At 39.9% G+C, this 57,671-nt stretch carries 53 protein-coding genes (2 of these 53 cut by a window edge); 20 read left to right on the top strand and 33 right to left on the bottom strand.

Annotated elements, in window-relative coordinates; all coding sequences use genetic code 11:
- From IV514_RS02770 to IV514_RS02755, 4 genes are all read right to left on the bottom strand, one after another.
- Positions 1-380 carry the 5' portion of a YSC84-related protein gene (locus tag IV514_RS02770; RefSeq protein ID WP_206483373.1) on the bottom strand. It extends 169 nt beyond the left edge of the window, so only the first 380 of its 549 coding nucleotides appear in the window; it begins with the start codon at positions 378-380; the stop codon falls past the left edge of the window.
- A 74-nt stretch (positions 381-454) separates the two neighbouring features.
- Positions 455-1,252 (bottom strand): co-chaperone DjlA, encoded by a 798-nt coding sequence (djlA, locus tag IV514_RS02765; RefSeq protein WP_206483372.1) that lies wholly within the window; start codon positions 1,250-1,252, stop codon positions 455-457.
- On the bottom strand, positions 1,252-1,968 hold the full coding sequence (gene murU / locus IV514_RS02760; protein ID WP_206483371.1) for an N-acetylmuramate alpha-1-phosphate uridylyltransferase MurU: 717 nt from the start codon (positions 1,966-1,968) through the stop codon (positions 1,252-1,254). Before murU ends, djlA begins: the two co-directional genes overlap by 1 nt.
- Positions 1,965-2,969 carry a phosphotransferase gene (locus tag IV514_RS02755; protein WP_206483370.1) on the bottom strand — a complete coding sequence of 335 codons (1,005 nt, stop codon included), beginning with the start codon at positions 2,967-2,969 and terminating at the stop codon, positions 1,965-1,967. The genes murU and IV514_RS02755 overlap by 4 nt, the downstream gene beginning before the upstream one ends.
- A 167-nt stretch (positions 2,970-3,136) precedes the next feature.
- Here IV514_RS02755 and lptD point away from each other — a divergent pair, with 167 nt between their 5' ends.
- The 7 genes from lptD (at position 3,137) to IV514_RS02720 (ending at position 11,938) form a co-directional block, all read left to right on the top strand.
- Positions 3,137-5,413: an LPS assembly protein LptD gene (lptD, locus tag IV514_RS02750; protein WP_206483369.1), complete on the top strand. Its 2,277-nt coding sequence runs from the start codon at positions 3,137-3,139 to the stop codon at positions 5,411-5,413.
- A 19-nt stretch (positions 5,414-5,432) separates the two neighbouring features.
- Complete coding sequence (surA, locus tag IV514_RS02745; protein ID WP_206483368.1) at positions 5,433-6,725, top strand: peptidylprolyl isomerase SurA; 1,293 nt, start codon at positions 5,433-5,435, stop codon at positions 6,723-6,725.
- Positions 6,725-7,708 (top strand): 4-hydroxythreonine-4-phosphate dehydrogenase PdxA, encoded by a 984-nt coding sequence (gene pdxA / locus IV514_RS02740; RefSeq protein ID WP_206483367.1) that lies wholly within the window; start codon positions 6,725-6,727, stop codon positions 7,706-7,708. Before surA ends, pdxA begins: the two co-directional genes overlap by 1 nt.
- A 28-nt stretch (positions 7,709-7,736) precedes the next feature.
- The gene (gene rsmA, locus IV514_RS02735) at positions 7,737-8,555 is read left to right on the top strand and encodes a 16S rRNA (adenine(1518)-N(6)/adenine(1519)-N(6))-dimethyltransferase RsmA (protein WP_206483366.1); all 819 of its coding nucleotides are present in this window, start codon (positions 7,737-7,739) and stop codon (positions 8,553-8,555) included.
- Positions 8,556-8,562: 7 nt separating this feature from the next.
- Entirely contained in the window at positions 8,563-8,946 is a 384-nt protein-coding gene (gene apaG / locus IV514_RS02730) for a Co2+/Mg2+ efflux protein ApaG (protein WP_206483365.1), read from the top strand.
- A 2-nt stretch (positions 8,947-8,948) separates the two neighbouring features.
- Positions 8,949-9,767, top strand: coding sequence for a symmetrical bis(5'-nucleosyl)-tetraphosphatase (locus IV514_RS02725; protein WP_206483364.1), 819 nt, complete (start codon positions 8,949-8,951; stop codon positions 9,765-9,767).
- Positions 9,768-9,919: 152 nt separating this feature from the next.
- Positions 9,920-11,938 (top strand): methyl-accepting chemotaxis protein, encoded by a 2,019-nt coding sequence (locus tag IV514_RS02720; RefSeq protein ID WP_206483363.1) that lies wholly within the window; start codon positions 9,920-9,922, stop codon positions 11,936-11,938.
- Positions 11,939-12,027: 89 nt separating this feature from the next.
- Here the strand turns inward: IV514_RS02720 and IV514_RS02715 are convergent, their stop codons facing one another.
- The 5 genes from IV514_RS02715 to rplU all read right to left on the bottom strand — a co-directional run bounded on the left by IV514_RS02715 (position 12,028) and on the right by rplU (position 15,561).
- Positions 12,028-12,918 carry a radical SAM protein gene (locus IV514_RS02715; RefSeq protein WP_206483362.1) on the bottom strand — a complete coding sequence of 297 codons (891 nt, stop codon included), beginning with the start codon at positions 12,916-12,918 and terminating at the stop codon, positions 12,028-12,030.
- 3 nt (positions 12,919-12,921) lie between these two features.
- Positions 12,922-13,413 carry a type 3 dihydrofolate reductase gene (gene folA / locus IV514_RS02710; RefSeq protein WP_346776888.1) on the bottom strand — a complete coding sequence of 164 codons (492 nt, stop codon included), beginning with the start codon at positions 13,411-13,413 and terminating at the stop codon, positions 12,922-12,924.
- 175 nt (positions 13,414-13,588) lie between these two features.
- Positions 13,589-14,746 carry an Obg family GTPase CgtA gene (cgtA, locus tag IV514_RS02705; RefSeq protein WP_206483361.1) on the bottom strand — a complete coding sequence of 386 codons (1,158 nt, stop codon included), beginning with the start codon at positions 14,744-14,746 and terminating at the stop codon, positions 13,589-13,591.
- A 227-nt stretch (positions 14,747-14,973) separates the two neighbouring features.
- Positions 14,974-15,231 (bottom strand): 50S ribosomal protein L27, encoded by a 258-nt coding sequence (gene rpmA, locus IV514_RS02700; protein ID WP_206483360.1) that lies wholly within the window; start codon positions 15,229-15,231, stop codon positions 14,974-14,976.
- An 18-nt stretch (positions 15,232-15,249) separates the two neighbouring features.
- Positions 15,250-15,561, bottom strand: coding sequence for a 50S ribosomal protein L21 (gene rplU, locus IV514_RS02695; RefSeq protein WP_206483359.1), 312 nt, complete (start codon positions 15,559-15,561; stop codon positions 15,250-15,252).
- Positions 15,562-15,790: 229 nt separating this feature from the next.
- Between rplU and ispB the strand changes: the two genes are divergently transcribed.
- Positions 15,791-16,762, top strand: a complete 972-nt coding sequence (gene ispB, locus IV514_RS02690) for an octaprenyl diphosphate synthase (protein ID WP_206483358.1) — start codon at positions 15,791-15,793, stop codon at positions 16,760-16,762.
- A 108-nt stretch (positions 16,763-16,870) separates the two neighbouring features.
- Here ispB and IV514_RS02685 read toward each other — a convergent pair whose 3' ends face one another.
- Together IV514_RS02685 and mdh are read right to left on the bottom strand one after the other, a co-directional pair.
- Positions 16,871-17,566: a transporter substrate-binding domain-containing protein gene (locus tag IV514_RS02685; protein WP_206483357.1), complete on the bottom strand. Its 696-nt coding sequence runs from the start codon at positions 17,564-17,566 to the stop codon at positions 16,871-16,873.
- 184 nt (positions 17,567-17,750) lie between these two features.
- A complete protein-coding gene (mdh, locus tag IV514_RS02680) occupies positions 17,751-18,686 on the bottom strand; it encodes a malate dehydrogenase (RefSeq protein WP_206483356.1) in 936 nt (311 codons plus the stop codon).
- Positions 18,687-18,883: 197 nt separating this feature from the next.
- Between mdh and argR the strand changes: the two genes are divergently transcribed.
- Positions 18,884-19,360: a transcriptional regulator ArgR gene (argR, locus tag IV514_RS02675; protein ID WP_206483355.1), complete on the top strand. Its 477-nt coding sequence runs from the start codon at positions 18,884-18,886 to the stop codon at positions 19,358-19,360.
- Positions 19,361-19,386: 26 nt separating this feature from the next.
- On the opposite strand, the gene IV514_RS02670 is transcribed toward argR, so the two are convergent.
- The 6 genes from IV514_RS02670 to IV514_RS02645 all read right to left on the bottom strand — a co-directional run bounded on the left by IV514_RS02670 (position 19,387) and on the right by IV514_RS02645 (position 24,772).
- Positions 19,387-20,319, bottom strand: coding sequence for a Dyp-type peroxidase (locus IV514_RS02670; protein WP_206483354.1), 933 nt, complete (start codon positions 20,317-20,319; stop codon positions 19,387-19,389).
- Between the two features lie 143 nt (positions 20,320-20,462).
- Positions 20,463-21,728: an ammonium transporter gene (locus IV514_RS02665; RefSeq protein WP_206483353.1), complete on the bottom strand. Its 1,266-nt coding sequence runs from the start codon at positions 21,726-21,728 to the stop codon at positions 20,463-20,465.
- Positions 21,729-21,738: 10 nt separating this feature from the next.
- The gene (gene glnK / locus IV514_RS02660) at positions 21,739-22,077 is read right to left on the bottom strand and encodes a P-II family nitrogen regulator (protein WP_206483352.1); all 339 of its coding nucleotides are present in this window, start codon (positions 22,075-22,077) and stop codon (positions 21,739-21,741) included.
- Between the two features lie 347 nt (positions 22,078-22,424).
- Complete coding sequence (locus tag IV514_RS02655) at positions 22,425-22,838, bottom strand: globin domain-containing protein (protein ID WP_206483351.1); 414 nt, start codon at positions 22,836-22,838, stop codon at positions 22,425-22,427.
- A gap of 50 nt (positions 22,839-22,888) precedes the next feature.
- On the bottom strand, positions 22,889-23,734 hold the full coding sequence (locus tag IV514_RS02650; protein ID WP_206483350.1) for an HDOD domain-containing protein: 846 nt from the start codon (positions 23,732-23,734) through the stop codon (positions 22,889-22,891).
- A gap of 207 nt (positions 23,735-23,941) precedes the next feature.
- The gene (locus IV514_RS02645) at positions 23,942-24,772 is read right to left on the bottom strand and encodes a DUF2797 domain-containing protein (protein WP_206483349.1); all 831 of its coding nucleotides are present in this window, start codon (positions 24,770-24,772) and stop codon (positions 23,942-23,944) included.
- A gap of 42 nt (positions 24,773-24,814) precedes the next feature.
- Here IV514_RS02645 and IV514_RS02640 point away from each other — a divergent pair, with 42 nt between their 5' ends.
- Both IV514_RS02640 and IV514_RS02635 read left to right on the top strand, forming a co-directional pair.
- On the top strand, positions 24,815-25,159 hold the full coding sequence (locus IV514_RS02640; protein WP_241242152.1) for a GIY-YIG nuclease family protein: 345 nt from the start codon (positions 24,815-24,817) through the stop codon (positions 25,157-25,159).
- A gap of 94 nt (positions 25,160-25,253) precedes the next feature.
- Positions 25,254-25,961 carry a DUF3581 family protein gene (locus IV514_RS02635; RefSeq protein WP_206483348.1) on the top strand — a complete coding sequence of 236 codons (708 nt, stop codon included), beginning with the start codon at positions 25,254-25,256 and terminating at the stop codon, positions 25,959-25,961.
- A gap of 29 nt (positions 25,962-25,990) precedes the next feature.
- On the opposite strand, the gene IV514_RS02630 is transcribed toward IV514_RS02635, so the two are convergent.
- A complete protein-coding gene (locus IV514_RS02630) occupies positions 25,991-26,215 on the bottom strand; it encodes a PGPGW domain-containing protein (RefSeq protein ID WP_206483347.1) in 225 nt (74 codons plus the stop codon).
- Positions 26,216-26,362: 147 nt separating this feature from the next.
- Positions 26,363-26,842 (bottom strand): hypothetical protein, encoded by a 480-nt coding sequence (locus tag IV514_RS02625; RefSeq protein WP_206483346.1) that lies wholly within the window; start codon positions 26,840-26,842, stop codon positions 26,363-26,365.
- Between the two features lie 120 nt (positions 26,843-26,962).
- On the opposite strand from IV514_RS02625, the gene IV514_RS02620 reads away from it, so the two are divergent.
- Both IV514_RS02620 and IV514_RS02615 read left to right on the top strand, forming a co-directional pair.
- On the top strand, positions 26,963-27,805 hold the full coding sequence (locus IV514_RS02620) for a DNA ligase (RefSeq protein ID WP_206483345.1): 843 nt from the start codon (positions 26,963-26,965) through the stop codon (positions 27,803-27,805).
- A gap of 9 nt (positions 27,806-27,814) precedes the next feature.
- Entirely contained in the window at positions 27,815-28,450 is a 636-nt protein-coding gene (locus IV514_RS02615) for a LysE family translocator (RefSeq protein WP_206483344.1), read from the top strand.
- 55 nt (positions 28,451-28,505) lie between these two features.
- Here the strand turns inward: IV514_RS02615 and IV514_RS02610 are convergent, their stop codons facing one another.
- From IV514_RS02610 to IV514_RS02565, 10 genes are all read right to left on the bottom strand, one after another.
- Complete coding sequence (locus IV514_RS02610; RefSeq protein WP_206483343.1) at positions 28,506-29,405, bottom strand: class I SAM-dependent methyltransferase; 900 nt, start codon at positions 29,403-29,405, stop codon at positions 28,506-28,508.
- A 71-nt stretch (positions 29,406-29,476) separates the two neighbouring features.
- Positions 29,477-30,898 (bottom strand): sodium-dependent transporter, encoded by a 1,422-nt coding sequence (locus tag IV514_RS02605; protein ID WP_206483342.1) that lies wholly within the window; start codon positions 30,896-30,898, stop codon positions 29,477-29,479.
- 215 nt (positions 30,899-31,113) lie between these two features.
- Positions 31,114-31,965, bottom strand: a complete 852-nt coding sequence (locus IV514_RS02600; RefSeq protein ID WP_206483341.1) for an HDOD domain-containing protein — start codon at positions 31,963-31,965, stop codon at positions 31,114-31,116.
- 119 nt (positions 31,966-32,084) lie between these two features.
- Positions 32,085-33,764, bottom strand: coding sequence for a M28 family metallopeptidase (locus IV514_RS02595; RefSeq protein WP_206483340.1), 1,680 nt, complete (start codon positions 33,762-33,764; stop codon positions 32,085-32,087).
- 155 nt (positions 33,765-33,919) lie between these two features.
- The gene (locus IV514_RS02590) at positions 33,920-34,651 is read right to left on the bottom strand and encodes a transporter substrate-binding domain-containing protein (protein WP_206483339.1); all 732 of its coding nucleotides are present in this window, start codon (positions 34,649-34,651) and stop codon (positions 33,920-33,922) included.
- Between the two features lie 136 nt (positions 34,652-34,787).
- Positions 34,788-36,155: an ATP-binding protein gene (locus IV514_RS02585; RefSeq protein ID WP_206483338.1), complete on the bottom strand. Its 1,368-nt coding sequence runs from the start codon at positions 36,153-36,155 to the stop codon at positions 34,788-34,790.
- Positions 36,142-37,515, bottom strand: a complete 1,374-nt coding sequence (locus tag IV514_RS02580; RefSeq protein WP_206483337.1) for a sigma-54 dependent transcriptional regulator — start codon at positions 37,513-37,515, stop codon at positions 36,142-36,144. Before IV514_RS02580 ends, IV514_RS02585 begins: the two co-directional genes overlap by 14 nt.
- Before the next feature lie 115 nt (positions 37,516-37,630).
- Positions 37,631-40,054, bottom strand: a complete 2,424-nt coding sequence (locus IV514_RS02575) for an FtsX-like permease family protein (protein WP_206483336.1) — start codon at positions 40,052-40,054, stop codon at positions 37,631-37,633.
- A 4-nt stretch (positions 40,055-40,058) separates the two neighbouring features.
- Positions 40,059-40,793, bottom strand: a complete 735-nt coding sequence (locus IV514_RS02570; RefSeq protein WP_206483335.1) for an ABC transporter ATP-binding protein — start codon at positions 40,791-40,793, stop codon at positions 40,059-40,061.
- Between the two features lie 46 nt (positions 40,794-40,839).
- Positions 40,840-42,096 carry an HlyD family efflux transporter periplasmic adaptor subunit gene (locus IV514_RS02565; RefSeq protein ID WP_206483334.1) on the bottom strand — a complete coding sequence of 419 codons (1,257 nt, stop codon included), beginning with the start codon at positions 42,094-42,096 and terminating at the stop codon, positions 40,840-40,842.
- A gap of 544 nt (positions 42,097-42,640) precedes the next feature.
- Between IV514_RS02565 and IV514_RS02560 the strand changes: the two genes are divergently transcribed.
- Positions 42,641-43,381, top strand: coding sequence for a transporter substrate-binding domain-containing protein (locus tag IV514_RS02560; protein WP_206483333.1), 741 nt, complete (start codon positions 42,641-42,643; stop codon positions 43,379-43,381).
- A gap of 53 nt (positions 43,382-43,434) precedes the next feature.
- Positions 43,435-43,953, top strand: a complete 519-nt coding sequence (locus tag IV514_RS02555) for a DUF1697 domain-containing protein (RefSeq protein WP_206483332.1) — start codon at positions 43,435-43,437, stop codon at positions 43,951-43,953.
- A 75-nt stretch (positions 43,954-44,028) separates the two neighbouring features.
- Here IV514_RS02555 and IV514_RS02550 read toward each other — a convergent pair whose 3' ends face one another.
- Positions 44,029-45,666, bottom strand: a complete 1,638-nt coding sequence (locus IV514_RS02550) for an alpha-glucosidase family protein (protein ID WP_206483999.1) — start codon at positions 45,664-45,666, stop codon at positions 44,029-44,031.
- Between the two features lie 249 nt (positions 45,667-45,915).
- On the opposite strand from IV514_RS02550, the gene IV514_RS02545 reads away from it, so the two are divergent.
- The gene (locus IV514_RS02545; protein WP_206483331.1) at positions 45,916-47,700 is read left to right on the top strand and encodes an alpha-amylase family glycosyl hydrolase; all 1,785 of its coding nucleotides are present in this window, start codon (positions 45,916-45,918) and stop codon (positions 47,698-47,700) included.
- Positions 47,701-47,781: 81 nt separating this feature from the next.
- Here IV514_RS02545 and IV514_RS02540 read toward each other — a convergent pair whose 3' ends face one another.
- Positions 47,782-49,182, bottom strand: coding sequence for a M14 metallopeptidase family protein (locus tag IV514_RS02540; RefSeq protein ID WP_206483330.1), 1,401 nt, complete (start codon positions 49,180-49,182; stop codon positions 47,782-47,784).
- A gap of 137 nt (positions 49,183-49,319) precedes the next feature.
- Between IV514_RS02540 and IV514_RS02535 the strand changes: the two genes are divergently transcribed.
- Both IV514_RS02535 and IV514_RS02530 read left to right on the top strand, forming a co-directional pair.
- The gene (locus IV514_RS02535; protein WP_206483329.1) at positions 49,320-50,384 is read left to right on the top strand and encodes an LD-carboxypeptidase; all 1,065 of its coding nucleotides are present in this window, start codon (positions 49,320-49,322) and stop codon (positions 50,382-50,384) included.
- Positions 50,381-51,040, top strand: a complete 660-nt coding sequence (locus IV514_RS02530; protein ID WP_206483328.1) for a peptidoglycan recognition family protein — start codon at positions 50,381-50,383, stop codon at positions 51,038-51,040. The genes IV514_RS02535 and IV514_RS02530 overlap by 4 nt, the downstream gene beginning before the upstream one ends.
- Positions 51,041-51,102: 62 nt before the next feature.
- On the opposite strand, the gene IV514_RS02525 is transcribed toward IV514_RS02530, so the two are convergent.
- Positions 51,103-52,590: a tryptophan halogenase family protein gene (locus tag IV514_RS02525; protein ID WP_206483327.1), complete on the bottom strand. Its 1,488-nt coding sequence runs from the start codon at positions 52,588-52,590 to the stop codon at positions 51,103-51,105.
- 325 nt (positions 52,591-52,915) lie between these two features.
- On the opposite strand from IV514_RS02525, the gene IV514_RS17580 reads away from it, so the two are divergent.
- Positions 52,916-53,050: a hypothetical protein gene (locus IV514_RS17580; RefSeq protein ID WP_277601481.1), complete on the top strand. Its 135-nt coding sequence runs from the start codon at positions 52,916-52,918 to the stop codon at positions 53,048-53,050.
- Between the two features lie 7 nt (positions 53,051-53,057).
- Here the strand turns inward: IV514_RS17580 and IV514_RS02520 are convergent, their stop codons facing one another.
- A complete protein-coding gene (locus tag IV514_RS02520) occupies positions 53,058-55,865 on the bottom strand; it encodes a TonB-dependent receptor (RefSeq protein ID WP_206483326.1) in 2,808 nt (935 codons plus the stop codon).
- Between the two features lie 701 nt (positions 55,866-56,566).
- On the opposite strand from IV514_RS02520, the gene pulA reads away from it, so the two are divergent.
- Positions 56,567-57,671: the start of a pullulanase-type alpha-1,6-glucosidase gene (pulA, locus tag IV514_RS02515; RefSeq protein WP_206483325.1), read on the top strand. Its footprint extends 1,643 nt past the window's final position; the window shows 1,105 of its 2,748 coding nt (coding positions 1-1,105); its start codon is at positions 56,567-56,569; its stop codon lies beyond the right edge, outside the window.

Genomic DNA, 57,671 nt, shown 5'->3' with positions numbered 1-57,671 from the left:
AAATCCCAGCCATATTTAATAAAGCGATTTAACGCTTCTTTGGTATGAAAAATAAATACGGCACTAAAATCTTTCACTCCCAGACCAACACCCACTCCTGCAGATGCCATGTTCATGTAAGTGTTTTTTCCGGTACTATTATCATGAACAACACCACTACCACCACCAGCAGAGAGAAAGATCAAATTCACACCAATATTAGAAAAAACCGCATAGCCTTTAGCGTCTTTAATTTCATTTCTTGCATTTGGCTCTTCTTTATAAAGTTTGGCGAGTACTTCTTTGCGCATATCCAATATTTCTTGGCGATCAGCCTGTTTATCCGCAAATACATTAAAAGATAAAAACAACATCATGATCAAAGTAATTAGTTTTTTCATGTTCATTCCTTGCGTTAAATTTCAGTCACATTACTGAAAAGTTAACCAAATAATAACAAATATGCGATGAAGTGCTATGTCTTTTGCGCTTGGATCATTTCATATGCTGCTTGAATGTCTTGCGCTTTCTGTTTAGCAACATCCATCATTTCCGGAGGAAGTCCTTTCGCCACTAGTTTATCAGGGTGATGCTGCGCCATTAATTTTCGATACGCTTTTTTGATCTCTTTCTCATTGGCATTTTGACTAACACCCAATAATTTATAAGCATTTTCCAGTTGTTGAGGACTAGTTTGCTGGTGAGCCGCCCCCGATTGCTGATGAAAATTAGCCCCAGCGATGATCATTTCGAGTAAACGATCTAATTCAGCACTGGATAAACCAAGTACTTTGGCAACTCGATGAAGCGCCTGACGTTCTTCTTTATCTAAACTACCATCAGCAAATGCCACCTGAATTTGAATCTCCAAAAACAACAGCAGTAAATCTTGGCGATTGATACAAAGACGCTTGAATTTAGTTAAATGCTCCTCAACAGGAAAGCCTGCCATTTTGCCTTCACGAAACGCATCTTGCGCCTGTTGACGCATATCTGAATGTAAACCAAGCTTATCCATATAAGCCGATGCAAAAGCAATTTCATGTTCCGTGACACGCCCATTGGCTTTAGCAATAAATCCCATGGTGGCAAATGTGCTATAAAAAAATGCCGCTTGGCGGCTTTCATCGGTCTGGCGCGATAAGCCCTCAAAATCGAAACCCACACCTTTATCAAACCGATGACCTAACCATAGGCCTAATAATGCACCGAACAGGTTTTTACTTAACATAAAACCAAATAAAAACCCTAAGACCTTGCCCCATATTTTCATTAACTCGTTGTCCTCGCCTGCATAGCTAATTGTTGATTGATTTGTTGAAAACGTGCTGGTGTCCCTACATCTGTCCATAACCCAGTTAATTTAGTACCTGAAACAGCTCCTTTGCTCATTGCAGCACGAATCAATGGCGCCAGTGCCACCACTTTTTTAGATAAAAACTCAGAAAAAAATGAGCGACGATATAAGCCAATACCACTAAAAGTATAACTTGTCTGGGATATAGACGTCTCTTTGCTAACTAACTGTTGTCCTTGCAAGGCAAAATCACCGGCCAAATGATGCGGTGGGTTATCCACTAGCCATAAGTGCGCCAATGTCTCTGCCGCCAATATTGGCAAATGAGTAAAATCATAATCAATAAAGATATCACCATTAATGACCAAAAAGGGTTGATCTACATCACTTTCACCTTCCATTAACAATGGCAAGGCTTTGATTATTCCGCCAGCGGTTTCAAGTGCGCCGCCTGATTCCCAACTGTAATGAATCGTTAAACCAAAACGACGGCCGTCTTGTAGATAATCCTCTATTTTTTCACCTAACCAAGCAAGATTGATCACTACGTCAGTGACGCCAATTTTTTGCAACTTAATTAAATGATGTTCAATTAAAGGTTTTCCTGCCACTTTCAACAAAGGTTTAGGAAGTTCATCCGTTAACGGACGCATACGTTCACCACGACCTGCTGCTAAGATCATAGCTTTCAACTGACTGCCTCCAATTGCTGCAAGTTAAGTTTAGCTAGCACCTCATTTTTAACTAAATGATGCAAAAAGCAAAGTTGCGGATAATCAGCGCTGACCTCGACAATATAAGACAAAGTCAATGGAATATCTGCCAGATATCCTGGTTTTTTATCTCGATGAAATAAACGAGCAAAAATTCCTGATGCTTTGATATGTCGTTGTAACCCCATCAGATCAAACCAACGCTGCCATAACTGGCGATCATATTTTTCCACTAAGCCTGCACTTTCCATTAAATCAATGTAATGATCTAATAACAGCTTTACCTGTTTTCTGGGCCATTTGATATAACAGTCTCGCAATAACGAGACAATGTCATAACTAATAGGGCCTACAACCGCATCTTGAAAGTCAATTACCGCTAACTTCCCTGCTTGTTGCATAATATTACGACTATGAAAATCCCGATGCATAAACACGTTAGGTTGACTAAGGGCATTATCAATTAGGATGTCGAAACACTGTTGTAATTGCACTTGTTGCTCATTGGTTAATTGTAAAGCCAAATGCTCTTTTAATAACCACTGCGGAAATATTTCAAGCTCGGTTTGTATCAATGTTTGATCATAAAGTGGTAATTGTTCGGTCGATACCTGAGCAATACTTGGTAATAGTTCAATCGCTTGTTGATAATAATGCTCCATCGATTGTGGGGTTAATAGCTGAGTCAACAATTGATCACCGAGATCAGATAAGCATAAAAAACCGCGAGCTAAATCACTGGCAACGATGGTTGGCACATTAATACCAGCATTCTGTAAACGATAAGCAATATCAACAAAGGCATTATTATTACACTTGTCGGTAGGTGCATCGACGGCAATATAAGATTGGTTTGCCACCATAAAGCGAAAATATCGTCTAAATCCAGCATCGCCAGTCATATTACTTAAGTTAATCCCATCAGTCGAAAATTGCCTCGCTAACCACTGATGTAATTGTTGCTTTCTGTTCTCTTTCAAAAACTACTACTCTAAGCCAAAATAAAGTGCCAATATAACCAATTCGCATGACAAAGAAAATTGCTATATTATTAGCGAGTTTAACGTTAAAATAATCGACTGCGCGCTTTTTACTGTTTTCGATGCAGTGATCAGCTAACAATCAATGTTAATTTTCCGGACAGTTAATGCCTTTTTTCCGTATATCGCTATTATTTTTTATTGGCACATTAACAACTTACCATGCTACTGCTCAGCAAATACCCACCTCTGAAACAGAGGAAGTTAGTTGCCCTATTCCAAGTTATAAAAATATCAGGGTTAATGATCAAAATATTCATAGCAATGCCATCAATATTATTTCAGATACTTCCATTATTGAAAAAGATCAATATGCGCAGTTTTCTGGCGCAGTAACTTTATTTAAACAAGCACACACGGTGCTCGCCGATCACATCGAAATCAATCGACTAACCTCGTATATCAATGCCCAAGGCAACATTCATTTTCAAAATCAAGGCGTCGATATATTTGCATCGCAGTTAGAGGCAAGTAAAGCTAAACAGTCAACCGTTTTGTCAGAAGCTTCCTATCAGATGGCCAATAATCCTGGCCATGGTCAGGCAGGTTCGATATCGGTGACTTCCGATGGCACGTTAAGCCTAAAAGACTCCAGCTTTACTACATGTTACGGTGAAATACCGGACTGGCAATTACAAGCAAGTGAAATCAATATATCAACCGCCAAAAATTATGGCGAAGCCTATAATGCTAGGTTTCGCTTGTTTGATATCCCCGTATTATACATCCCTTATTTCTCTTTCCCGGTCAATAATGAGCGTAAATCTGGTTTTTTGTACCCTAAAATCTCAACCTCAGACCGTTCAGGGTTAATGATAGAAGCCCCCTATTACTGGAATATCGCACCAAATATGGACGCCACGCTAACACCACGTTATATGTCAAAACGTGGTATGCAACTATTAACTGAATTTCGCTACTTAACTGGCCTACAACAAGGGAGCATTAATTTTGAATACCTCAGTAAAGATGATGAACTCAAAGCAAATGATGATGCCCGCTACCTTGCTCGTTTCCAACATACTGGCACCTTCTCGCAAAATTTTAGAGCATATGTAGACTACACCACCATTAGTGATGATAACTATTTAGTCGATATTAACAGTGAGCAATATAACTCAAATGATGCCTACCTGTATCAGATTGGTGAATTAGCTTATTTTAGTGATAATTGGCAAGCAAAAGTCCTGTTACAAGATTTTGAGGTACTGGGTAAGCATCGCACCAGTTACAAAACATTACCCCATATTGAATTTAGCAGCTTTCAAGCGCTTCCCTGGTTAGAGGGGCAATTTGATATTTACTCGGAACTTACCCGTTTTACCAGCGACAACCGCAATTTACCCGAGGCAGATCGTTACCATATCGAAGCAGGGGCTATTTTCCCCTATTCAACCCCTGCTTGGTTTTTAAACTCAGAATTTAAACTGTTACAAACTAACTATCACCAAAAACGAATTGAAGCTTTTAGCCAATTAAAAGAAAGTGTTTCTCGTACATTACCTAAAGTACGTTTTCATGGTGGTATCAATTTCGATCGCACCATGTCACTTTTTCAACAATCCTATACCCAAACACTCGAACCACAATTGCAGTATTTGTATATTCCCGATGAAGATCAAAGTGCGATAGGGCTATACGACACCACGCCATTACAAGACGATTATAATGGTTTATTTAGAGATCAACGCTTTAGTGGTTTGGATCGAATAGCCCAGGCTAATCAGTATTCTTGGGGTTTAACCAGTCGCGTGCTCAATCCGCTCAGTGAAGAAACCTTTAGATTAAGTATTGGCCGGATCGTTTACTTAAGTAATGAAAACAACTTGTTAAATAATAGCCGGCAAAGCAATAACGATGAGTCTGCTCTGGCAAGTGAAATTTTTATGCAAATCAACCGCCAATGGCAGTTTAGCGGTGATATTCAATATAACACCAAAGATAACCAAACCAACAAGAGCCAAAGCTCTCTGGATTATTATTTTAACAATAATCAATCAATTCAATTGAACCATAGGTATACTCGCAATGTCTCAGGTACGAGTCTAGAACAAGTATCACTGCTGACGAACTTTGCCATCAACCACAACTGGCAATTTGTAGGACGTATTACGCAAGACTTACAGAATAAAAGAAGTTTAGAAAGTTATGCTGGATTTCAGTATGAAAGTTGCTGCTGGGCATTACGTTTTGCCTATCACCGGCACATCAACTCAAACTTAGATGAACAGAACTTTAATGAAAACCGCGATGAATTTGATAGTGGTTTCATGGTACAGTTCGTAATTAAAGGACTAGGAGGCGAACAAAAACCTGTAGGTACTAACGACATGTTTAATGCTAGTATCTTCGGTTACAAACGCCCTTATTTTCTCAACAATTAACAATAGAAAAAGAACTTAGATGAAAATCATATTAAAAATTTGCGCATTTACCGCACTACTTTTAAGTGCCAACCTTAATGCAAAAGAAGTCGCATTAGACCGCGTAGCTGCCATTGTCAATTCAGGTGTTGTACTAGAATCTGAAGTGACTGAACTGATCAATAATATTAAACAACAGGCCAGTAAAAGTAATCAAAGCTTACCTAGCGACAAAGCATTACGCGTGCAAGTGATGGATAAGCTGATTAACGATAGCTTAGTTGCGCAAATTGGTGAACGAATGGGCATACAAATTAGTGATGCTCAATTAGATCAAACCCTATCTAATATGGCGAGTGAAAATAACTTAACGCTCGAACAATTTCGCCAATCCATCGTCGATGAAGGGCTCGATTATGAAAAGTACCGTGAAAATGTGCGTAAAGAGCTTATTTCTGGAGAAGTAAAACGTAATAGTGTTCGTCGTCGCATCTATATTTCACCACAAGAAGTTGCCAATTTGCTTTCGGTAATGAAGGAGCAAACCAACAATGATGTCGAGTATCGTTTAGGACATATTTTAATTGAATTTCCACCTGAGCCTACTCAGGCGGACATGACCGCAGCAAAAGAGCGTGCAGAAAAGGTCATTGAGTTACTCAACAGTGGCAGTGATTTTAAACGAATTGCTATCGCTTCATCGGGTGGCGATAAAGCACTAGAAGGCGGAGATTTAGGCTGGAAGAGCATTAATGAAATGCCAACCTTATTCTCTGAAATTATTGAAGGTAAAGACAAAGGCACCATTCTTGGTCCCATTAGAACAGGTCTAGGCTTTAGTATCGTCAAATTAGTTGATATCAGAGGACGTCAGGTTGTGGAAGTTGAAGAGGTGAAATCTCGTCACATCCTTATTGAACCATCGATCATTTTAAGCGAAGCGAAAGCAGAACAAATGTTGAAAGATTTTCGCGCACAAATTTTAGCTGGTGAAGCAGATTTTGCTGAATTAGCTAAAGAGCATTCCGATGGTCCCACGTCGGTAAAAGGTGGAGATTTAGGTTGGGCGGATCCTAAAAGCTATGATCCTGCCTTTGCTGAGGAATTAGCAAAACTCAAAGAAAATGAGTTATCACAACCATTTCGTTCTTCATTTGGCTGGCACTTAGCTGAATTAACCGGCCGCCGTACACTAGATGCAACACAACGTATGAATGAAAACCGTGCCTACCAACTGCTTTATAAACGCAAATATTCAACTGAAAGTACACGTTGGATTAAAGAGCTAAGAGATGAAGCTTATATTGAAATTTTAGAGCAGAGTAACAAGTAATGACTAAACGCATTGCAATCACCCCAGGTGAACCGGCAGGGATTGGCCCAGATTTAACTATTGCAATGGCGCAACAAGCCTGGCCAGCACAACTGGTTGTCGTAGCATCACTTGAACTTTTACAATCAAGAGCTGCAACGTTAGGTGCTAACATCACCTTTACAGAATACGACCCAAGCGTTCCTGCGACACCACAACCAGCGAATACATTGACGGTGTTATCCGTTGAGCTTGGTGCTCCTTGCGTGATTGGCGAATTAGATGCAGCTAATGGTCACTATGTGGTCGAAACGCTCAGGATAGCCAGTGAAAAGAACATCAGCGGTGAATTTGATGCTGTAGTTACTGGACCTGTTCATAAAGGATTAATCAATAAAGCGGGCATCGCATTTAGTGGTCATACTGAGTACTTTGCTTCTCAAGCGAACTGTCAAGATGTGGTGATGATGTTAGCAACAGAAGGGTTAAGAGTTGCTCTGGTAACAACGCATATTCCGCTTGCTTATGTTTCCAAAGCCATTACCCCTGAGCGTCTAAAGAAAGTGACTAATATTTTACACCAAGATTTGCTCAACAAGTTTGGTATTACTCACCCTAAAATTTACGTCTGCGGTATTAACCCTCACGCTGGAGAAGATGGTCATTTAGGTCGGGAAGAAATTGAAGTAATGACACCTGTATTAAATGAGTTGAGAGCTCAAGGTGTCAATGTGATTGGGCCACTCCCCGCAGATACTATTTTTCAAGATAAGTACCTACAAGACGCTGATGCGGTACTGAGCATGTATCACGATCAAGGTCTTCCAGTGCTAAAATATAAAGGTTTTGGTAAATCAGTTAATATTACCTTAGGACTGCCTTTTATTCGCACTTCAGTTGATCATGGCACGGCCGTTGAATTAGCAGGCACGGACCAAGCTGAGCCAGGTAGTTTTTATCAGGCAATTAATACTGCCATCACATTAGCCAATAATCAGACTTAACACGTTTTACCTGAGGTAATCTATTAATATGAGTAAAAACTCTCATTTAGGCCATCAAGCCAAAAAACGCTTTGGGCAAAACTTTTTACATAACGAAGCAGTGATTAGTCAAATTGTTGATGCAATTAATCCCGAGCCAAATGAAAATTTAATTGAAATTGGTCCGGGCTTAGGTGCTCTGACCGAGCCGGTTATCGAAAGAGCTGGTGATATTTCAGTGGTGGAATTAGATCGAGATTTAGCACACCGTTTAAGACATCACCCTTTTTTAGCGAAACATCTGACCATCTATGAACAAGATGCCTTAAAATTTGACTTTGGCAGCTTAGCAAGCCCTGATAAGCCTTTACGTATTTTTGGCAATTTACCTTATAACATTTCAACACCGCTTATTTTCCACTTATTATCCTTTAAAGATAAAGTGAAAGACATGCACTTTATGTTACAGAAAGAGGTCGTTGAACGTATGGCAGCCGGTCATAACTGTAAAGCATTTGGGCGCTTATCTATCATGACACAATACCAATGCCAAGTAATGCCGGTTATGGAAATTGGTCCAGAAGCTTTCCAGCCGCCACCGAAAGTTGATTCTGCCATTGTGAGATTGATCCCGCATAAAAGCATTAAAAACCCGGTAAACAATCTAAAGACTTTAAATCAAGTGTGTTTAACGGCATTTAATCAGCGCCGTAAGACCATTAGAAATAGCTTTAAAAAGTTAATTTCTGCTGAACAACTGAGCTCATTGGGGTTAGATCCAAGCCTTAGACCAGAAAACTTATCCCTTGATGACTATATTGCTTTGGCTAATTTTGTCGATGAGCATCCAGTAAATAAAGAGACTTAAGCAATCAATGAATACTCAAGCACATAAGGATTTTCACGTTTGTGTTCAAACGGCATATCTACCGCAACAATCAAGCGAAATAGAACATCGTTATGTCTTCAGCTATACCATCACCATTACCAATAATAGTGATACTAGCGCGCAATTATTATCACGCTATTGGCTCATTACCGATGCCAATGATGACAAATCAACAGTGGTTGGTGAAGGTGTGGTGGGAAAACAACCTAACATAGCCGTAGGCCAAAGCTTTACTTACACAAGTGGCTGTATATTAAAAACCCCACTTGGCACCATGGAAGGACACTATCAATTTGTTGATAGCGATAAGCAAGTATTTCAGGTAGCCATTCCTGTGTTTCGATTAGCCCTGCCCAATATATTAAATTAACCATGGCAATTTATTTTGTTGGTGACATCCAAGGGTGTTTAAGCGAACTCAAAGCATTACTTAAACGTGTCAATTTTGATGTAGCACACGATGAACTTTGGGCGGCTGGAGATCTTGTTGCTCGTGGTCCCAACTCCTATCAAACCTTACTATTTTTATATTCACTCGGTGATTGTTTTAAAACGGTACTGGGTAACCATGATCTCCATTTGTTAGCAACCTATGCGGGTTTAAAAAAGCCAAAGACAAGTGATAAACTAGATGAGTTATTAGCGGCACCTGAAGCCCCCAAACTAATGGACTGGCTAGCAAAGCAACCGCTATTAAGAAAACTACCTAATGAAGCTGTGTATTTATCTCATGCAGGGCTTTCGCCTCAATGGAGCATAGAACAAGCGGTAGAGATGGCGCAGTTTGCGCAGCAAAAACTTAGCAGTAATCAATGCACACATTGGCTCGCCATCATGTATGGTGAGAAACCAAATGATTGGCAACAGGTATACAGCGAGGAAGATAAGTTTCGTTACACCATCAATGCGTTTACCCGCATGCGCTATTGTCTAACAGATGGTACATTAGAGTTTAACTACAAGTTATCCCCAAAAGATGCGCCGGCACAATTAATTCCTTGGTTTGACTTAGCATCGACTCAAATGAAAGGCTGTGATTGGATATTTGGTCACTGGGCTGCCTTAATGGGACAAACCCCATACACCAATCTATTTGCTCTGGACACTGGCTGTGTTTGGGGTGGACACCTAACTTTTTTACGTTGGCCTGACAAAGCGATATTTACCGAACCAACGCATAAAAAACCATGATAAAGCAACCACTAAAAGTGAAATTCTCCGTTAGCTTGTTATACTAAAATTTGTTAAGGTATTTTGGTATATTGTCGATAAATGATCACTCTATAACAATAACTAACGTATATCTTGCTAACGTCTTAAATTAATAACAATTGGTGAATTAGATGAACCTAACTGTTGCAATGAAAATAATTGGTGGTTTCACCATCATCTCAATTTTACTTGTATTAACTAGTATTACATCCCTTAATAATTTAAATAAAATCCATGATGCTACTCTCCAACAGAGTAAATTAGCCATTCCTACACTAAGAGGTAGTAATGAGTTAGCCAATAACCTAGTGAAGTTAAATGGTTTAACATTAAGGGGTTATTATCAGAAAGAACTCGCACCATTAGGTGAAAATTTAGCCTCATTCGAACAGTTAGAGACAACCTTTAGACAAGATTTAAAAAAATTAAAGTCAGTCGTTAAAGAGGAAAATGCTCTACTTAGCAACCTAAAAAAGGTAGATAGTGTTTATGAAACCTTAGTTGTTGATATTAACGCCGTATTTGCTAACCGAAAAACCAGCATCGAACAATACAGTACGTTAGTTGACAAAATATTCACATTGGAAGAAAAGGCAGATGATGCTGCTACCCTAATGCTTGACCTTATGGATCATGAGTTAGCCGATAGTAAGTTACAACGTGCTGTTAGTTTAGGTGAGCAACTAGAAACGCAATTAAATGGTATCGTTGCATCAAGTTATGAATTTAGAGACTTAACAGATCTTCAATCAATTGATTTGATTAAAGGTCAAATCACCAATACTTTTGAAGATGTTAAACGTACATCAACTGAGATCACCAATGAATTAGCCGTCAATGGCGTTGATAATATCGCCGGCTCAGTGACCAGTACCATCGCAAGCTTAGATGACTTACTTGAGGGAGCTAACAGTATTTTTGCTCATAAACAAACTCAAGTAACTGCCCTTACCACAGCGACCGACAAATTAGCGGCGGCTGAAACGGATGTGACAAACGCCAATAATATTTTGAAAAAACAAATTGAATTAGCGAACCAAACTACAACGGAAAGTGGCGAGTTAGTCGCAGACTCGGTATCTACTGGCAATAGCGTTACTTGGTTAATCATGCTTGGTTCTATCGTTGCAGCTATCACCATCGCTTGGTTTACCTTAATCAGTATTACTCGACCACTGGCGCGAGTAAATGACATGCTCAACGTCGTTGCCTCTGGTGACTTATCAAGAAAGCTAGATGAAAGTGGTAAAGACGAGTTTGCTCAATTATCTCGTAACTGCAACTTACTTATTGACAGTTTAAGAACATTGATCAACGGCATTGTTAGCCGCTCAACACAATTAGCCACAGCAGCAGAACAAACTTCTGCAGTCACAGCACAAAGTACAACGGCAATAGAAGAGCAACGTACTCAAGTTGAACAAGCGGCATCTGCAACCACAGAAATGAGTAGCACTTCGCAAAGTGTTTTATCCAGTGCCAACGATGCATTAGGTGAAATCAAGCAAGCAGACGAAGAAGCCGAGCGAGTAAAAGGAATTTCAGAGAGAAACCGCAAAACAATCGAGTTATTAGCAAATGAAGTTGAAGATGCTTCGCAGGTAATTAATAAATTACAACAAGATAGCTCTTCAATCGGCGGAATTTTAGATGTTATTCGCGGTATTGCAGAACAAACTAATTTACTGGCATTAAACGCTGCTATTGAGGCAGCTCGTGCTGGAGAACAAGGTCGAGGCTTTGCCGTTGTTGCAGATGAAGTCAGAACCTTAGCAAGCCGTACACAAGAATCCACGCAAGAAATTCAAAACATGATCGAAGTCTTGCAATCAGGTGCTGAAAAAGCAGTGGCTGTGATGGAAACAGGTAAAAAGCAAGCAACAGACTGTGTTCATCAAAGTGAAGAAGCTGATAAAGCACTCGAAACAATTACTCATGCAGTACATGAAGCCTTTGATCGCAGTGAACAAATTGCTACTGCCGCAGAAGAGCAAAGTACCGTTGCTCATGAAATTAGTGAAAACTTAGAGTCAATTGTTGCCATCGCTGAGCAAACCACGGCGGGCTCTAAGCAAACGGCAGAATCAAGCAGTGAAGTTGCTAAACTAGCTGAAGAGCTTCAATTATCCGTTCAAGAGTTCAAACTCTGATTTTAAAGAAATACGCACAGAAAAGCCGCTTATCAGCGGCTTTTTTATTGTCGATAACAACATAGGTTAATCACCCTAACGACTTGTAACTATAAGCCTCGTTGCCATTCTTGCCGTAAAGCAATGGTTTGAGGGTGATTAATTGCCTGATTCACTTGTGCTAACATTTTTGCTTTATCCTGTCCTAAAACGCCTTTAAGCACTAGGTAATTAGAGGCATGATCTGAACGAAAAATCGTTTTATCTAAATCAAGCGTTGTCAGAAGCCACTGCATTTCCTGAAAGAGTTCAGGCTGCGTTAATTGCTGAAACTGACCATTAAACCCTTGTGCAAAACGTTGTTCTCCAAGAGGGAACGACACCACCAGAGTAGATAAATACTCTGGTTGCGCTTCATTCATCAAACGAGCAGAGTTTAATGCATGTTGCTTTGAATACTTAACGCCGCCTAAACCATTTAAAATCATCACCGAACTTTTAATACCCGCTTGTTTGGTTTTCGTTAATGCGCTCAATGAGCTTTGGTAAGTTTCACCTTTTTCTATGATGGACAATACCTGATCATCACCACTTTCACAGCCAACATAAAGTAAGCTCAGGCCTAGCGCTCTTAGCTCAGCGAGTTGTTCAACCGTTTTATTGCGTAAATTTCTTGGTAAACAATAACTCGATACGCGAGTCACTTGCGGACAATAGCGTTGGATCAGCTCTAGTATCGACTTTAACTGACGAAACGGTAACATCATGGCATCACCATCAGCCAAAAAAACTCGATGCACCGCTAAACCTGATTGCGCCACTTGTTGCAGCTCTTGCTCGATCAATTCAAGCTTTTTTGGCTTAAACTTTTTCGCATCACTGGTATACATTTCACAAAAAGTACATTGATTCCAAGAGCAGCCATTGGTCACTTGTAAAATTAAACTTTTCCACTCACTAGGCGGACGAAAAACAGGCTCGGTATAACTTAACGGATACATTATTCACCTACGTTGATAAACAGCAAAGTCGAGTTGATAAGCATTTTTACTATCGGCGGGAACAATTTCACTGTTCACTTTTTGCCAATCATTTTCTGTATCATACGAAGGGAACTTTGTATCGCCTTCAATTGCGGCATCAATATGTGTAATATATAAACGATCAGCTGCGGGCAAGCAGTGTTCATAAATGGCTCCACCACCAATTACCATGACCTCTTCAACATCACCGGCAAGCGATAATGCCTGTTCAACAGAAGTAGCAGTTTCTACTCCTTGAGCATGGTATTGTTGATCACGAGAAATCACGATATTTTGTCTGCCTGGTAATGGACGGCCGATAGATTCAAAGGTTTTACGCCCCATGATCACAGGCTTTCCTAATGTTGTTTTTTTGAAATAAGCTAAATCAGCTGGCAAATGCCAAGGCATGTCATTGTCTTTACCGATAATACGGTTATCGGCATGAGCAACTATCATCGAAAGAATGGTCATAAACAATCTAAACTGTGATTAAAGATGGCGTAATTTTATCATGCATTGACATCTTTAAAAATGCTGAACTAGCTTTTCATTAGTTGCAAATGAATCTGCAAAAAAGTGCGGACAATAAAAATGCCCATCGTAAACTACGACAGGCATTGATTAACGTTCTGATCACTAAGATGAATTATTTGCGGTATTCCACTTCCACATCATACTCGTCTTCGTCCCAGTCATCATCATCAAGATCGTCATCCCAATCATCTATTGCTTCTTGGTGGTAGGTATCCCACTTAAACTCAACTGATTTTTCTTCAGGACTCTCTTCGACTTCACCAGGTATGGTGTCAATGAAATCCATCAGATCTCGGCATAATTCATCCGTGCCTTGTTTATTAAAGGCAGAAATACAATACACCTCACCTTGCCAATTTAGCCCTTCAACAATACGAGTTTTAATTGCTTCAGCATCTTCTTCAAGCATTAAATCTAATTTATTTAACACTAGCCATCGAGGCTTATCCGCTAACTTCGCAGAATGAGATTCTAGCTCGTTAATGATCACTTTGGCATTATCTAAAGGGTCAGAACCATCAACTGGCATAACATCGACCACATGCAGTAAAGCTCGACAACGCTCTAAATGTTTCAAAAATTGTGTACCTAAACCAGCACCATCTGAAGCGCCTTTGATCAAACCTGGGATGTCGGCAATGACAAAACTTCGTTGAGCATCTAGGCGCACAACACCAAGGTTAGGTACTAAGGTGGTAAACGGATAATCAGCCACTTTCGGTTTCGCAGCGGAAACACTGCGTATTAGAGTCGATTTACCAGCATTAGGTAAACCCAAAAGGCCAACATCAGCTAATAGCATCAGTTCCAGTTTTAAATTGCGAATTTCACCCGGTGTGCCATCTGTTTTTTGACGTGGAGCTCGGTTAGTACTGCTTTTAAAGCGTGTATTACCTAAACCATGCCAACCACCTTTAGCCACCATCAGGGTTTGCTTATGTTTAGTTAAGTCACCAATTAACTCGTCAGTATCGACATCGATGGCGCGAGTACCTATTGGCACTTTCAGGTATAAATCATCCGCCCCTTTACCGGTCATATCACGGCTTTTACCATTCTCACCGCGTTTGGCACGATGAAAACGCTCAAAACGATAGTCAATTAAGGTGTTTAAACCTTCATCAGCGATCAGGTACACATCGCCACCATCGCCGCCATCACCACCGTTTGGGCCACCAAATTCTATGTATTTTTCTCGACGAAAACTAACGCAGCCATTACCACCATCGCCAGCTTCAACACGAATTTCTACTTCATCTACAAATTTCATGGTGTTATAAAACACTCCAAAACTAAATATCTGTACATATTATAAGCGATTATATCAACTAAGCTGATACAAAAGTTAATTTAACGCAATAATTATCTTATTAGCGTCAGCGCAGCCTAAACCATTCTGTAAAACGAACAGTTTTTATATACCTGAACTATTATTAAGACCCTGCATATAAAAAAAAACCCTGCCAAACAGCAGGGTTTTTCAAAGACTAAATACTGTTACTCAGCAACAATACTTACAAACTTGCGGTTTTTTGGACCTTTTACATCAAACTGAACTTTACCGTCAGCTAATGCAAATAATGTGTGATCTTTACCGATACCCATGTTGTCACCTGCGTGGAACTTAGTACCACGTTGACGAACAATAATGTTACCCGCTAAAACTGACTCACCACCGAAACGTTTAACACCTAAGCGTTTACTTTCTGAATCGCGACCGTTTTTGGTACTACCTGCTGCCTTCTTATGTGCCATTTTATAATGCTCCTAAAATTAGCCGTTAATACCAGTAATCTTCACTTCAGTGAACCATTGGCGATGGCCCTGCTCTTTGCGTGAATGCTTACGACGTTTAAACTTAACAATTTTAACTTTATCACCACGACCTTGAGTCACAACTTCTGCTGTTACTTTACCGCCAGCAATGTAAGGCGCGCCTACATTGATGTTATCGCCATCGGCAATCATTAAAACGTTATCGAATTCAACCGAAGCTCCAACTTCAAGTTCGATTTTTTCTAAACGAACTGTTTGTCCTTCAGTTACACGGTGCTGTTTACCACCGCTTTGGAATACCGCGTACATAGCTACTCCGTACTGCGTCATTTGTTATAGACGCTAAATTTTAAAAATATAGGGCGCGAATTCTACTCGAAGCGATAAGTGATCGCAAGCATAATTGAGATAAAAATATTAATTAATATTGAATATATTATCTCAAGGAATATAACCTTCATTATCGAACGAATTAGTGTAAACTTAACGCCATAAAAGTCGTATACAATTTGCAAAATCGGGTTAGCACGTTCGCTCTATGGATCTCAATCAAATACAAGCATTAGCACAATCAGACATGAGTGCGGTTAATGATCTTATCTATTCGCAACTTCAATCAGATGTAACCTTAATTAATCAACTTGGCATTTACATTGTTAACGGTGGTGGTAAGCGAATGCGCCCCATGTTAACCGTACTGGCAGCCAGAGCATTAGGGTATACCAATACCGACCACATTGACATTGCTGCCATTATTGAATTTATTCATACCGCTACTTTATTACATGATGATGTGGTTGATGAATCCAATATGCGCAGAGGTCGTGAAACAGCCAATGCATTATTCGGTAATAGTGCCAGTGTGTTAGTCGGAGACTTTTTATATACTCGTTCATTCCAGATGATGACTCAATTAGGCAATATGAGGATCATGGATATTTTATCCGACGCGACCAATATTGTTGCCGAAGGCGAAGTTTTACAATTAATGAACTGCAATGATGCCAGCACAACTGAAGCAAGTTATATGCAGGTGATTTATTGTAAAACAGCCAAGTTGTTTGAAGCAGCTACTCGCTTAGCCGCCGTCATTTCAAATCAATCCCCTGCCATAGAACAAGCCATGCTTGATTACGGTAAATACCTCGGCACGGCTTTCCAGCTGGTTGACGACATTATGGATTACACAGCAGACGCGAAAGAAATGGGGAAAAATGTCGGTGATGACTTAGCAGAAGGTAAACCTACTCTTCCGTTATTATATGCGATGCAACATGGGACAACACAACAAAGTGAACTGATTAAAGCAGCCATAGAAACTTGCAATGGCATGGATAATTTAGACGCCATTCTCACCGCAATGGAGCAAACAGGTTCGTTACGTTACACCCAAAAAATTGCCGAACAAGAAGCTGATAAAGCGATCCGCGCACTAGCCGTGCTTCCTGAGTCTGAATATAAACAAGCGTTAATCGCATTGGCGCATATAGCGGCAAATAGAAGCGCTTAAACTGGCAACGAAAAGGCCGTAATTATTAATACTGCGGCCTATAACTCATTGTATGAGTGATTGGTTCTTAACTTTTATCACTTTCCCACAGTACTTAAAGGTAACCTTTTAAGGCTCAGAAAGGGCGGCAGAAAGGCGCTCCCCATTGCGTTTATTACTCGCTATGTAACCAATATATTGTGGAATACTCACCAATAACTGATCAAACAGCTTAATCGGCAAGTGGTGCTTTTTAATCATTTGCTCAGCCCAGACCCGATCAACAACCATGGCTTGCCCTTGCCCGACAGTTAATCGATGAAATAACCGTTTTAGTGCGACCACCTCATCAGTATAAAATGAAACTTTAATGACATTGGCAGACATTTGTTGCAGTTTTTCTTCAATAATAGCCGGGTATACATAGGAGCGAGCCACTAAAACATTGAGCCCTTTGCTTTGCATAAGCTGTTCAAAAGACATAGGGTTTTTATCACTAACAGCAAAAGTAAGCTCCCAATCTGCAATCGGTTGCTTTATCAACTGTAAATTATCATTCTCATCAACATGCAAAATAAAATCTATTTTTCCTGACTTTACTAGCTGCATACAGCGAGGAAAAGGCAGTTCAGAGAACTTGTATTGCATGTTGGCAAGAGTTAGCTTGTATTTTAAATAATCAACACTCACCCCAACTGCTTGATTATTTTCATCAATAAAGGAGTATGGCTCCCACTCTTCATAACAAAAAGAAATTGGTTGCTCACTTGCCTCTAAAGGAGTAATACAAACAAAGCTTAACAAAAACCAAAAAATCAACCTCATAGCATGTCCTTTCAGCTTCCTAATTTAACTATAGGCGATTAAAAGTTTTTTGAGACACAAAACGTTATATTTTTGCCGATGCTAACACATCAAAGTAATAAGTTAAGACAATGACATACAGTTTCTTAAGGGCATGATCAAAAAAACCGCCTAAGAAGGCGGTTTTTTTTAAAGAGCGACTCAATTAGCCGTTGATAAAATCAACACCTTCTTGAATATCACTGTTAAGTGTTGCCAGCATATCGTCTTTTGCTTTTTGCTCAAATGCACTTAACTCACCATAAGGTAAAATTTCTTCAATACCATTTTTACCTAAACGTACAGGGTGAGCAAAGTAAGGGGCATCACCACCTTCAACCTCAACGTACGCATAATCAACAACGCTTTCACCTTGTAAACCTTTCACTAAAGACATACAAAAACGAGCTGCTGCTGCACCCATTGATAAAGTTGCAGAACCGCCACCCGCTTTAGCATTTACTACTTCTGTACCAGCATTTTGAATACGCGGTGTTAATGCAGCCACTTCTTCATCTGAGAAAGTAGCGCCTTCTACTTGAGAAAGTAATGGTAAGATTGTTGTACCTGAGTGACCACCAATCACTGGCACTTTAACATCTGCAACGTCTAAACCTTTTAATTCAGCAATAAATGCTTCACTACGAATAACATCTAATGTTGTTACACCAAATACACGGTTTTTATCGTAAGTACCTGCTTTTTTAAATACTTCAGCAACAATTGGAACTGTACCATTTACAGGGTTAGTGATAATACCAACTAATGCTTTAGGGCAATTAGCAACAATGCCTTCAGCCAAAGTCTTAATAATACCCGCGTTCACTGCAAATAAATCAGCACGATCCATACCAGGCTTACGTGGCATACCTGCAGGAATGATAACAATATCAGCACCTGATAATGCATCAGCTAAATCATCAGCACCAAAACCTTCAACTTTAACCGCTGTAGGGATGTGAGATAGATCAACAGCAACACCTGGCACTACTGGTGCAACGTCATATAAAGATAACTCAGAACCTGCCGGTAATTGAGTTTTTAATAATAATGATAACGCTTGGCCGATACCGCCAGCTGCGCCTAATACAGCTACTTTCATTGGATGTCTCCGAAATTTGAGTATTTACGTAAATAATTTGCTGCCAAAAGATATAGCATATGACAACAAAAAACAATGTTTAATCGTGTATTGAGATACAAGGATAGCGTATAATTTCACGAACGGAATAATACTTAGGTATAAAATAAAACTAACCTATTCTAACCATTCATCAGATCAATATAGATGTAACTTTTATGACTACAGTTCAGCAGAAACAAGAAGCATTAGTACAAGCATTTAAAGATTTGCTTAAACAGGAACAATTTGGCTCACAAGGGGAAATTGTTGAAGCACTGAAAACACAAGGCTTTGACAATATCAGTCAATCAAAAATATCTCGGATGCTCAGTAAATATGGTGCGGTTCGCACCCGCAATGCTCGTCAAGATATGGTGTACTGTCTTCCCGCAGAACTCGGCGTACCTACAGCGCAAAGCCCATTGCGTCAATTGGTGCTTGATATTGAATACAACGAAATGATGATCATCCTACGAACTAGTCCTGGGGCGGCTCAGTTAATTGCTCGACTATTAGATAGCTTAAGTAAAAGTGATGGCGTGTTGGGCACTATCGCAGGTGATGACACTGTTTTTATTGCGCCCACTAAAATCAGTGAAATAAAAAAAACCGTAACACGTCTAGAAGAGTTATTTTCTAAAAAATTCAGTTAAATAACATTAGCGTGCAGTACGCTAATTTAATTATCGCTCTTTGCGAGTGTCGCTAAAAAATTCAAACTTGGTGCAAAAAACGCTGCACCCGTTTCCGCTTGGGTGTATTTTAACAGGTGGTCAGAATGACCATGAACGTCACCTTCAATCATGCTCTTGAGCATTAGTTCAAATGGTTCAGGTGATTGACAATAAGCAACAAACATTAAGCCTTGTAACTTCATATCACCGTACGGCATACTCTGACGCAAAATTTCAAGCGTTTTGCCATCGGCATCTTTAATGCCAGCACGCTTAATATGTGACGTTAGTGGTTTATTTTCACTGGTATACTCTTCGTTGTCTAATTTAGTGCGGGCAAAAACATCTTCTTGCTCTTTTACTTTCAGGGTATTCCATAAATTTAAATTATGGCGATAACGTTGAATATGTAGATAACTGCCACTTGAAAATGCTTGGTCGCTTTGTTCATCCACCAATGCAACTTCTCGTCTATGACGACCTTGAGGATTTTCTGTGCCATCTACAAAGCCAGTTAAATCTCGTCCATCGAGAAAGCGAAAGCCGCGTACTTGCTCAATCAATTCAACACTATCTGCCAATAAAGCGCATACTTTACCCGCCACAATATGATTGACATCGGCGCGATCACTGCGCACTTCAATGTACAGATCATAATTCACCGACGGCGCAATTCGATCATCACACTTAATTTCACTAAACGGTTTTAACGCTTTAGGCCGAGCATGGGGATATAACTCATCCCAATAATTAGCTCCGATAGCAATAACGCCCGTTAAATTACTTTCTGAAAAACGATCCGCGTACTTATCAAATAACGCAGGTAAGCGCGACAAAGCTTGTCGAATATGAGAATTTTTATCATCTAAAGCATTAAATAATAAATAATAGCCATGCAAACTGGGCTCCGCACAAATACCGAACTGCTCTCTTGCCATACCTGTTCTACTTAAAAATTACTAATAGCTTAATTTTACACGTTTTTAATGAATAAGCAGTAGTTGTTTATCACTAAGAGATAAAAAAGCCAACAAGCAAATACTTGTTGGCTTTTCTTTCAAGAATAACAGGTAACGAATGATTAGCCGCGAGTAAATTCTGGATAGGCTTCCATACCACAATCGGCTTTGTCAACGCCTTCGTATTCTTCTTCAGCGCTAACACGAATGCCCATAGTCACTTTAAGTACATACCAAACGACAAAGCTAGTAACGAATACCCAAGCAAATATCGTTGCCGCACCAATTAGCTGCCCGCTAAAAGTAGCGCCATCATTTGTTAACGGTACAATCAATAAGCCGAACAAACCAACCACACCATGAACAGAAATTGCACCAACTGGATCATCAAGTTTCAATTTATCTAAACTGACAATTGAGAATACAACAATTAATCCGCCAAGCGCACCAAACACTGTCGCTTGCAGCGCCGTTGGTGTTGATGGTTCGGCAGTAATAGCCACTAAGCCAGCCAATGCACCATTTAATGCCATGGTTAAATCAGCTTTTTTGAATAATATTTTAGCTAAAATCAATGCAGCTACAGCACCACCAGCAGCGGCAGCATTGGTGTTTAAAAATACCATAGCAACAGAATGCGAGTTGCCTATATCACCTAGCTTTAATACTGAGCCACCGTTAAAACCAAACCAGCCCATCCATAAAATAAACGTACCTAAAGTCGCTAATGGTAAATTAGCACCTGGGATAGCGTTTACACGACCGTCTGCTCCATATTTACCTTTACGAGCCCCCAGCAATAAAACACCGGCTAACGCTGCAGAAGCACCAGCCATATGCACAATACCTGAACCTGCAAAATCAGAAAAACCTAAATCGCCTAAGCTATAAAGCCCAAACACAGCATTTCCACCCCAAGTCCAACTACCTTCCATTGGATAAATCACGGCAGTTAATACCACAGTAAATGCAAGAAATGCCCATAACTTCATACGTTCAGCAACCGCACCTGACACGATAGACATGGCCGTTGCAACAAAGACGACTTGGAAGAAGAAATCTGAAGCCGCGGAATAAATAGCGCCACCGGTAAAACCACCTTCACGCTCAGCAAATGACTTTAATACCGCCTCTGAGTCAACCGTTTCTATACCTGATAAAAAGAAACCACCGCCATACATAATTTCATAACCACAGGCTAAGTACATCATGCAAGAAATCGCATATAACGCGACGTTTTTAGTTAAAATTTCTGTGGTATTTTTAGCTCTTACTAAACCCGCTTCTAACATTGAGAAGCCCGCAGCCATCCACATTACCAAAGCACCACATACTAAAAAGTAAAAGGTATCCATGGCATATTGTAAGTGAAAAATATTTTGTTCCATGATATCCCCCTTAAAGTGCTTCTACATCGTTTTCACCGGTACGGATCCGCACGGCTTGTTCAAGGTTATAGACAAAGATTTTGCCATCACCAATTTTACCTGTGTAAGCAGACTTAGTGATCGCTTCGACTAAACGTTCCACTAAATCATCAGTCACGGCAACCTCAAGTTTCACTTTAGGTAGAAAGTCTACCTGATACTCCGCACCACGATAGAGCTCTGTATGCCCTTTTTGACGGCCAAAACCTTTGACTTCACTGACTGTTAACCCTTCAACACCGACTTCAGAAATCGCCTCTCGGACATCGTCTAATTTAAACGGTTTTACAATTGCGCTAATTAGTTTCATTGACTACCCCTATTTATAGTTTGCATAGGAATATTCAATACTTGTACCAAATAGTTTTTTTCATTCAAAAACAGATAGATAACAAGTTATCGTGTGTATCAACGCACTAGCTAGCACCAAATTGGTGCATTTAAATAATACGATTGATGAATCGTGGTGCACATTTAAGTGTTCAGCACCACTTATAGCTAAAAATTCAAGGCAACCTAAGAATTAGATAAGCATATAAGCTGAATGTGAGATTGGATCAGTGGGTGTTAAGTTTGTTTTGATTAGTTTGCACAACCTTCCATGAACAAACTGTTTAAAGTGTAGTTAAACTGCATATTGTTTCTATCAAGTACCATTTAAGTTGAGATCCCTTCAATCACTTCTTGTGCAATAATATCTACATATTTTGACCAAGCGGTTTCCGATAGTTCATCAAACTGCCCTTTAAGATTGTATTGAAGTGATAGCATGAATGCGGTTTTTATTATGGTAAAGTGCTCTATTTGTGCCCCGTATTCTTTATGTCTTTTGCCCAGTTCTCTTAACTGAGGCTTAAAATCTTCAAAATGCTCTACTTCATTCACAGCGAAGCTAATTAATTCATAGAAGTGTTTTTCTATCGTGTCACGATCACTTTTAAACATCGGTTTAATTAATGGTGCCATCTCAAATAAATTATCGTAAAAAACTTTAGCAAAATCATTACCGCCTTTGCTTAACTGGGCAAACGATAATCTAATGATGTTTCTTTCATCCATAGTTAGAAGCATTTTGACTCCTTCAATATAGATATATAAACGACGATATTCATTAACCTTAATTAATAAATCATAGCTGCACTTGGGTTCAGCACCGCCAGTATCGCCAACCTTTCCATATCACAGAAATCATTGGCTCGTTCAAATATCTCTGAACTAACAGCTATTTCGGCTAGTTTTTCTGCTGGCAATAGTTGTTCAACAGAAAGTTTTTGCTCATGATGATTGGCAAGCATCATACGTTTAGCAATGTATAACAGCTTGGTATCTGTGGTAGCAAATTCAAAATCTTGCTCATCTTGAAAGCGAATAGGTTCAATCAAGTTATAAGGGAGTTGCCATAATTTTAACAACTCACCAGTACAGTCACCAAAGCTAAAACCTAACTGTTGTTTTTGTTTATCCCAAGGTAACTCACCATGCTTAAATTGGTGTATTTTTTCCACCTCGTCTGCTGCGAACTGTTGCATGACCAGCTCACCTAAATTGTGCAACAAACCGAGAATAAACAATCGCTCAGCATTGGGTACCGATAGCTCAGAGCCTAAAAACTTTATCATCAAGGCACAATCAACACTTTGCTCCCAAAAGCTTTCTAAAAACCCCGTTGGCGCTTTAATGGCTTTAAACGCTTTAGTCGTAAAGTAGGCAATGACTAGGTTATATACCTCAGTGATACCCAGTACGAGTACCGCTTTTGAAATGGTATCTATTTTACCTGGGTAGTTAAAAAAAGAACTGTTCGCCAGTTTTAAAATAGTGCCTGATAATGCAGGATCTAACAAAATCACATCGGCAATATCATCAATGGTTGATGATTCATCATCAATCAATTCCTTTATACGCACAAAGGAGTCAGATAGTACAAATACTTCACTCGCTTTCTCAGCGTAATCAATGGCATCCATAAATAGCACCTTTACCACTTATATCGAAGTAAATAAGAAAAAACCTCAAACTAAAAACCACCACAAAAAACTTCCTCACTCAAAACGATATAAAATGGAATAACGAACTGCTAACCTCAGTATAGACAAAATTTTCTTGCGTGAAGAAAATTTCACTCACCCTTTTTAAATCAATTAATATCCCATATAAATACGCACACACACACCTTAATGCCACTGTGCATGAATATGATATGACGAGAATTTTCTGATATTAATGACTCCAGTATCAAATAATAAATATTGCCCTTTTATCCCGATTAATGTGCCAGCTACTACGTCGGTTTTATCAAAACTAAATGAGGTTATTTTTGTTGGAAACTCTTCAACAGGAAAATTAAGCGTCACAATGTCAGCGTTTAACTGCTTAACAGCATCAACGCCAAACTTTAAACGAATATCGTCTAAACGCTGGGTTATGTGTGGCACTAACTCTTGTGCTTTTTGCTGTAAGTCTATTGGCTCGGCATTGCCTTTGAGCATAGTACGCCAATTGGTTTTGTCAGCAATAAACTCCGCTAACGCAGTTTCCACTAACCCTGACTGTAACCGAGTATTTACCACAAATATGGGGAGTGCTTGAGTTGCTCCTTGGTCTATCCAGCGAGTAGGTACTTGTGAATGACGAGTAATACCGACTTTTAAACCTGAGGTATTTGCTAAATAAACATAATGAGGAATAAAACAATGCGTCTCCCCCCATTCAGGTTCACGACATGTACCTTTATCAAAATGACAGGTTTCAGGCTTCATGATACACATATCACACTGAGCTAATTTCTGCATGCAAGGGAAGCAAAAACCTTGTGAGTAGCTTTTCTTGGTTTTTCTGCCGCAATGGCTACAACTAATGTGATGATGAAAATGAAGTGATAATGTTTTACCTATTAACTGGTTGAGCTTCACCGATTGCTCACCGATAGGTAATTGATATTGTACTTGCCCTTGCTCATCTAATTGAGCTGTCATTTTTCGTAAGGCACCAACGTCTGTCTGCATTTTTCTACCGAGTCATTTATATTGCAACCATGATAAGAAAAAATGGCATACTACACCAATAAAAACTGCACCATAATGAAGATGACCAATAAAAAAACCGCAAACTGGAGTGTCTACTTACTGCGTTGTTCAGATAATAGTCTATATGCTGGTATCACCACAGATATCGAACGACGATTAATAGAACACAATCAATGTAATAAAACCGGCGCAAAATACACACGTGTACGCCGACCTGTGCTACTTGCCTATTTAGAATCAGCAGAGAATCGTCAGTCAGCAAGTCAGCGGGAATACCAATTAAAACAATTGAGCAAAGCTCAAAAAGAAAAATTAGTCGACGGCTATACACTAAAAAACATCACAGATGTTCACTCAAACCATTGATTTTACTGGTCTGCTCAGTAAAGGATAGCTTCGATTTCTTGCTTAACTACTGCTAGAATAGCTCGTTTTTCATTTTCCCCTTGAAGTAGGTTCCATGTTTTTAGAAAGCTATTGTAGTGCCTCAGGCAACAAAATTAGTTTTACACGTCAGCAAGGCAGTGACTTTGCTAAAAAAGTTGCAAATGATTTCAACCCCCTACATGATGCGGATGCTAAGAGATTTTGTGTACCCGGAGATTTACTTTTCGCTTTAGTATTAGAAAAATCCGGTTTATCACAAGAAATGAAGTTTACCTTTTCTGGTATGGTAAACGATGGGGTCGAGTTAACTTTTCCTAGTATTATCGAACAACAAGCCTCGATTGTTGATGACAATAACAAGGAATACTTGAGCATAACAGCCAGTGGTAAAAACACCTCAGATAGAGCAACTATCTCAGCATTAACCAAAGCTTATGTAGAGTTCTCAGGGCAAACGTTCCCGCATATTTTGGTAGCTCTGATGGCCGAGAATAATGTCATGATCAACCCGACACGCCCAATGGTCATGTATGAAAGCATGGCGATTCATTTAGATAATGTCGATTTTACTTCGGTCGAGCTTAAACTCGCTCAGTCTACCTTATCAATTGATGGAAAGCGTGGCGTGGCAGATCTGATTTTTGATCTGATCTCTGATGGTAAAAAAATTGGTCACGGTAAAAAACATATGCTACTGAGCGGATTAAGACCATACGAACAAGCAACCATTGATGATATTGTGCAACAATATAATAGTAAAAAAGCGCAATTTAGTGCTTAATTATCCACTTTGATAGAGCCTTAAAGGCTCTATCGTCTATGTTTAAATTTAAGCCACCAACTATCCATTTGTACGGCACTTTTTCTCATCATACGTTGACTCTTTCTCAGCCAATTTTTTGCCCAAGGGTATTGGGTACTTAATATGGCTAATCCAAGAGGAATAAAAATAACCGCAGGCCCAGGTAATAAGATAAAAATAAGGCCAATAGCAACACATGCAAAACCAACAACAGTTAAGGTTAACTTTTTCATCTTTCACTCTTATGAATAATTTAATCGATTGAACTATCAATTAAGCAAGTATCAATCCAAAGAAATAGTTACTTAATAATCAAAAGGTTAAATGTTTCGCAATCAAAACAATTAGTTTAAATCACAAATAAATTGTCAAATCCCCCATTATTTCTGGTATTGCTGCTCAAACACCTGCTGCTGACGACGTCTTTCTTCCATGCAATAAGCAAATTCTTGCGTTGAGCGTGGGCGTTTACATTTAGCTAAAGGCTGATAAAAATCTAACCAGTCTTGTTGTTTTTTGCCACTAAACGCGCCCTTGATCACCACTTCATTGGTATAACTGGTCAAAGGCTTTGCTTGAGGGTCATGATAAACACGCGGAGTGTTTGGCTGGCTTTTTTTATGGCTCACTTTTCTTTTTGACTTAGGCTTCAATTTCCCTTGCTTACATTGCCACCATTGATCACGCGCTTTCTGCTCTCGACTGGCCAGTGTTCGAGCTTGCTTATTGCTATGACCTTGCCGTTGTAATGCTTGCACTTGTCTAAATTTGTTTAAATATGACTGACATTGCTGTTTTGTCCAGCCCATGTTTGGCAACATAAATAAAAACAATGCGATAAATCCAAAACTTTTGCCCATGTTCATCCCTTATTCATCCTTGAATCACACAAGTGTAGTGTAGATTTTGAACGTTGAGTGAAAAAACATCATTTATTTCTATACTAATATTATCAACAATTGAAGAACAAGGATGTTCCCATGAAAGCACTTTTCCCGTGGTCAGTTTTACTTATACTGCTTTGTATTAAATGCACCAACGCCACAGAACCGCCGCTACAACACGGTATCACCGCCACCGATGAAATCGATATCAGAGATTATTGGGTCAGTGAAAAACTTGATGGTATTCGAGGCTACTGGGATGGTAAACAGTTATATACTAGGCAAGGAAATCGTATTCACGCACCACTGAGTTTTACAAAACATTGGCCTAACGTGCCATTAGATGGAGAACTTTGGAGTCAACGAGGTCAATTTGAGTATATCTCTTCTTGCGTGAGACAAAAAATCCCCAAAAACTCTTGCTGGCAAAAAATACGTTTTATGGTGTTTGACTTACCTGCTCACCCTCAACACTTTAGTGCGCGCATTCACGCAATGGGTCAATTGCTCAATACCACAGACTCTCCCTATCTTAGTATGGTCAAACAATTCCGTATTCCGACTAAAGCAAAACTTTATCGACAGCTTAACCAGGTTGTCACTGCGGGTGGAGAAGGGTTAATGCTCCATAAGCAAGATGCATACTATCAATCAGGACGCAATCAGGCATTATTAAAGCTCAAGCCCTACCAAGACAGTGAAGCCACTGTTATTGCCCACACAGAAGGTAAAGGCAAATATCAAGGCATGCTAGGCGCGTTAGTGGTAAGAACGTCTGACGGTATAAAATTTAAAATAGGTACCGGATTTTCAGATAAAGAAAGAGCAAATCCTCCCGCTATCGGCAGCGTTATTACCTTCAAATATATTGGTAAAACAAAACGAGATGTGCCAAGATTTGCCAGTTTTCTGCGTGTTCGACATTCAGCCAAAAAGTAGAGTAAAGCGATGGAATTTCATTTATGGTTATCGTTGGCATTTATTTGTGTCATGGGAGCGTTATCACCAGGACCAAGCTTAGCGGTAGTAGTTAAAAACACCTTGTTTGGCGGCGCTAGGCAAGGCTATGCAACCGCCATTAGTCATGGGGCTGGTGTAGCTTTATATGCCGCTTTTACAGCAGTAGGCATTGGTGTGATCATAGTGCAATCACCTATGTTATTTACTATCATCCAATACGCTGGTGCCGCATTTTTGCTTTATCTAGGCGTCAAAGCCTTGATGAGTAAACAACAATCTGTTGAGCTCGACCACTGTGAGCAAGATGATACAGAACAATCAAGTCAGCAAAAAAATGCCATTAATGGTTGGCGCGATGGTTTTTTAATTGCGTTTCTCAACCCCAAACTGGCGATTTTTTTTCTGGCATTATTTAGCCAATTTGTCGACCAACAAGCCTCTATGGAAAAGAAAGTGATCATGGTTTCTACGGTTGGGATCATTGATGCCGTCTGGTACTTAATCGTGGCATTTTTATTTTCTCGAGGTCCAATACTGGAGAAGCTGAAACGTAACAGCCATATTATCGACAGAATTACAGGCAGCTTTTTAATTTTACTTGCCGCGCGTGTCGTCCTAAATTAGCGCTTTCATATTATCTATCGGCTGTTAACGTTTAACAGCCGAACGAAGTCAAAGTTCACCCCAAGTATTTGAACAATAATACTTTTAACCCTTTGCCTGCTTTGGCTTCTTTAAACACATCAGGGTTAGCGATTTTTCCTTGGTAAATGCAATTAGGGCATTCCCTAGCAACTTCTTCCAATAAAAAATCTTCTGTTAAATCAGGGGAGTTCAAGCACAGCATCAATTGAGCCTCAGGCTTCATAAGTTGTGGAATACGGCGAATAATTTTTTGATAATCACGTTCAATATTGACACTGCCTTTTTGAAAAGACGGGGGATCACACACTAAAATATCGTAAGGTCCATATTTTTTTAATCGTCCATACGACTTAAAAATATCCACTCCTTCGAATTTTACTTTTGCTAAATTTTGCTGATTAAGTTTGTGATTCTCTCGCCCTTTTGCTAACGAAGCTTTCGCCATATCAATATTAACAACTTGCTTAGCTCCGCCTGCAAGTGCCGCTACCGAAAACGCACAAGTATAAGCAAACAGGTTTAAGATATTTTTACCTTCACTATGCTGACGAAGCCATTGCCGCCCATTGGCCATATCCAAAAATAGCCCACTGTTTTGTGCCTTGCCTAATTGAATATTAAATTTAAGTTGTTGCTCGCTAGCAACTAGGTTAACTATCTGCTCACCAAATACCACTTCGATTGGTGCATACTTTTGATAGCGATGCTGTACTTGAATGGAGCGACAATGTGCAAACAAATGTTTAAGTTGCTCGACCTGCTCATTTAGCCACACCTGCTCAACTTCTTGATAGAGGGTGATCAACAATACAGGCTCAAACCAATCAACATTGATATGAGCTAAACCAGGATAGGCATGACCTCGGCCATGAAACACTCGCTGACACTCACCCAGATCAGCCGTTAATAAGTGTTGTTTAATGTGATCTATCATAATGACTCAAGAAAAAGAAAAGCCGCATAATATCAAATTATGCGGCCTTACAACTAGAAAAACGAAGTTAGCTAGAAGCCAAATAAGTTAATAGCAAAAAACTTAGAGGCAACAGTGTTAATGAAAATAAAGAACACAATCACAGGCACAAAGGTCCCTAGTGAAAAATCAACGTATTTTTCAACCCAACTTCCGACATAGCCTTCATTACCTATTGAGAGTTCTTTACTTAACTGTTTTTTCCAGCGATAGCTAACAAAAATACAAAGTAAGAAGCCATTCAGTGGTAAAATGGTGTCATAGAATACATCCACGATTACATCAAAAAACGGCTTATTCTGTCCGGCATAACTTGTAAAGTTAGTGAAAAAATCCACCATACCGTAAGAGACTAATGCAAAAACCGTTAAAATACCGGCAGTGGACACTAAGGTCATTAACGCTTTCTTACGGCTCTGGCATTTCTCTGTTACTAAATAAGAAACCGGTACTTCAATAATAGAAACCAAGGAGGTAATCGCGGCAAAAAATACCAGTAAGAAGAAGCACACTGCAATCGCGCTCGCCCCAAAGTAACCTAGTGATGCTTGTAATGCTAAAAATATTTTCGGTAGAAAAGTAAAAATCAGCGCGACACCACTGTCACTTAATTTATTAGGATTAATGTTAGGGTCAAAAGAAAATATCGCCGGTAAAATCATCAAACCCGCAGTAAATGCTACGGCGGTATCGGTAATAGCAACAAATTTAGCAGAGCTGACAATATCTGTTTTATTATCTATGTACGAACCATAGGTGATTAAAATCCCCATCCCTAATGAGAGTGAGAAAAATGCTTGCGACAATGCACCATTAATCACCGAAGGGGTTAACTTTGCAACATCAGGAATAATAAAGAATTTCACACCAGCCATGGCATTATCTAAGGTTAAAACATAAATGACTAATGCGATCAGCATCACAAACAGGGTCGGCATTAACACTTTCGCCGCTTTTTCAATCCCGTCTTTCACGCCAGCCACTAAAATAAAATACACAATGGAAGCAACAGCGATTAAACCACCAAATAAGTACTTATCATGAACAAAACTGCCAAAATAGTCACTGTTAGCGAGTAAGTCGAGATCCCCCATGGCAATCAACACGATATAACCGAAAATCCATACCGTGATCACCATATAAAACACCGCAATCATAAATGGCGTAAGCACGCCTAAAAAGCCAGCGGCGCCCCATAATTTACTACCACCACTTAATGATTTATATGCGCCTACGGGTTCTTTCTGCGTTTTTCGACCCACCCCCATTTCAGCAATCATTACAGGTAAACAGATAAAAAATACAAACAGTGCATACATAAGTAAGAATGCACCACCACCGTTTTTCGCGGCATTTACAGGAAAACCGACCAGGTTACCAATACCAACCGCTGAACCAGCGGCAGCTAAAATAAACCCGATACGGGAGCTAAAATGTTCTCTAGAAGCTGTCATAAATGTCCTTCATTATAATATTTATAGGGCATGTTATTATTGTTTTACCCTAAATTTTATATAAACAAAAGTTAGGGCTGATCTCTTTTGATGCTTGATGCTATCAAGGTTTAAAGCGAAAGTCTTGCATTACCCTTCACGTTTACGTAAACGAACGATATAAAACCATGTCATTATGATTTCGATTTGATAAAAACCAATGTAAAACCAAGAAATTATCGTGATTGACGAGTGAAAAACTGCCCGCCCATAATATGCAAAATATTTTCGGCTTCTTCAGCGGCAAAATCAGCGGCAGCATTCAAATCATCGGTTGAAATACCCAAACTACGGCATAATGATTCGTCAACGGTATCATCATAGGTAAATTCATCGGGGTGTGAATCAACTAACGCTAAACGCGTGGCCAAATATAATACCTTAACATCCTTGTTAATTTGGATGGTTTGCGCCTCGTTGTAATGCCGAATAGGTAAAATCACCTTTTCAGGAATTTGCCAAATCTTTAATAATTCAGCAGAAACATCGGTATAAGTAAAGCCAAGATGCTGACGCTGAACATCCCAAGGTAGGCAATCGGCAGAATATTTCTCACATGCACTGGCAATATCTGGAGATATTTTAGCCACGATTAATTCGCCAAAATTTTGCAACAAACCTGCAACAAATAAACGTTCAATATCACGGATCCCCGCTTTAACGGCTAAATTTTTTGTGGTTAAGCCACAAAAAACACTCATTCGCCAGAACCGTTTTAAATCGATGGCCTGATTTGAGAAGTGCTTAAACGCAGTGGCCGCAACATCCACCAACATCATGTTATAAATCGCTTGGGTGCCAATAATCGTAATGGCTCGGGAGATGGTGCTAATTTCACCAGGAAAGCTGTAGATAGCACTGTTGGCTATTTGCAGTAAACGTGAGGTCATCGATGGGTCAATGCTGATCACATTGGCAAAATCTTCAATGGTCGAGCTATCATCTTCAATTAACGACTTTACTTTAAAACAAGCGTCTGGCAATGCGAAAGAACCATTCGCTTGTAGTGCATATTCATGAGCATTCATGGGTAAATGTCCTAAAAAATCCTTTCACTGAGTGTAACGCTTTGGCATTTCAATGAAAACAAAAAAGCGTGACATTTTATATCACGCTTTTGGTATTTACTTATTCGCACAGCCTAAGGTTACTGAGCAAAAGTTTTACCGAAGAAATCCCCTTTATTCCAGGTTGGACGTTGCTCACCATTCGCAATTTCTAAACCTATCATCATGTTGACTTCAGCAAAGCTTGCAGCCGCATCCCAACGGATCGGTAAATCAAGCTGATCACTATGTTGATGATAATGATTCTTCAAAAAGTCACCAAACATTTTGCCACCATCAATGTCAGGATCTTTTGATTTAAAGCCTGTCATTAAAAATACCGACGGAATACCAGCTTTAACAAAGTTATAATGATCACTACGAGTAAACAATGCTTGTTCAGGCATTGGATCTGGACTCAAGCTGATATCGATTTTCTGTGCTGCAGTTTCAACAATTTGGCCTAAGCTAGAATGAGTAGAACCAAAGGCGATCACGTCAGCAAAAGGATATAAAATTAACGGCATGTCTAAGTTAACGTTAGCCACCATTTGCATCGAAGGAACCGTTGGATTATTGGCAAAGTAACCTGAGCCTAACAAGCCTTTTTCTTCACCAGTGACCACAACAAATAATATTGAACGCTTTGGTGCTACAGGTTTTGATGCTAATAATCGAGCCGTTTCTAATAAGATAGAAACACCTGACGCATTATCTAAAGCGCCATTATTAATATTATCTTCTGCTTCACCTTCTTGATGATCTTCACCGTGGCTACTTACACCAATATGATCTAAATGAGCACTAAAGACTACGTATTCATTTTTTAGCTGAGGATCGCTACCTTCTAACGTTGCGATCACATTCGGGCTCGTAATTTCTTCATGGCGAGATTTGCTTGCCATAGTCACAACAGCATTTAAGTTAAAGCCTTTAACTGGTTTATTCTCGCTATCTTGAGTAAACACATCCGCTAAACTATGCTCGGCACCAGCAAATAATGGTTCTGCTTTTTCACCATTTAGATAAGCCCCGCCTTTGATTTCTGGATGTTTACCAAAAGGTTGACCATCTTTATCTAACCAACTCATACGAGGTGCGCTGGCATATTTAGCTGACTTTTCAAAGGTACGCACTTTATCGCGTTTTGGGGTATGAATGGTGATAAAACCAACAGCACCACGTTCGGCAGCATGACGAATTTTTTCACTACCAGAGCCAATATGCGCTCCTTCTTCTGACGGTAAATCATCAGGACGGCCTGTTAAGGTAACAACAATCTTACCTTCAACATCTAGTCCCGCATAGTCGTCATAATCAAATTCAGGTGATACCACACCATAACCAACAAATACGGTCTCGGCTTTAACAAAAGATTCTGTTTCTAATGCCGAACCTGACATAATAAAGTCTTGTTTGAATGCAAGTTCGACTTGTTCAGCACCATTTTCAATAGTCATTTTAGCGCTGTCATCTTGCAAATAAGTCCGTCGAAAAGTGACTATTTGCTCAAAACCTTCGTGCTCTCCTTGAGGTGTTAAGCCTAACTGTTTAAAGTTAGATTTAACGTAATTAGCCGCAATTTGATAGCCTTCACTGCCCGTGTCGCGCCCTTTCAAGGTATCATCAGCTAAAAACTCAACGTGAGCTTTGATACGCTCGGCATTGACTTGTTCTGGTTTTGCTGTCTGGACATCATCACTTTTAGCAACTTCTTGTCCACAACCGGTTAACACAGCAAGTGATAATAAACTTGCCGAAGTTAATAATTTAAATTTCATGAAATTCTCTTTAGATATTATTTTGATTAGGTAACATTACACGATGACCTCACTATATCGAGAGCCAACGAAAATTTCCAGTGAGCCTATCGTAGATAACCTGCTGCTAATCGTGATTTTTCAATGTTGTCCTAACAAACAGGAAATATCCTACTCTAGAGATAAGATGAAACGATTTTGTCGATCAAGCCCGCTTGTTTTAATTCAGTAATCGCCTGATTGATCCGAGGCACAACTTCCGCTAACTCTTTGCGAAAGCGAAAATGTAAATAACCATCAGAATGAATAGCGCCAACTACAATAGGTACGTCGAGTATTTTTGACCAATATTTTGCTGTTACTTCACCACAAATCGCATATTTGATCCTGCCATGCTTTAACGCACGAATTAAATTTTTTTCTGATGAAAAATCTACTCGCGTAAATAGGTCATCATCATGATAATAATATCCGTGCACAGTGCCAATTCGAATATCCGATGACTGCTTCATTTTTTCAGGCAATGTTTCAATGTCACTGTCCTTAAGCGCAATAAAGTATTCCTTTATTGGCATAATGGGTACACTAAAAATAAACGTTTCTAACGGGGTAGTGGCGGGCAACCACTCAGGGTTAATAAAATCAAAATCAATTTCACCACTTGCTAACGCTAAATTGGTTCGCGCAGCAGGTAATGCCACTTCCTGCCCCTCAATATCAGCACGCTGTAATACCAAAGGGATCAACTCAGGCAAAATACCTTGGCGCTGTTCTGATTTAATATAATAAGGAAACCAAGAATTTGAACCAGATGGTTCATATTTCAAACGTAGCGTTTCAGTATCGCTTACTTGCGTTTTATTTGCACTCCATGCCAAGTTACTGCAATTTACGCTTACTACTACCATAAGTAAAAAAAGCTTTCGCATAACAACAATATACTCGATATAAAATTTAGCACGGCTATCTTTAGCATAGCTAAAAATTCATACTTCTAACAAGCAAATTATCGTTTTGCTGTCATTAAGGGGTTATCTCAGCCGTTTATAGTGATATGTCACCCAAATCTTTCGGTAACGTTAACAATACTTCAACCCCTGATGTATGTTGTCGATTGCTAATAGCTATTTGTCCTTGATGGTTAAACATGATTTGTCGACAAAGCGCTAGACCAATACCGCTGCCTGAAGTTTTGGTACTATAAAATGGCACAAAGACGTTATCAAGATTAGCAATACCGCAACCTTGATCTCTTAAAGTTAACCTTATTTGGCTGTCAGTGACATCAACAAAAGTTTCCAGTACAGCTTGCGGCTGAGCACTCATCGCTTCAACGGCATTTTTGAAAACATTAATCAACACTTGTTCGAACTGACTTTTATCAACCTTAATGTCGATATCGCATGTGTCAGCAATGCAAGTATCTAAGTCAGGAAACAGGCCAGCAGTGCTTGTTAATAATTGTGCTAAATTAACCACTGACATATTCGGTTTGGGTAAATGTGACAAGCGGCTATAACTGGCAATAAAAGTAGTTAATGATAATGCTCGTTCATTAATAATATTAACGCCTTCAAGCAATGATTGATGTTCTGGCGTCTTTTGCTTAGCAAGTTTACTTTGCATTGCCTGACTAATCGCGGCAATAGGCGCTAAGGAATTATTCATTTCATGACTTAACACACGCAACAGACTTTGCCAGGCTTTTCGCTCTTGCTCCATCAACAGCTGCTCCGCATTACTGATAAAATACAGTTGATGTTGCTCTCCACCACTTAAGAAAGGCTCTTTCACCAAAAAGTACTCACCAACTAACGGTGCCTGCTTAAAACTGACAATACCGGGGTTGGCGTTCATAATAGCCGCACCAAGTGCGTTAGCCGGCAAACTTATTTTTTCTTCGCTATCAATCCCATCAAACAGGTATTTTTTTGCGGATGCATTCGCCATCACTACTTGCCCTTCAGCGTCCGTTGCCAGCACAAATGCATGCATCTGTGCTAAGATCCGCTCCAGTAATAATCTTGACTCTTTGGCTTCAAACTTATGTTTGGCTAAGGTATCAGATAATCGGTTTATTAGGTTAAGTAACTCTTGAAAGGCTTGATTTGTTTGCAAACGACCACGTAATGAATAGTCACCATCAATCATAGATTCAATGAGGTTTGATAAGGTTCTGATTTGAAAATCTGCATTTTGTTTTATCGCCAATAAGGCATAACCAGCGATCAATAGATAAACGATAGTAATAAAGGCGATCAGGTAATATGAGACTTGCGCGACAACTAACGAAACAATGCAAATAATCAGACTTGGGATGATTATCACTAACATCAGCTTTTGCTCAACGTTGAACAGCTTCAGCCAAGCAAAATGATTGAGCTTACGCTCTAGTAAATTAATCCAAGCCATATTTCGTCAATCGTCGATAGTAACCACTACGACTCAAGCCTAATGATTTCGCTGTTTCAGTGGCATTACCCTGATGATACTCCAGCCGTTTAAGTAACGCCTTTTTCTCAATTTCACTCATGGTCAATTGCGGATCATCTAATGAATCTTCAGACGGAGTGCTATCAGTTAAGGCGATATCATTCGCTGTTATCTCTGCCTTTTTACTGGTAAAGAGCAATCGTTCCATTAAATGACTTAACTCACGAATATTACCCGGCCAAGCATATTGTTGTAGTTTAATGATCGCCTGTTGTGACAGAGCAGGACAAGCTCTGTGATACTTTGCGCTGAATAACCGTAAAAAGTGCTCAGCCAACAACGGGATATCATCAATACGTTCGGACAGCGATGGTACCCTAACTTCCACTGTATTCAGACGATAATAGAGATCTTGACGAAATTGATTATTAGCAATTTGTTCAAGCAGATCACTATTAGTTGCAGAAATAACCCTGACATCGGCAGTTTTCGCCTTGCTACTGCCCACGGTTTCATATTTCTTTTCTTCTAATACTCTTAATAACTTTGCTTGTTGAGCTAACGGGATATTAGCAAGTTCATCTAAAAACAAGGTGCCTTGTTCTGCCATCTCAAAACGACCGATGCGGTTTTCTTTCGCGTCAGTAAATGCCCCTTTAACATGACCAAACATTTCACTTTCAAACAAAGATTCGGGGATTGCTCCCATATTGACGGGGACAAATGAATGCTTGGCACGACAAGAAACACTATGAACATATGCAGCTAGCATACTTTTACCTGTGCCATTATCACCTGTCAGTAAAATACTCATATCACTTTGCGCTAACTCATCTAAGGTTGATAATAAAGTTTGCATCTTAGGTGATTGCGCAATAATGGCGTTTTTATCGGCTAATGTTGACTGCCCTGTCAATAACTTATTTTGTTGCGTTAAGCGCTCAGCCACCTGATAAGATTGCGCCAATGCCAACTGAGTATTGATGGCACTAATTAATCGTTCGTTGTGCCACGGTTTTTGCACAAAGTCTCTAGCACCGGCTTGCATCGCTTCTACCGCAATATCAATGGTCGCCCAACCAGTCATCACAATAACCGGGACATTAATATCTCGCTCTTTTATCGCAGCAAGTAACTGTAAGCCTTCAGCGCCCGAGGTAGTATCTTGCTGAAAATTCATATCCAGCAAGATCAAATCGACTTGTTGCTGCTGTAAATTCTCCAACACCGCCTGCGGCGTGGTCATCGCGAGAATATCAAAGCCTTGCTCAGCCAAGACATACTTTAGACTAGCAATAATATTGATATCATCATCAGCAATTAAAATAGTTTTATTCACAAATAGTCATTTTTCCTAATAAATCGCTCTCACTGTATTAAAAAACCTTTATAGTAACAAGCAATTAACAAAAATGAGCATCAAGATACATTGATGCTCTGTTATCTGAACTCAGTTATTCATACCTCAAAGCGGTACTCGGTTCCATTTTTACCGCACGTTTAGTCGGCAAATAAACAGCAGCCATCACCACCACAGATAAACCAAGCACCACAAAAAAAGCTTGAATAAAATACATATGCACCGGAAACAATGCTTCTGTCAGGCTATGAAAACCAAAAGAAAGCAAAGCAAATATCACTAATGCACCGCCTAACCCTATCAGCAATTGCTTAGCCCCTTGCTTTAAAAACAATTGAATAATATGTTTATCACTAGCGCCTACAGCACGGCGTATACCAATTTCATGAGTACGTTGTGCCACCGTGTTTGCCGTTAGTCCATATATGCCCACCATGGCAAGCAGCAATGCAAAAAAACCTGTGCCAAATGTCAAATTTGACAATAACACCATAGATTCACGCATTTTGTTTCGATTATATAAAGCAGGTTGCACCCCATAAGTTAACTCAATATGTCGATCCGCTTGAAACATCGCCTGATAAAATATTTCTTCTGCGTTTGGCGTACTTGGCAACACCCGATACATAAACACTTGATAGTCACTGACAAACTGATAACCAGAGATGTAAATTTCATCGGCACTTGCTAAGTCACCAAACAAGGTAGAAGAGTTAAGTCGATTAGTCACCACGCCAACAACAAACACTTTTTGTTCTTTATCGTCAATATTCATGGTAAAGCTTTGCTCTAATGGCGATTGTCCAGGCCAATAACGGTTCGCCATGGACTGGCTGATCATGACATTAATTCGAGCGCCTTGCTTATCTCGGTGTGTCAGTTGCCGACCTGCGACTAAATTCACTCCCACGGTTGCGGTATCACCAATCACGCCTATGGTATCAATGTTAGGTTTTTCTGCTGCAGAGGCATAATCAACGCCATCAATGGTTACAGTCAACGCCCTACGCGAATAGTTAGATAGCACATTAACAACACTTGGATGTTGCTCAACCCCTTGTTTAATTTGCTCTAACAGCGCTAATTGCTGTTCAGGCTCTGGGTATTTTTCCGTAGGTATACTAAAGCGAGCACTCATCACCTGCTGATAATCATCTCCTGTCTCTAAATTAATAATATTATGAGCAATAAAGCCTGAAATAGCGCCAATTAACATTAAAATAGCCACGAGAAATATCTGGGTAGTCACCAAAATTTTAGCCACTTTGCCTGATTTTTTGCTTTGTGCACCCCGAGTGCCATCGCGTAAGGTGCTATTAATATCTTGGTGTGCAGAGCGCCATGCTGGCAGAAATCCTGACAACAAAATAGTGACTAACGTAAACACCACGCCGACAATAACAGTTTCAGCATCCATACCGTAGTGCCACCAAAACGATCCACCAGAAGGCAACCAAGATTGTAAAACAATTTCAATATAATCAAGCGCCGCCCCCACTAGCAACAGTGATAACACACCACCAACTAGGGTAATAATAATTCCTTCCCACATAAGTTGGCTCACTAATCGTGCAGTGGTAGCGCCCAGAGCGGCACGAATAGCCGTTTCTTTTTGACGTTCTACCGAGCGAGCCAGCAATAAGTTACCCACATTAATACAGGCCAATAATAAAATGATCCAAGCAATACCATTAAGAAAAGCAAATGCCATTTCACCATCACCGCCCGTTTGTGCCATTTGGAAAGTCAGCAATTGCACACCTTTTTCAACCGCAGGTAGATCATATAACTGCACATTTTGTTGGTAAACTTGATTCACTGCTTGGCTTAACTCTAGCTCAGCGCCTTTTTCACTAACACCAGCACGCACTCGGGCATAAGCAAACACATATGGGCTTTCATTAGCAGCAAAATCAAATACGTTGTCAGATAAAGGTAACCAAATTTGTGCGGTATTAGGAAAACGATAACCTTTTGGCATCACTCCAATGACGTCGGTATTAACACCGTTCAACATCATGGTTTTTGATAGCACGTCTTCACTACGCTGAAATTCACTTTGCCAAAGCTCTTCTGAAATCATCGCTACCGCGGCCGCACCTTTTTCCGTGTCGGCTGGTGCAATGGTCCGCCCAATAATGGGCTCCACTCGACTAAACTCAATTGCTCCTGCACGGACAAAACTAGCAGAGACATTTTTACCTGCGCCATTTTTAGAAACGCGAACCGTGCTGTTTTGATAGACACCAAATTCAGCAAACTGAGTGAGATCATCTTTAACGTCTTGGTACTCATTGGCTCGCAATAAGCGGTATTTTCCCTCTATGTACACGCCGACAGCGCGAACCGAATCACCTTCTGGTAAGGGTAATTCTTTATAAACCGTGGTATATAAAAAAGAGAAGGTAAACAGACTGATTGACAGGCCACCAATAAGTACACCCAAGGTCATAGCGGTAAATTTAGGCGCTTTAAATAATAAGCGCAGCGCGTATTTTATATCAATTAACGTAGCCATCACGTTACCCCAATGCCAATTCAGCCGTTGCTTGATATTTATCATCACCGTGTTGGTTGTGATGATCTTTTATCAGTTGCCCATCGAACATTTCCAAACAACGACTGGCTCGTTTAGCCGACATAGGATCATGAGTCACCATACAGATCGTCGCCCCTTCCTGATGAAGTTGATCAAACAACTGTAAGACTGATTCGGCATTTTTAGAATCCAGATTACCCGTAGGTTCATCCGCTAGAATAATGGCGGGATTATTAACTAAGGCGCGAGCAACCGCGACACGTTGCTGTTGTCCGCCCGACAGCTGCGAAGGGTAATGATTTCTGCGATGCCCCATTTCGACCTTAGCCAGTACTTCATTGACTTTTTCAGCTATAACCGCTTGAGACTTATCGCTGTGATAAGTTAACGGCAACATCACATTTTCTTCAACGGTTAGATCAGAAATTAAATTAAACGATTGAAACACAAAGCCTATTTTTTTACTTCTAATACTCGCTCGTTGATCTCGGCTTAATGACGAAACATCACTATTGGCTAAGTGATAACTTCCGGTTGTAGGCACATCCAATAAACCTAACAAAGAAAGTAACGTTGATTTACCACAGCCCGATTGACCACTTAACGACAAATACTCGCCTTGATTAATGGTCAAATTGATGTTGTGTAACGCCCGTGTTTCGATTTCTTCTGTTAAAAATGATTTGCTAATATTTTGCAATTTTATAATTTCTGTCATTTTCTCTTCCTGTTGTGATTCTTTATCGATAGTGCGTAAAAACACATTAATTGATCATAATTTCTTGATGTTCTTGCCAGTCAGAGGTGTCTGAAATAATGATTTCATCGCCTAAGGTTAAACCGGATACGATTTGAATTTTATTGACTGAACTTTGACCTAATGTGACTTGGGTTTTGCTAGCAAACTGTTTGTCTTTACTGAGTTTGAATAAGCCTATATTGCTGTAACGGGGTGCATACATGGGTCTTTTAACATAGAGGGCATCTTCAATATTACTAATAGCAATAAAACCATCGACCGCCAGCTCTGGTCGAGCTTCTGGCGGCAACTGACTGGTTAGTTTCACATCCACTTCCACCATGCCTGCTTTAACGGCGGGATCAATACGTGATACTTCTCCTTGTAACTCACTGGTGCGCGTATCAATAGTGACAGGTTGACCGATGATAATATCTCGCACCCGCACTTCCTGTACTTGTAGCTTGGCATACAACACCTGTTGATCAGCCACTAATGCCACACTATCACCTATGTGGGCACGCTCACCTAGCTCTAGTGATACTTGTTGCACAACCCCAGAAGTAGAGGCTCTCACTTGTAGCGCCGCCACTTGCTCCTGCATCCGTTGCACATTATTCTCAACTAAACCTAAGCGTGCCTTTTGGGCTAATTGAGTAGCGGCCATATTGGTTTTCATCTTTGCCACTTTCTGCTGCTGCGCTAACCAATATTGCTGTTGTTGTTCAACTGCCAACTGACTTTTTTGATAATCCAACGCAGATACTGTGGCATTACCTTGCTCAATCAGTGCAGTTTCAGCATCAAGTTTTAATTTAGCCGATTGATAGTTAAATTTAGCCGCAATCACTGCGTTTTCTAAATCAACTAACTGAGACTCTAACGCCACATACGCCGCATTACTTTCGGCCTTATTAGCGGCTAATTCCCAACGGGCTTTTTCTAATTCTCGGTGCAATTCAGGATTAGACAGTTGCATCAATACTTGACCTTGTTCAACATATGCACCTGCTTTAACATGCACCTGCTCAACTTTTCCCGCCACTTGTGAAGACACCCAACGAATATTTAATGGTTTTAATACGCCGGTTGCTTTGACATTTACGCGAAATGTCCCTTGTTCAACTTGTGCAGTTAACACATCCTTTTTTTCAATAATATAGGAAGCATTACCAAAAGCATTTTTCAGTAAATACACAGCAACTAATAAAATAATGACCGGAAAAACATACCAGTATTTTTTCCAGACAGGTTGTGTTGCAACTTCTCTTGCTATATCCATAATTCTGTTGACCACTCTTAATTCAGTAACTAGGGCGTGTTGATCTTTGCTGTTTAATTTTTGTTCGAGATAAAAGCGTTTTAAACGCGGCGTGAGCAATGACGCTTAGTCATCTAAGCAAATCTCCTCACAACAAAGAGTAAAACGCTTTTAACCGAACCTTTCAGGCAGCGTTTGTTGTCATTTCTACTATGTTGCCCCACATGGATGTGGGGTAAGGTGATTTTGCAGGAGCACAAAATCTTTAGTGCTTTATCATGTGGAACAACCACACATCAAAAGCACTGCCTTGTATAAATTTCCAACAAACTACTGCAAAAACAAACTTGAAAGTTCAACACGCCCTAGATAAATACAAGCATTATGCCAAACAGAGTTTTTTTTATATTGTTGATATAAAAAGGAAAAATTAAAAATAACAAAATAGTGAATTCTTCACTGTTTCACTATCGACACAGTGTGGCATTTAAATTGTTGCAACTTCGGCACAGATACCACTATGATTAATAAGGTAGCGCTTTGATAAACGATGATTACCAGCAAAATGAAACAGCTTGTTCTTTTATTTGTGATGACTTTTACATGCCATGCACAGGCATTTTCCATAGAAGCGCACAATCAAGCCATATTGGCAAAAAAATCCGCGAACGATATCGTTTTTGGCAGCACCAACAATGTCAATTCAATCTTATTTAAGCAAGCAAACCTTATTTTAACGCACGCGTTCAAACAGCTTGGATACAGTTTCACCTTAGTGCACCTGCCCAATAAACGGAGTATGGTTTGGGCAAACGTAAATAAAATAGACGGCGTTGCTTTTCGAATACAATCATTAACCAGTATTTACCCTAACTTAATTAAGGTGGAGGAAGAATTATTTGACATCAAGCAGTATGCCTTCAGCACGAAAAATATCAAAATCAATGGTTGGCAAAGCATTCAGCCCTATCGGATTGCATACGAAAGAGGCACTGTTTTTATTGAAAATCAAAAAGAGCAACTCGAACAACTTATTCCAGTTAACTCGACAGAACAAGCATTTCACATGACGTTTAGAGACAGAGCAGATATGACCATCACTGGTCAAAGCACTGGGCAAGCGGTATTAGCCAGAAATAGCGCCTTATTTAAAGGAGCGGTCAAACAACAATATCCTGCCATAACATCATTGAAACTCTTTAGTTATATGCATAATTATCATCAAGAATTAGCAAACCAATTAGCTACGCAGTTAAAAGCAATGAAAAAAAGTGGTAAGTTTGAACAATTATTACAGGCGATCTGACTGGCCTCTCACCTCGATGCGTCGAGTAAAATTTCAATCAATTAAGGACAAGCATGCAAACCTTTATTCTGTTATTTCGCGGTATTAATGTTGGCGGTAACAATAAATTACCGATGAAAGAACTAAAAGCGTTATTAAGTGAACTAGGCTATCAACAAGTACAAAGTTATATTCAAAGCGGTAATGTTGTACTCAAGGCAACAAGTGTCGATATTGACTTAATTGGGCAACGCATCGCGCAGCAATTTGGCTTTACGCCTAAAATTATGCCGTTAACCACTGATGCACTGTCGCAAAGCATCACTAATAATCCCTATTCAAGCTTTGCCGGTAATACAGTACAATTTTACTTCTGCCAACAAACACCTAGCTTCAATGAGGACAAAGCGACTGATCTTGCTACCAACGGTGAAGAATTTTTATTAGTAGATAAGGTATTATACCTACATGCTCCCAACGGCATTGGTCGCTCAAAATTAGCCGCTAAATTGGAAGACTATCTTGGCGTTAGCACAACGGTAAGAAACTTAAATACCGTCGAAAAACTAAAGGCATTAACTGATACAGCTTAAATAAAAACCATCTTACTTTGATAGCAAGATGGTTTTATGTCCTCAAGGGCGTATTGGCCTAAAGAATTGTTTGAGTTAATTGGCTAGCGTTAAATAAGCAATTTGATATGCTGCTAGCTTGATTTCTGACGTTTCACCTTGGAAGTGAATATCGGGTGCAGTAAAACCATGTCCTGTTAACACTTGAACATCTGTTGCATTTATCTCATAACTAATCGGTTGTTCGCTAAAGTTAGCAATAACTAACAAGCGTTGATCTTGGTATTGACGCGTAAATACCAGCTTTTCATCATCACTTGCGACAAAGTTAATATCGCCATACTGTAAACTTGGCTGTGTCTTACGCCACTGCATAAACATGCGATAAGCACTTAGCACTGAGTTGTTGTCTTGTTCCTGCACAGCAACCGCTTTTGCTTTATGTTGCTCACTCACGGGTAACCACGAATGTTCACCGTTAGAAAAGCCACCATGCATTTCATCACGTTGCCATGGCATTGGGGTACGACAACCATCACGTCCTTTAAAGGTAGGCCAGAAGGTAATACCGTATGGATCTTGTAAGTCTTCAAAAGCAATATCCGCTTCCTCTAACCCCAGCTCTTCCCCTTGGTAACTACAAACACTGCCGCGTAATGAAGCAAGTAAAGCGTTAAACATTTTACTTTGTTGATCTCTGGTTTGTGCTGAAGCCCAACGAGAAGCAACACGAGTCACATCATGATTGCCAATTGCCCAACAAGGCCAACCATCCGCCAATTTGCCTTCTAATGCTTCCACAGTTTGACGAATATATTGAGGGCTACCATCTGGCGTTAATAATTCAAAGCTATACGCCATATGTAAGCGCTTATCCCCTTGGGTGTATTCAGCCATGGTCTGTAATGAATCTTCAGACGATATTTCACCTAAGGTAACCACGCCTGGATATTGATCCATCAAAGCGCGGATCTCTTCCATAAAAGCAATATTTTCTGGCTGAGTATTATTGTAATAGTGATACTGAAATGCGTAAGGATTGTCTTCACTGAACCCTCGACCTTGGCGATCTTCAGGCGCTTTAGCTGGGTTATCACGTAATTGTTTATCATGAAAACAAAAATTAATCGCATCTAAACGGAAGCCATCCACCCCTTTATCTAACCAGAACTTGACATTATCAAGCACAGCCTTGCGCACTTGTGGGTTGTGAAAGTTTAAATCAGGCTGAGAAGTTAAGAAATTATGTAAATAATATTGCTGGCGACGCGGTTCCCACTGCCATGCACAACCACCAAAAATAGATAACCAATTGTTCGGCGGTGTGCCATCTTCATTGGCATCGGCCCATACATACCAATCCGCTTTATCATTGGTTTTATCTTCTCTACTTTCAATAAACCAAGGATGCTGATCTGAGGTATGACTTAACACTTGATCAATAATCACTTTTAAATTGAGTGTTTTTGCATTTTCCATCAATGAATCGAAATCATCTATATTGCCAAACATAGGATCGATTTCACGGTAACCACTGATATCATAGCCAAAGTCTTTCATCGGCGATTTGAAAAATGGTGAAATCCAAATGGCGTCAACGCCTAAGCTTTTCACATAAGGCAACTTAGTGATAATGCCAGCAAGATCACCAATACCATCGTTATTGGCATCCATGAAACTGCGAGGATAAATCTGATAAATAACGGCGCCACGCCACCAAGGTTGAATTTCCATACTAGTCCAATTCATATCTATGAGTGTTGCCAGTAAAAATTCACACCTTTACCGACTAACAAATAATTGTGTCACACTAACTAATGACGCTAGTAAGCATAAGTAGCCCCCTGATATAGTGCAATGGCACTGCATACGTATGCATGGCAAAATAGAGCCGAAAAGCTTATGCATACGTATGTAATTTTTATACTTGTTAATTTGATATTTGTACTATCAAGAGAACTAAAATTTACTGATAATTTGTTTATGATCTCACTTGCACGCATCACACAATTACATCGCACCACTATTAACGGCTTATTGTTGTTAACTACATTAGCAATAACCCTTGGCTGCAAGCAGCAAAGCAGTTCACAAGCTGACGTTTCTTCTACTGTTAAGTCTGTGATAGCAAGTGAATTAGCCCCCTATCAGCAACGACCAATTGAAGATGAAGTATTCTATTTTGTCTTACCGGATCGCTTCAGTAACGGTGATAGCAAAAACGATCTAGGGGCAATCGACATTCCTATTTCTTATGGCGGTTTTGACCCAAGCAATGAAATGGCGTTTCACGGTGGTGATTTAACGGGGTTAACCAACAAACTACCCTATCTTGAGCAACTGGGTATCACCAGTATTTGGCTAACACCTATTTTGAGAAACCAAGCGGTTCAAGGAAATATTTCAGGTTATCACGGCTATTGGGTGTTAGATTTCACCGAAATTGATCCCCACATCGGCAGCAATGACGATCTTAAGCAATTAATTACTCAAGCACATCAAAGAAACATCAAAATATTTTTTGATATCATCACGAACCACACTGCTGATGTGATCAAATACAAAGAATGTCATGGGGAAGATGGCTCTGGTTGGTCAGAAAGTGGTGAACCCTGCCCTTATATTTCATTAGCCGAAAAAGCCCAAGGCAAACACTATCAAACCGTGATCCAAGCGGGTAACGAAGCACTAAAATCACCCTCTTGGCTTAATGACCCTGTGCATTATCACAACCAAGGTGATTCCACTTTTGAAGGGGAAAATTCACTTAATGGCGACTTTTTTGGCTTAGATGATATCAATACTGAATCACCGACTGTCGTCAACGGCATGATTGATATTTATAAACACATCATTTCGGAGTTTAAACCCGATGGCTTTCGCATTGACACAGTAAAGCACGTTAATATTGAGTTTTGGCAACAATTTGCCCCCGCATTACAACAGCACGCTGAACAACAAGGCATTAATAACTTCTTTATGTTTGGTGAAGTATATAGCTTTGATCCAATCGAGCTCAGTAAATTCACTACTGAAGGTAAGTTGCCTTCAGTACTCGATTTTGGCTTACAGTCTGCCCTTTATCAAACCCTGATAGAAGCAAAACCCAGCCAAGTATTTGAGCAACTGTTTGCCCAAGACGCTTTATATCAAAACGCCAATCAACTGCTCAATTTTACAGGGAATCACGACATGGGGCGCTTTGCTTACTTACTCAGCAAGCAAAAGCAGTTTTCCAGCCAAGAAATAGCCCAACGTTTCAAACTGGCCAGTGCGATCACTTTCTATGTGCGTGGTGTACCTGTGATTTATTATGGAGACGAACAAGGTTTTATTGGCAATGCTAATAATCATAATGCTCGCCAAGATATGATGCCATCAAAAGTCGTTAACCATAACCAACAAGCCTTGTTACTTAGCAATGGTAGTACGGCTGATGACAACTTTAATCAACAGCACCCCTTGTATCAATATTTCGCAAAGTTAGCGAGTACTTACCATCAACATCCAACTCTCAAACATGGTAAACAAACATTAGTTTATAGCAGTGAGCAATCGGGCTTATTAGTGATTAACAAAAAAGATGAGCACGGCGACTATCTCATCGCCTTCAATACCTCAACAAGCACACAATCAGCGACACTTGAACTTGATGGTCACTATCAATTAATCACTCAATCTGCTCAGTCGCCCTCAGAACATTCACAATTAACGGCAAATGGTCAGCTACAACTTGCGGGTTTATCGTTTGCTATTTATCGCCACTAGTCTTGATTAACTGGTTTGACATGCAATTGGCTATTTAAAAGAAAAATGCCCTTGTAATAAGGGCATTTTAGCTTAATCGCATTAATCGAGTGCAATGTTTGCCTTACCAATAATTGCTAGCTTGGGCTTACCCTCTTGGGTAAAAATAAAACTCGCCGCCTGCCCGCGCTGTGGTACTTCAGGCATCGATTGCCGTTTTTTTGTGATAACTGGTAAATCAGTTTCAATTGTCAGCAAGCTCTGTTTATCAACAAAATAGTTATAGCCTTTTTGTAGCAACTGTTTATAGGTTGTATCGGTCAATGTTAGCGGCTTAGTGACTGTATATGCCTTAGGAGCTAACAGCTGATAATCACTCATATCGACAGTCATATACGCAACGCCATGGCTGATATCACCAATTTCAGACACTTTCCCCTGATTAAAATCTCGCCCTAAATAAATCGACATATCAATCAGATAATCATTATTGACTGTGACATTTTTCAGCAGTAAATCAACTAAACCTCGGCTCTTATTCATTGGGATCGCATCATGCTTAGCCAAGCTCTCATTTTCATAACGCTTATCCTTGATAATATCGATAGATTGCACCAAAGACATAAAAGTTAACCAACGGGCAACCTGCCGGTGAGGATCATCATGATGACCACCCGATTCAATTAACGTGGTTGCGATGCCTTTACTTGAGAACAAGTCGCCAAAGGCGCGATACGAGTATGTATCGTCATAACGACCCACATGATTAGGATAAAGTTGTTGAATAGATTCATTGATCAAACCAATCAGTTGCATGGCACTTTTTCGGCTGCCACTGATATCTTTTGCATCATTAAATGCTGGGGCTAATACCGAGATGGTTGCTGGGTTTTCTGTTGTTCCGACACTATAAAAACGTCCTTGATCGTGTAAATTAAAACCAAATTCAGGTTTAATTTGATCCGCTAACTGATTCAACATCCGCCCTTCAGGAGTTTGTAGTCGTTTGGCATCACGATTGATATCTATACCCTGCGCATTAAAACGCTGCCTTAATTTGGCACCGTCAGGATTCACCATAGGTACCATATGAATGGTTAATTGCTCTTTCCAGCGGTTAAACCAAGCTTGATTCTCTGGCGCATCAATATAGTTAATAAAATCAAATAAACTGCCCGTTGCGGTCGGTTCATCGCCATGCATTTGCGACCACATAAATACCTTTCTCGGACCATTACCCACCGTGATGTGATAAATCGGTTTCCCTAAATAACTGGTACCGGCTTTAACCACAGTAAAACGCTTGTTTTGCTTAAGCTTTTCTATCAAGGGGTAAATATCATTGGGGTAGATGGTCGGCTTGTCTAAGTTAGCTTGCTGAATGTTCAGGTACTGCTGTTTTAGTTGTGCAAGTGAATCAGCATTGCCAATCGCGGCATAACTGCTGAAATTTATCAGTAACAAGCAAAATAAAAAATGAGTAAAACGTAAGCATCGGATCATTGCCTAAACCTATAAATAAAAATTATTTCCTCACATTTAAGCATAAACATGATATAAATAAAATATTCCAAACAAAATAACATTTAAACAATAATTATTCCTTAGCAATACTATTTGGATAAGTTAGAGGAGATGAGATGATGAAAAACTTGAAAATAATACTCTTTGCTGCGTTATCGTTACCATTGATCAGTTGTGCCTCGGTAGTAAAAAATAAAGTCAATTCTCCATATTATCCAATCACCGTTGATTTGATTACGGTGTCAAGCTCCTATGATGAAACTAAAGTAGCGCCACTGAAAAAGAACTTAGAATCTTTAGGTATGACAGTAAAAACCCGTTATTTTGATCAGACCGTTTCAGATCTTGGCTATGTCAACCTAGACGATAACCGTATCCAGTCATTTCTCAATGCACTTAAAGCGCCCGACAGTGATGTTGTTTGGTTTATTCGTGGTGGTGCAGGCGCCCTCAATTTATTACCGGCACTAGAAAAACACAAAACAGAGCTGAGTGACCTGCCCACTAAACCCATCATAGGTTACAGTGATGTGACTGCCATCCACCATTTTCTTAACAACAGCTTAGGGTGGCCATCCGTGCATGGTATTGTCGCTGCCTACAACCACGAAGTTGATGAGTTAAACAACCTGAAACCAAAGCATGCACCTGAAAAAGGGGATAGTAGCAATGGCCGTGAAACCATAGCTGACTTACATCAGGCACTATTTAACGGCGTGCACTATAAGCGATTACTCCCCCTTAATGAGGCGGCCAAACATGGTGTTGAAGGAGAGCTTAGAGGAGGCAACTTAACCTTATTCCAAGCAACAATGGGCACTCGATATCAAGCCGACCTGAGTGGAAAAATTCTCGTGCTAGAAGATGTAAATGAGGGCTATCGTAAAATCGACAGAGTATTACATCAACTCGAATATGCCGATAATTTAAATGCCGCAGGCGTTATTTTTGGACAGTTTCACCCCCTTGACGCTAATGATGCAGAGCGCTTAATCTATAAAGCGGTACTTGAGAACTATGCTGAGCGCGTGTCAATTCCTGTTTATTATTATCCTTATATTGGCCATGGCTTATATAACAAACCGATCTTTTTTGGCAAGAAAGCCACGCTTTCATGTGAAGGAAAAAATTACTGTCAGTTACAACAAGATAAGTTAATCGATACAAAAGGCCGCTCATGATTAAACCTATATTAATAATTTGTCATTTAGTGTTACTTCTTGGGTGTAGCAGCACCATTGAGATCGTCAAAAAGCCGGTGATCTTTAATCAAGAGCGAGAGCAACTGTCGTTGCAATATTTAAAAGAACGCCATGGCATAACGACAGATAAAGCGGTCATAGATCCTAAAATGATCGTAGTGCATTACACAGTTGTGCCCACCTTGGAAGGTACAATGCGAGCGTTCAATCAACCGACTCTCGCTAGCTCACGCACTGCAATAACAGGTGCCAGTTCACTCAATGTTTCATCGCAGTTTGTTGTTGACAGAGATGGGACGATTTACCAAATATTACCGGAAGAGACCACCTTTGCTCGACATGTTATTGGGCTCAATTATTGCGCCTTTGGCATTGAAAATGTTGGTGGTAATAAAGATACCCCGTTAACCGATGCGCAGCTAGCAGCCAATATTAAGTTAATTACTTATTTGAAGAAAAAATATCCGCAAGTCGATTACTTAATTGGTCATCAAGAATACGATAAGTTTGAAGATCATCCTTTATTTAAAGAAGCAGATGCTAATTACCGTACCAAAAAGAGCGATCCTGGCGAAACCTTTATGCGTCATTTACGCGCTCAGTTGAGTGAACTGCAGTTAAAAGGACCAGAGTAAATATCAAAATAAAAAGGATCGCTAGAAAGCAGCGATCCTTTTTATTACTCACATCTATCTATTCACTGTTGAGACAAGAAGTCTTCATGCATCGGCATTTTATTCACTGTACGTTGCACAAGTGTTTTCAGATTATCCATTAAGTCTGTGATTTGTTCTGAACTCAGTGAGTCGACCAGTGGGTGATGGTCTTTCGGAATAAGTCCTTGCCCGATCATCACTTGTTGCCAAGCAATTTCAGTAAACAGTTCATCTTGCTCACGGAAAATTTTACCACTTTGTTCAAAGAGTGCCATTTTCTGAGTTAAGGTGTCGGGGACATCCATACGTTGGCATGCCCGCCAAAAATCACTGTCATCACGCTGTGTTTGCTTGTAGTGCAAAATAATAAAGTCGCGCATCCGCTCAGACTCTATTTGTGATTGGCGGTTAAATTCCTGCACTTCTTCATCTTTAATACCCAAATGCGGGAAAAACTTTAACAAGCGAGTGGCTGCCGTTTGGATCAAATGAATATTAGTGGACTCTAACGGTTCAAAAAAACCACTCGATAAGCCTATGGCGACCACATTCTTATTCCACTGCTTCCGTCGTCGCCCAGTTTTAAAAGGAATGGTTCTAGGCTCACCAATTTGCTCACCGTCAAGGCTCGATAACAACAAATCTTTGGCTTGCTCATCACTCATGTGTTTACTCGAGTACACTACACCATTGCCAGTGCGATGTTGTAATGGAATGCGCCAACGCCAGCCCGCATCATGCGCAATTGAGCGTGTATAAGGTACAATAGGTTTCACCGATTCACAGGCAACAGCCATTGCACGATCACAAGGCAGCCAGTGCGACCAGTCATCAAAGCCTGTCGATAAAGTTTGCTCAATTAATAATGCTTTTAAGCCAGTACAATCAACGAATAAATCACCACAAACGCTACGATCGCCTTCTAGTTGCAAGCGGGTGACATAGCCATTATTTTTATCAACCTCGACATTTTCCACGATACCTTCAACCCGAGTAACACCGAGTTTTTCGCTGAAATCACGTAAAAACTTGGCGTAAAGGCCAGCATCAAAATGATAAGCGTACTCAATGCCCGGTAAGTTCGTCCCTTCAATATGAGATAACTTGGCAAATTTACTTGCTTTTGACGCTTGGTAATTCAATGAAAAGTCACCAAACTCTGATCCATAACCTAGCTGTTGGCTTTTTACCCAGAAGTGGTAAAAGTCACAGAATGGGAAGTTTTTGCCGATACCACCAAAAGCGTGCATGTATTTATCGCCCTGTTGCTTCCAGTTTTCAAATTCAATACCAAGTTTTAATGTGCCTTTCGTTGCTTTTAGAAACGCTTTTTCATCAATACCTAAGGCATTATTAAAAGGAATGATCGGTGGAATGGTCGCTTCACCTACCCCGATAATGCCAATTTTATCAGATTCTACTAAGGTAATATTGATTGACTTACCTAACACTTTCACCATCAAAGCGGCAGTGATCCAGCCAGCAGTACCACCACCGACAATAACCACGTTTTCAATTTTACTATCCACAAGTCACCTGTATTTTATCTGCAACGCTATCTATCAATAATGTCGCTTAGCTGCTGATTTAACAAATTATTTCATGCGCTATCTAAGAATTATTACTTTTATAAAAATGACACAAATATAAAAATCTGCGCCTACGTCATATCCTATCAGTTGTATCTTCGCGAAATAATACTGCTGTCATTTCGATTTACGATCACCAAGGATGGTGAAAATGTCGAAAACTCATGGAGCATTTTTCGACCATACATCCTGTATATCGCCGCTCCGGCGCCTCGACGTATAGGAAATACTAATGCCGTGAAGGCATGGATGCCTAGGAACGGTCATGCGCCCGCGTCATACGATCACCAAGGATGGTGAAAATGTCGAAAACGCATGGAGCATTTTTCGACCATACTTCCTGTATATAAAAAGCCCCTGCATAGGCAAGGGCTTAGTTATTACTTACATTGAGCAATAATCACTCACTACATTTTGTAGCTAAAGCCTAGTAAGTAAGTACTACCGTAATCTTGGTAATCACGCACTTGTAAAGCATTATCGCCTTGTAATGAAGTAAATGGTTCTTCCGTTAAGTTCTGCGCTTGGAAGAAGATAGATAAACCTTCTAAACCTTCAACGCCTGCTTCACCAAAGTCATAACCAATTTGAGCATCAATAATAGTTTCACCTAAAATATCCACTTGGTTAGTTGAGAAACCTAAACCGTACACATCGCCTTTAAAGTCATCACGCTTACGCACGCTGGCACGCGCTTGGAAGCCATCCTTTTCATAATAGAATGTTAAGCTTTGGATGCTATCTGACAATCCAGGTAACTGGTATTCATTACCATTTGGATCTTCTAAGTCAGAATCAACAGAGGTATGGCTGGCAATCAAACCAAAACCATCTAAGCTCTCATCAATCATTTTGAATGGGAAGGCTAAAGATAATTCATAGCCCCATAAAGTACCTTCACCACCATTCACTTTACCGTAGCCAGTACCTGAAGAGTTTGCTGGTACTTCACCTGTTGCCGGATCAGCAACACCTGTCATATCAACTGCATAAGTACCATCAAAAATCCATTCACTTAAGTCTTTATGAAATAACGCTACTGAGAAATACCCTTCATCGCTAAAGTAATTTTCATAAGAAAGATCAATACCTATGGCTTCTTTCGGCTCTAAGCCAACGTTACCACCACTGACGCTCCAGTAATTACCATTTTCATCTGGCTGTTGGTTATATGAAGCATTTACAGAGGCATTCATTTCATCTAAACGGGCACGAGAAATAGTTTTTGCCGCACCAAAACGAAGTGTTTGTTGGTCGTCCAATCTAAATGATAAGTTAATGCTAGGTAATAAGTGCGAATAGTCATGGCTGATATTCGTCGGCGAATTTACCACTAAACCATCAACAGTATTAAAAGCGTTACCTTGTGAAGATTGATCAGATTCGACATAACGCAAACCTACATTACCTGTTACTGGCACACCACCAATCTCAGCATCAATATTCGCTTGAACAAAGGCAGACAGAACTTCTTCTTTAACTGTCCATGACTTAGTTGCATGACTAGGATTAGTTAAACTTTCTGCTAATAAATCATAATAACCATCGTTAATCAGACCATTGGTATCATAAGCGATCATATCGCCCATACCGATAAAGTCTAAATTAGCCGTACCTTCACGGTACTCTTCTGGCACAACTAACATGCCTGGATTATTTGGATAATTAAACGATGACAAGGTCATAAAGTAGCCTTCAGAAGCCTTAGTTTTCTCACGCTCACGGTAAGAAACACCAAATTTAACTGAAGAAATAACATCACTTTCAATATCATGTGAAGCAGCAAGTTTTAATGCCGTTAATTCATCATCAATGCTAGGCGCGTTAATAAAACCATCTTGTAATTGGTTTTCGTATTCAGTACCGACTACGCCATATTTTTGATTAAGCGCAGAGCTCCAGCCCCAAGACAAAGGACCACCAAGTTGAATTAAATTGTAATCGCTGTAATCCAATTGATGTGAGAAAGTTGCACCAGTATTACCACCATCAAATTGGTAGCCTAAGTTATCAGCAGCGCCGCGTGAATCACCTCGGCCAGTACCTGAATAGCTTTCAATACTCCAGATATCACGTTCTACTTGAGAATAGCTGGCATCAAACTCTAATTGCCACGTATCTGCTAAGTCATATTGCGCATTAAAACCTAATGAAGTTAACTCCGCCTTTCGCTCTTCATAGTCATTACGGACAACCACACGTTGGCCTTCGGTAATAGCACTGGTGACAAAGCCTGATTCAGCATCAATAGTGGCATTTTCAGCAGAAATAGAGCCTTGACCCCAAGCAAATGGCACTTCGATACCACGTAAAATTTTCTCATCAGAAAAATCGACGTATAAAGCATCAAATGTTAGGTGTAATTTATCACTAGGCACAGCTTCAACCACTAACATGGCTGAATCACGCTCTAAGGTTGATGAGCGAACAAATGGTTTTGCGCCACCTAAAATAGATCCCTCAGAGCCATCAGGGTAAGTAAAAGTTGGGTAACCCCAGGCGTTCCAACGTTTTTCTTGGTTAGGAGAGCTCATACCTGTATAAGCAAATGCTACACCGATAGTATCATCAGCAAACTTATCCATATAAGAGAAGGTTCCACGGAAACCGTTATCATTACCGTCAGGATTTAACTTGTTAAAGCTCGTCTGCTCAAATTGACCGTTAAATTGCAACACGCGCTCTTCTTTGGCAAGTGGTTTAACGGTTTGCATATCAATAATACCAGCAATACCTTCGGCTTCTAAGCTAGCACTAGGTGTTTTATAAACCGTTACGCCACTCATGATCTCTGAGGGGTACAAGTCAAATTCAACACCACGGTTGTCACTAATCGATACTTGTTCACGACCATTGAAAGTGGTACCACTTTCATTTTCACCAAAGCCACGAATACTTACACGGCTTGCACGACCATCTAGACGTTGTGCTGTTAGACCAGGTAAACGAGCAATTGATTCAGCAATGGATGAATCCGGCAACTTACCGATATCTTCCGCAGAAATTGACTCAACTACTTCGGACGAATAACGCTTTGTATTGATTGACTCAACAATACTGCCACGAAAGCCTGTCACTTCAATAACTTCTACGTCTTCCGCTTTTTTCTTTGTCTCTTTTGTTTGTTCTTCATAGGCATATGAAGAAGCACTTACTGCCAATAAACCTGTCGACAATATCGCTAATGTTAACTTGTTCGGTTTAAACTTAACCATGTGTGATCTCTCCCCCAAACATCCGTGTAAATTATTTTATGTTTCAGCGTTCCAAACGACTGACTGTAATAACTATGTATTTCATGTGTATGTGTTACCCACTTCAAAGGTGGATGACATTAATATAGAGAGGTAAGCAACCGAAAAATACATTATGCATACGTATTCAAACTCGCATTTGTCATGCATACGTATTCAACACTGCTTACTTTTTACAAAATCAGCCTAAGCCTTATCAAGCGCTAAGCCCGATGAAACATATAGTTACATCTATTAAAAATAGACTAACATTGATAAAAATAAGCATTTTTTCTAAAAGAAGCCAAGCTTTGAATACGTATGCAAGGACTGAGCGATGCTTCTTATTCAACAAATTGCCACGTAAATTAAGTGAAATTAGGGCGTGTTGATCTTTCAAGTTTGTTTTTGCAGCAGTTTGTTGGAAATTTATACAAGGCAGTGCTTTTGATGTGTGGTTGTTCCACATGATAAAGCACTAACATAGTAGAAATGACAACAAACGCTGCCTGAAAGGTTCGGTTAAAAGCGTTTTACTCTTTGTTGTGAGGAGATTTACTTAGATGACTAAGCGTCATTCCTCACGCCGCGATTAAAACACTTTTATTTCAAACAAAAATCAAACAGCAAAGATCAACACGCCCTAACAACAAATAACAAAATTATTATTACAGGATGCAACCATGCGACAGATTGTCTACCTTATTTTACTGCTATGTGGCGCTTGTCAGTCTCAATCTTCTGACGACCAGCAAGCATCATCAGGCACGCCAAAGAGCTCTCCGATCCGCTTAGCTGCAGCTCACTGGGTTGCACCACAAACTCTATTAATTGATAAACAATATAGTCAGCAACCCGTCCGCCTGATTAATTCACTTGATAGTCTAACGGCAACAAAAGAATTTACGTTAACACCAGTCACTATGCCTGCTGCAATCGCCAATAAATATCCTCATCTCAGTGCATTTAACAGTTATCGTCTTGAGCTAGAAAACACTCAAATCAAACAATTACTCAAGCAACCTTTGGTTATCATCAGTGGCGAGAAAAACAGCTCAAATGAAAAAGGCACACGAGTGCAAACCGCACTTTTACTTGATGCCCTTTATGCTGCTGGCAGTAATGATGCCAATGAAATAACAGATTTTGGCGCCCAACTTGATGGCGAACAAACACAGTTTAAACTCTGGGCGCCAACCGCACGTTCGGTCAAGGTATTGCTTTTTGAACAAGATAAACAGCCACTGACACCAGCCAGTATAGTCATGGAAGAAGACGAAGCAACAGGCGTATGGTCGGCGACTAGCAGTAATGACTTAACGGGGATGTATTATCAGTATGAAGTTGAAATTTACCACAGCTCAAGTGAGCAAGTAGAAACCATCATTACAACCGACCCTTATTCCTTAAGCTTGTCAACCAACAGTAAGTACTCGCAAATTGTCAACCTTAATCACTCAGACACTATGCCAAAAGGTTGGCTAGACCAACAAGATAACAGTGTTAATCATCCAGAAGATAATATTTTCTATGAAACCCATATTCGTGACTTCAGTGCCTTTGAACACGCATTAAGCAATGAAAAGCACCGAGGAAAATACCTTGCCTTTACCGAACAAAATAGCCAAGGGATTAAACACCTCAATGCACTAAGAGATGCTGGCATCAATAGTATTCATTTACTGCCTACCTTTGATATTGGCACCATCAATGAAGATGAAAGTCAGGTGGTTAATATTAATCATACCCTTGAAACGGCATGTCAACGCAGTCAATTAGCTGCTGTTT

Origin of the sequence: Thalassotalea sp. G2M2-11 (assembly GCF_017168195.1) — a bacterium.
Lineage (GTDB): Bacteria > Pseudomonadota > Gammaproteobacteria > Enterobacterales > Alteromonadaceae > Thalassotalea_E.
The sequence above is the reverse complement of the archived record's forward strand: the minus strand, read 5'-3'. Positions and strand labels throughout refer to the sequence as shown.

Bases quoted from the DNA above. Each gene is read 5' to 3' on its own strand.
- djlA (WP_206483372.1), bottom strand. From the start codon at position 1,252: ATGAAAATATGGGGCAAGGTCTTAGGGTTTTTATTTGGTTTTATGTTA.
- lptD (WP_206483369.1), top strand. From the start codon at position 3,137: ATGCCTTTTTTCCGTATATCGCTATTATTTTTTATTGGCACATTAACA.
- surA (WP_206483368.1), top strand. From the start codon at position 5,433: ATGAAAATCATATTAAAAATTTGCGCATTTACCGCACTACTTTTAAGT.
- pdxA (WP_206483367.1), top strand. From the start codon at position 6,725: ATGACTAAACGCATTGCAATCACCCCAGGTGAACCGGCAGGGATTGGC.
- rsmA (WP_206483366.1), top strand. From the start codon at position 7,737: ATGAGTAAAAACTCTCATTTAGGCCATCAAGCCAAAAAACGCTTTGGG.
- apaG (WP_206483365.1), top strand. From the start codon at position 8,563: ATGAATACTCAAGCACATAAGGATTTTCACGTTTGTGTTCAAACGGCA.
- IV514_RS02725 (WP_206483364.1), top strand. From the start codon at position 8,949: ATGGCAATTTATTTTGTTGGTGACATCCAAGGGTGTTTAAGCGAACTC.
- IV514_RS02720 (WP_206483363.1), top strand. From the start codon at position 9,920: ATGAACCTAACTGTTGCAATGAAAATAATTGGTGGTTTCACCATCATC.
- IV514_RS02715 (WP_206483362.1), bottom strand. From the start codon at position 12,918: ATGTATCCGTTAAGTTATACCGAGCCTGTTTTTCGTCCGCCTAGTGAG.
- folA (WP_346776888.1), bottom strand. From the start codon at position 13,413: ATGACCATTCTTTCGATGATAGTTGCTCATGCCGATAACCGTATTATC.
- cgtA (WP_206483361.1), bottom strand. From the start codon at position 14,746: ATGAAATTTGTAGATGAAGTAGAAATTCGTGTTGAAGCTGGCGATGGT.
- rpmA (WP_206483360.1), bottom strand. From the start codon at position 15,231: ATGGCACATAAGAAGGCAGCAGGTAGTACCAAAAACGGTCGCGATTCA.
- rplU (WP_206483359.1), bottom strand. From the start codon at position 15,561: ATGTACGCGGTATTCCAAAGCGGTGGTAAACAGCACCGTGTAACTGAA.
- ispB (WP_206483358.1), top strand. From the start codon at position 15,791: ATGGATCTCAATCAAATACAAGCATTAGCACAATCAGACATGAGTGCG.
- IV514_RS02685 (WP_206483357.1), bottom strand. From the start codon at position 17,566: ATGAGGTTGATTTTTTGGTTTTTGTTAAGCTTTGTTTGTATTACTCCT.
- mdh (WP_206483356.1), bottom strand. From the start codon at position 18,686: ATGAAAGTAGCTGTATTAGGCGCAGCTGGCGGTATCGGCCAAGCGTTA.
- argR (WP_206483355.1), top strand. From the start codon at position 18,884: ATGACTACAGTTCAGCAGAAACAAGAAGCATTAGTACAAGCATTTAAA.
- IV514_RS02670 (WP_206483354.1), bottom strand. From the start codon at position 20,319: ATGGCAAGAGAGCAGTTCGGTATTTGTGCGGAGCCCAGTTTGCATGGC.
- IV514_RS02665 (WP_206483353.1), bottom strand. From the start codon at position 21,728: ATGGAACAAAATATTTTTCACTTACAATATGCCATGGATACCTTTTAC.
- glnK (WP_206483352.1), bottom strand. From the start codon at position 22,077: ATGAAACTAATTAGCGCAATTGTAAAACCGTTTAAATTAGACGATGTC.
- IV514_RS02655 (WP_206483351.1), bottom strand. From the start codon at position 22,838: ATGCTTCTAACTATGGATGAAAGAAACATCATTAGATTATCGTTTGCC.
- IV514_RS02650 (WP_206483350.1), bottom strand. From the start codon at position 23,734: ATGGATGCCATTGATTACGCTGAGAAAGCGAGTGAAGTATTTGTACTA.
- IV514_RS02645 (WP_206483349.1), bottom strand. From the start codon at position 24,772: ATGCAGACAGACGTTGGTGCCTTACGAAAAATGACAGCTCAATTAGAT.
- IV514_RS02640 (WP_241242152.1), top strand. From the start codon at position 24,815: ATGGCATACTACACCAATAAAAACTGCACCATAATGAAGATGACCAAT.
- IV514_RS02635 (WP_206483348.1), top strand. From the start codon at position 25,254: ATGTTTTTAGAAAGCTATTGTAGTGCCTCAGGCAACAAAATTAGTTTT.
- IV514_RS02630 (WP_206483347.1), bottom strand. From the start codon at position 26,215: ATGAAAAAGTTAACCTTAACTGTTGTTGGTTTTGCATGTGTTGCTATT.
- IV514_RS02625 (WP_206483346.1), bottom strand. From the start codon at position 26,842: ATGGGCAAAAGTTTTGGATTTATCGCATTGTTTTTATTTATGTTGCCA.
- IV514_RS02620 (WP_206483345.1), top strand. From the start codon at position 26,963: ATGAAAGCACTTTTCCCGTGGTCAGTTTTACTTATACTGCTTTGTATT.
- IV514_RS02615 (WP_206483344.1), top strand. From the start codon at position 27,815: ATGGAATTTCATTTATGGTTATCGTTGGCATTTATTTGTGTCATGGGA.
- IV514_RS02610 (WP_206483343.1), bottom strand. From the start codon at position 29,405: ATGATAGATCACATTAAACAACACTTATTAACGGCTGATCTGGGTGAG.
- IV514_RS02605 (WP_206483342.1), bottom strand. From the start codon at position 30,898: ATGACAGCTTCTAGAGAACATTTTAGCTCCCGTATCGGGTTTATTTTA.
- IV514_RS02600 (WP_206483341.1), bottom strand. From the start codon at position 31,965: ATGAATGCTCATGAATATGCACTACAAGCGAATGGTTCTTTCGCATTG.
- IV514_RS02595 (WP_206483340.1), bottom strand. From the start codon at position 33,764: ATGAAATTTAAATTATTAACTTCGGCAAGTTTATTATCACTTGCTGTG.
- IV514_RS02590 (WP_206483339.1), bottom strand. From the start codon at position 34,651: ATGGTAGTAGTAAGCGTAAATTGCAGTAACTTGGCATGGAGTGCAAAT.
- IV514_RS02585 (WP_206483338.1), bottom strand. From the start codon at position 36,155: ATGGCTTGGATTAATTTACTAGAGCGTAAGCTCAATCATTTTGCTTGG.
- IV514_RS02575 (WP_206483336.1), bottom strand. From the start codon at position 40,054: ATGGCTACGTTAATTGATATAAAATACGCGCTGCGCTTATTATTTAAA.
- IV514_RS02570 (WP_206483335.1), bottom strand. From the start codon at position 40,793: ATGACAGAAATTATAAAATTGCAAAATATTAGCAAATCATTTTTAACA.
- IV514_RS02565 (WP_206483334.1), bottom strand. From the start codon at position 42,096: ATGGATATAGCAAGAGAAGTTGCAACACAACCTGTCTGGAAAAAATAC.
- IV514_RS02560 (WP_206483333.1), top strand. From the start codon at position 42,641: ATGAAACAGCTTGTTCTTTTATTTGTGATGACTTTTACATGCCATGCA.
- IV514_RS02555 (WP_206483332.1), top strand. From the start codon at position 43,435: ATGCAAACCTTTATTCTGTTATTTCGCGGTATTAATGTTGGCGGTAAC.
- IV514_RS02550 (WP_206483999.1), bottom strand. From the start codon at position 45,666: ATGGAAATTCAACCTTGGTGGCGTGGCGCCGTTATTTATCAGATTTAT.
- IV514_RS02545 (WP_206483331.1), top strand. From the start codon at position 45,916: ATGATCTCACTTGCACGCATCACACAATTACATCGCACCACTATTAAC.
- IV514_RS02540 (WP_206483330.1), bottom strand. From the start codon at position 49,182: ATGATCCGATGCTTACGTTTTACTCATTTTTTATTTTGCTTGTTACTG.
- IV514_RS02535 (WP_206483329.1), top strand. From the start codon at position 49,320: ATGATGAAAAACTTGAAAATAATACTCTTTGCTGCGTTATCGTTACCA.
- IV514_RS02530 (WP_206483328.1), top strand. From the start codon at position 50,381: ATGATTAAACCTATATTAATAATTTGTCATTTAGTGTTACTTCTTGGG.
- IV514_RS17580 (WP_277601481.1), top strand. From the start codon at position 52,916: ATGCGCCCGCGTCATACGATCACCAAGGATGGTGAAAATGTCGAAAAC.
- IV514_RS02520 (WP_206483326.1), bottom strand. From the start codon at position 55,865: ATGGTTAAGTTTAAACCGAACAAGTTAACATTAGCGATATTGTCGACA.